Here is a 56,357-nt window from a genome sequence, read left to right as displayed (position 1 = left end):
GAACAACAGCACACCATCGGCACTAACGATAGACCACGCTAAAGGCTCACCGACGGGGACGTCGTTGAGGGAGAGACGGCTGGACGATGAGGGTGTTGATAAAACAGGTACGTCGTCGGTCATGGTTTGGAGGGGGAAGGGTCTGAGCAGCGACAATCGTCTAACGTGTCGGTCGTTGAGTCAAGGGTATGTGTCGGTTGCGTTTGACTTGCCGGGCTTCGGAATCATGCAGGAGGCGATGAGGCGGCTCTGATAACTTCCGCGATAGTGGCCGATAGCGTTGTCGACGGCCACGCTTTTCCGGTATCGTGATCGGCCTATTTCCCACATCGCCAACTGCGCGGACAAGGAGTGCCTGATGGATCAGCATGACACGCCGGCAACCACTGAACCCGGGCAAGACATTCCGTTCATCGCGCACGGATCCTATCCGAGGCGGGGAGGGAATCTTTTCAGGCCCTTGGTTGACAGCGGCCCTGCTTTCCGCCGGATTTGCGAAGCAGTGGAGCAGGCGCAGCACAGAGTCTGGATCACGTTCACCTTCATTGCCACGGTTTTCCAGATGTCGGACGGACGCGGCTCGATCTTCGATGTCCTGGACCGCGCGGTCGAACGAGGTCTGGATGTCCGTGTGATTTTCTGGCGGCCCAACCCCGAGAGCAGCAGTTACGGCCAGGCGTTTGCCGGCACGAGCGCGGATTTCGATCTGCTTGCCGCACGCGGCTCGCGTTTTCTCGCCCGTTGGGACCGTGCTCCTCTCGCCTATTGTCATCATCAGAAAAGCTGGCTGATCGATGCGGGCCGCTCATCGGAAACGGCTTTTGTCGGCGGGATCAATCCGACTTTCGCAGCCGTCGAACCGGGACACGTGGGTGATGCGCAGCGTCACGACATCTATGTCGAAATCACGGGCCCGTCCGCTAGCGACGTGCATCACAATTTTGTGCAGCGATGGAACGAGGCCAGCGAGCGAAACGTGCCATTGGGTGTCTGGGGCCACGACAGCGATGAGCGCTTGCCCTTCCCAACGGAGCTATCCGATGCACGAGGCAGCAGCGTCGTCCAGATTCAACGCAACGTGCATGCAGGTTGTTATCGCGACCCTCATGCGGCGCCCGGAAGTGCTACGTATTACATCGTCGGCGGCGAGCGGTCCATCACCAATCAATACTTGCTGGCAATCAATTCGGCACGCCGCTCCATCTATCTGGAAAACCAGGCGTTGCCTGTGCCGGAGATTGCGTATGCGCTCGAGGAGGCGCTCAGGCGAGGCGTGCATGTAGTGCTTCTTGTGCCGGGCGAACCAGAGGAATATCTGGGCCTGTGGCGGCAACGCCCCGAGCGCAAGCCGTTTTTCGACCGGCTGGAAGCGCTTGGCCGATACGAGCATTTCACGTTGACTGGCATCGCCGGGCAAACGCGATCCGGTGACCGGAAATACGTCTACGTTCACGCGAAGATCATGCTGATCGACGACGCGTGGGCGACGATTGGCTCATGCAACCTGCATGCGAACTCGCTGTTCGGGCACAGCGAAATGAATGCGGCAGTGTGGGATCGTGACGTCGTGCGAGCGCTGCGCTGTCAGCTTCTGCTTGAACATCTGGGGCAGGATACCGGGCATCTGGACGACCAGCTGGCGATGCAACTCTATCAACGTATCGCTCGGGGAAATGCTGCCCGATGGGAGACCGGTGATGTCGACTGGCAAGGTCTTGCATGCAGCCTGAATCCATCGACTTATGGTGAACCTCCGGCGCGTTAAAGGACATCGTTCTGCACGATCCAAAGCATCATGCAGGCAGCGCCTCGAACGCGTCGCTCACTGCATCAATGGCTGCATCGTCGATATGCCGGTGAACCACAAGACGCATCGCCTGGCGGCCGCTCGCCCGCACTGCGACTCCTTGAGTCGCGAGCCGTTGCACATAGTCCTCCGCCCGGCCGTTCCGCACGGCCAGCCGCAGGATATTGGTTTGTGGCGCTTGCCGGTCAGTCTCCACGCGCGAGTTGCTCTGCAGCCTTTCCCAAAGCAAGATCGTGCGCCGATGATCCTCGGCAAGCTTCGCGGGCATCGTCCGCAACGCAACCAAACCGGCGGCGGCCATGATGCCCGCTTGCCTCAGTCCGCCGCCAATCGTGCGGCGCAGCGTCCTCGCCCGTTCGATGAATTCGCGCGAACCCAGCAACACCGAGCCCATTGGAGCACTCAGCCCTTTCGACAGGCAGAACGTGACGCTATCGCCATGCAGGGCAATCTCACGGGCATCGACGCCTAGCGCGAGCGCCGCATTGAACAGACGTGCGCCATCCATATGAACGGCAGCGCCTCGCTCACGTGCAATGCCTGCTACCCGCGCCATATAGTCGAGCCCTTGAACGCAACCGCCCGCGGCATTGTGGCTTGTTTCGATGGCAACCATTGCCGTCGGTTCGCCGTAGCGCGAATAGCCGCCGCGAACGTTTTCGCTCAGGAGGTCCAGATCCATCTCCCCGCGATGCGAAGCAATCGTGCGACAGAACAGTCCCGCAAGCCGGGAGACGCCGCCGCCTTCCGAGTTGGCCATGTGCGCGTGCTGGTCGAGGACGGCTTCACCGCCGCGGCTCGCATGAACCAGCGTCGCCAGCACATTGCCCATCGTGCCGCTGCATACGAAGAGTGCGGCCTCTTTGCCCAACAACGCCGCCGCTTCCTGTTCCAGCGCCTGGACGGTCGCGTCGCCTTCCAGCGTGTCGTCGCCGAGCGACGCTTCGCGCATCGCGTCCCACATGGCGTCAGTGGGACGCGTAACGGTATCGCTGCGCAGATCGATCATGCCGGTCATGCAAGCCCCCTCGGCGCGCCGGTTGCGTGCTGCGGCGAACTTGACTCCGTTTCAGGCTCGCTCGCAGGCTGCTCATAAGCGACGTGCGCCAGCTTCATCACCAGCTTGACGGCCACCGTGTTGCTATAGACGTTGATCGCCGTGCGGCCCATGTCAAGAAACGCATCGACGCCCGCAATGATCGCCAGTGCCTCTACCGGAACGCCGATCGTGCTCAGCACCATCGCAACCGCCACGAGGCCGCCTGAGGGCACGTTTGCGCTGCCCTTGCTGGCAAGCGTGGTGACGATGACGATGGACAACAGCGTGTGCCAGTCGAGCGGAATGCGATATGCGTCCGCGAGGAAACCCACCGCGAGCGCAAAGTACATGATCGAGCCGTCGCGATTGAACGCATAGCCGAGCGGCAGCACCACGGATGCGACGGCTTTCGGCACGCCCATCTTGACGAGCTTCTCCATATGCAGCGGCAGGCTCGCTTCCGACGAGCGCGTGGCGAACGCCAGCAGTACGGGTTCGCTGATCTGCCGCGTGACCAGCAAAGGCTTTTCACCGATCGCCTTCAGGACGATCGCGAAGATCACGAGAAGCAGCGCAAGGCCGAGATACATCACCCCGACCAGTTTCACGAGCGACAGCAGCGTTCCAATTCCCTGGGTGGCGAAGAGCCACGAGATGATGGCGAAGATCGCGATGGGCGAGAACGAAATGATCCAGTCCGTCACTTTGAAAATCGCAGCCATCAACGCGTCCAGCACGTCGATCAGCGGCTTCGCGCGACTACCGACTGAAGAAAGCCCAAGCCCGAGAAGCACCGCGAAGAACAGCACCGGCAGAAGATTGCTGCCCGACATGGCCGTCACGATGTTGCTGGGAATCATGTCGAGAAAGAACTTGGTCCAGTCGACGCTTGCCGCAACAACTTGGCCGGGCTTGGCGGCATCGGCCAGGTTCGCACCCAGGCCCGGATGGAACAGCGCATTGAGCCCGAGGCCGATGAAGATGGAGATCACGGTCGCCACGAAGAAGTAGATGAAGCTGATCGCCGATACCCGCCCGAGCGAGCGGGTCTGATTGCCCATCTGGTAGATGCCGAGCGTGATCGCGGTGAACACGAGCGGCACGACGATCATTTTGATCGCCTGCACGAACGCAGTCCCGACCGGCGCAAGTTTCGCGGCGAAATGCGGAAACAAAAACCCGACTGCACATCCCAGGACAAGTCCGAGGAGCATTTGCAAAGGCAAGGCTATCTTTCTACGAGCGTGTTGCGACCGCATGATTGTTCTCCCGGGACAGGTGTCGATGATGTGAGCAACGGCAAGCGGCGGCGAGGACGGTCACGCCCTTTCTTCGCCCGTGTGCGCGAGAAACTTCAGGCGAATGTGCATCGCGCGTTCAATGTGGCCATAGACAAGTCCGCGTGCGCCTTCCGCGTCGCCGGCTTGAATGGCCGCGTAGATTTCGAGGTGCTCCAACACCGCCTGTTTCGTCCGCTCGGCGCTGTAGCGTTCAACGCGCCGCAACGCGAGGCCGCTCTGATCGCGCAGGTTTCGGTAGGTCTGCCGCAACCGCCCGTTGTCGGCGCATTCGAACATGGCGTCGTGGAATGCCCAGCCAATGCTTTGCGCTTCGTCGACGTCGAGCGCACGGCCCGCATCCACTCCTGCTACCAACGCTCGCAATCCTGCCGCTGCTTCGTCAAGCGAAGCGCCGGGGCCATGGCGGGCTGCAAGGAACGCCGCCATCCCCTCTAATGCGAGGCGCATTTCGTGGATTTCGCGCAAGTCGGCCACCGACATCTCGCGCACGAACGTGCCTCGCATGGGCACGATTTCGAGCAGGCCGTCGCGCGCCAGCCATTTGACCGCTTCACGAATCGGCGTTCGGCCGACCTGCAAGCGCTCGGCGAGGCTACGTTCGGAAAGTGCTTCGCCAGGACGAAGCGATCCGTCGACGATCAACGCGCGAAGGCTCGCGTAAGGTTCGGGGATTTCACTGGTTTCTATCTGGTTCATGACTGGTATACCAGCATGAAAAAAATAAGCTGGCAAGATTTTTTGCGGGCGCAGGCGTGGTGCGGCGCGGCAACGCGCGATGTATTTAACCCGAAAGTTTTAGATTTGCAGGCGGCGTTCAGCCGGCGTTATGCCACCCAGAACAACCCGGACGCACTGCACTCTGCGCGAATGAAATCTGCTAAGAGCTTGACGCGCGCTACGTCTTGCGAGTCCGCATGCGTGACCAGCCAGTAGGAGCGGCTGAGCGAAATTTCATCGGGGAGAATACGAATGAGGGTGGGATCGGTCCGCGCGATAAAACACGGCAACACGCCGATCCCCGCGCCACCGCCAACTGCCGCGGCCTGACTGATCACATTCGAAATACGCACGGACGGCGTGAGCGACGTGGAGATCTGCGAGAGGTAGTCGAGCTCCGCACTCCACATCAGATCTTCAACGTAGCCGATCCACGGATGATTGAAGATGTCCTGAAACGTGGTGATGGGCGCATGCGTATGAAGGTACTGAGGTGACGCGTAAACCCCAAGAGAATAGTCATTGAGCTTGTGTGCATGGACTCGCCCCTGACTTGGGCGCGTCATGCTGACTGCTATATCGGCCTCGCGTTTGGACAGGCTGAACATGCGCGGATTAGCGACCAGTTCTATCTCCAGGTCGGGATGCATGGCCGTGATCTTTGCAATCCTCGGCGCAAGAAAGTAGGTGCCGAAGCCCTCAGGGGTACCGACTCTGACCGTCCCCGTCAGTCCAGCTGATGGATCGCCCAGGCGCGCGTTAATGCGCAGCGCTAGGCTCTCCATTGCCTCGGCATCGGTCATCAGCCGTTCTCCCTCGGGCGTCAGCAAAAAGCCGACTGAACTCCGCTCGAACAGTTGCACACCGATGCTTGCCTCAAGCGAGGCAACGCGCCGGCTTAGCGTGGAATGGTCTACGCCCATTTGCTGCGCTGCGACAGTGAGACGCCCGGCGCGAGCCACAGCGAGAAAGGCTTGCAGTGAATCCCAGTCAAATCTTCGCATGGGAATTTTTGCACAGCGCGGTTGTGGAATTGCCCATTCTATTGCAAAAAGTTGGCTGCTATCTTTGGCTTCATGTCCTTCCCCGATGAAGGCGCGCGGCTCGTTTCCGGTACGAAGAACGAGTGACGAACCGCGATTCAACCGTATGAATAAAGGAGACAGCATGTCGCTTATCGCGAAGCTCGAAGCTCGTGCCCAAGCAGGGCGTCCCGTCAGGGTAGGGCTGATCGGCGCGGGTAAATTTGGTTCGATGTACCTGTCGCAGGCACCGCGTACGCCGGGCATTCATCTGGTCGGCATAGCAGATATCTCGCCGGCCCGCGCACGCAGCGCCATGCAGCGTGTCGGATGGGAAGCAGCGCGTTATTCGGCGAGTTCGTGGGCGGAGGCTTTGCGCAGCGGCTCGACTTTCATCACCGACGACGCCGATGCAATGATCGCAAGCGACCACGTCGATATCGTCATCGATGCAACAGGCAGCCCCGCGGCAGGCATCCATCATGCGCTGCTGTGCTGCAAGCACAAGAAACACATTGTGATGGTGAACGTTGAAGCCGATGTGCTTGCCGGTCCGCTGCTTGCACGGCGCGCGGCGGAAGCCGGCATCATCTATTCAATGGCTTCGGGCGACCAGCCGGCACTGATTGCGGAACTGGTGGACTGGGCTCGCACGATCGGCTTCAACGTCATCTGCGCGGGCAAGGGCACCAAGTATTTGCCGAACTTTCACCAGTCGACCCCGGACACCGTCTGGAGCCATTACGGCTTCACGGAAGAGCAGGTTGCTTCCGGCGACTTCAACGCGCAGATGTTCAACTCCTTCCTCGACGGCACGAAGTCGGCGCTGGAAATGGCGGCAGTATCGAACGCCTGCGATCTGCGCCCGCCACCCGACGGCCTGGCGTTTCCCCCCTGTGGCGTCGACGACCTGCCAGACTTGCTGCGTCCTGCCTCCGAGGGCGGAATTCTTCCGCATAGAGGCAGCGTGGAAGTGGTGTCGTCGCTCGAACGCGATGGCCGTCCGGTGTTCCGCGACTTGCGCTGGGGTGTCTATGCCGTTTTTGAAGCGCCCTCCGATTACGTCCGCGAATGCTTCGCGCAATACGGTCTCAAGACTGACAAGAGCGGACGTTTCGCTGCCATGTACAAGCCGTATCACCTGATTGGTCTCGAACTCGGGGTATCGATTGCGAGCATTGCGGTGCGTGGTGAAGCCACGGGCGCGACCACGGGATTCCACGGAGACGTTGCGGCCACTGCGAAGCGTGACCTGCGAGCAGGCGAACGGCTGGACGGCGAGGGCGGTCACACCGTATACGGCAAGCTGATGCCCGCGGTGGACTCGCTGGTCCAGGGCGCGCTGCCCATTGGGCTTGCGCACAACATGGTGCTGCAGCGCCCGGTGGCGGCAGGGCAACCGGTTCGCTGGAGCGACGTGGCCTTCGACGCCACCAAGGAAGCCGTGCGCGTGCGTCTCGAGATGGAGGCACTGTTCCGCAAGGAACTCGGTGTGGAGGTGGCTGCCGAAAAGCTCGCATCGTAGTGGGATCATCAGTATCACTGATCGAAGTTGGCCGGGCGACCGCCCGGCCGCACTCTATAACGTCCGGAAAAGGACGGCGGAGGAGACATGAGCCATATCAGCGAAACCCTTTTGGTGGCGCCGGGGGGGCGTACCGATGTGTACCGCAAGATCAGTTGGCGCATCATGCCGTTCATCGTGCTGTGTTATCTGTGCGGTTATCTCGACCGGGTGAACGTGGGCTTTGCCAAATTGCAGATGCTCAGTGCCCTGAACATGAGCGATGCCGTCTATGGCCTCGGCGCCGGAATTTTCTTCATCGGCTATTTTATTTTCGAAGTACCCAGCAACCTGATCCTGCATCGGGTCGGCGCTCGTCTCTGGATCGCGCGCATCATGATTACGTGGGCCATTATTTCCGCGCTCACGCTGCTGGTGAAAACGCCGATGCAGTTCTACGCCGCCCGCTTTTTTCTGGGCGTGGCCGAAGCCGGTTTCTCGCCAGGCATCATGTTGTATCTGACCTATTGGTTTCCTGCGAGAAAACGGGGGTTTGCGCTCGGCGTGTATTACATCGCGATTCCGCTGTCGGGCGTAGTCGGCGGCCCGTTGTCGGGCTGGGTACTCAGCAGCTTCAGCCATTCAACCGTCATGGCGGGATGGCAGTGGTTGTTCCTGATCGAAGCGTTTCCGGCCCTGCTTTGCGGCATTGCGGTGTTGGCCCTGATGGTCGATCGTCCCACGCAGGCGAAGTGGCTGACCGACGAGGAGAAAGCGTTAGTCACGGGCGAGATCGATCGGGAGGATGCCGAGAAGACAACGCATCACAACCTCGGCGCTATTCTTTCTGACCGGCACATCTGGAAGCTCTGCGCTGTCTACTTCTGCCAGATCATCGGCTTGTACGGCATCAGCTTCTGGTTGCCGTCGATCATCAAGGACTCGGGCTTAACTGACGTATCAACAATCGGGTGGTTATCGGCCATTCCGTACCTGGTCGCCATTCCCGCGATCATACTGACCGGAATGAGCTCGGACCGCTTTCGCTCGCGCCGGATGCATTTTTCCGTGCTGGCCGTGATCGGTGCGATTGGATTCGCTGCAAGCGGCTATGTGGGTCACCATCCGACGCTCGCGGTGATCTGGTTGAGCGTGGCGGCTGCGGGCATATTGTCGGCGCTATCGTTGTTCTGGAGCATTCCATCGTCGTTCCTTGCCGGCACTTCCGTGGCCGTCGGGATTGCTGGAATCAACTGCGTGGGTAACCTCGCCGGGTTTGTCTCGCCGTATGCGGTGGGATGGCTCAACGTGACTACGCACGACAATCGCATGGGCCTGTATTTTGTGGCCGTATGTCTTGTGCTGGGTGCGTTGCTGGTGCGAACCATCTCTGGAAAACTCGCGGATCGTTGAGGTAAAGGGTTGCGACGACGATTCCCGATCGTCGTCGCATCCGCCGTTACTTCGCCTTAAAGACGAGCGACGTCGATAACCGCATCGGCAAATGCTTTCGGCGCTTCCTGCGGCAAGTTATGTCCGATGCCGCCGTCGATGTTCCGGTGCTGATACTTACCGGTGAACTTCTTCGCGTAGGCTGCCGGCGGGGGATGTGGCGCGCCGTTGGCGTCGCCTTCCATGGTGATGGTCGGAACGGAGATGGTCGGCGACTTCGCCAGACGCGCTTCGATCTCGTCGTATTGCGGCTCGCCCTTGGCCAGCCCGAGACGCCAGCGATAGTTGTGAATCACCACCGCGACATGGTCCGGATTGTTGAAAGACTCTGCCGAGCGGTCGAACGTCGCATCGTCGAAATTCCATTTAGGCGACGCGAGTTGCCAGATCAGCTTGTTGAAGTCGTGACGGTTCGCGGCGTACCCCGCCTGACCACGATCGGTTGCGAAATAGAACTGGTACCACCACGCCAGCTCGGCCTTCGGCGGCAGCGGCGCCTGGTTCGCTTCCTGGCTGCCGATCAGGTAACCGCTCACCGACACCATCGCCTTGCAACGCTGCGGCCACAGTGCGGCAATGATATTGACCGTGCGCGCGCCCCAATCGAAGCCGCCGAGGATGGCCTTGTCGATCTTCAATGCATCCATGAATGCAATGATGTCGACGGCAACTACAGCCTGCTGACCGTTGCGAGGCGTATCCGCGGAGAGAAAACGCGTGGAACCATAACCACGTAGATACGGCACGATGACCCGATACCCGGCGGCGGTGAGCAACGGCGTGACGTCCGCAAAGGAGTAGATATCGTAGGGCCAGCCGTGCAGCAGGATCACGACCGGCCCGTTCTGCGGGCCCGCTTCCGCATAACCCATGCTGAGCGTTCCGGCATTGACCTGCCGGATGCTGTCGAACGAAGCACCATGCGTTGCAGCTTGCGTGCCGGCCGCAGGCGTATTCGACTGCGCCTTGGCAAGTCCGCTCAACCCCAACTCCATCAAACTGAACCCTGCGACGGTCGTCCCAAGCAGACGACGACGTCGAGTATTGATCTGGTCCGGCATTGCTGATTCTCCTTAAAGATTCCCCATACAAGCGCAGTGCATGTCTTGTTTTGCTTGCGAAGCCAGACAATCTGGCTGCAGCTATTGGAACCCACGGACGTATCTGGCTTGTGTATGTGAAGGGAGCCAGTGAAACGTTATGTATTCACTGACTGTGTAGATACATTGAGATACAAAGACGAGCACGCCCCGTAATCAATAAGTTATCCGAATCTATTTGGCGCCTTTCAACAAAAGCCTGGCTTCCAGGCCACCGTCGGGCCGGTTATGCAGCGACAACGCCGCGTTCATCGCCAGTGCGAGTTGCCGCGCGATGGCGAGTCCCAGTCCGGTACCGCCAGTGCCGCGGTTGCGCGATTCTTCCAGCCGGTAGAAGGGTTCAAACACCGCTTCCAGCGACTCAGCCGGAATACCCGGCCCACGATCGAACACCGAGACCGAAACCTGTCCGTCCTGCGACGCAGCAACCTTGATCTCCGCCGCTCCGCCAAACTTTAGCGCGTTATCCACGAGATTGCCCACAATGCGGCGCAGCGCCTGCGGGCGCGTCACCAGGGGCGCAGCAATCTGTCCTTGCAGCGAGACGTCCTTGCCGGCATCGATATAGTCGAGCACCAGGCTGTCGAACAACGCGTCCGGGTCGATACGGAGCGGCGCCTCGCTGGCGCCGTGCATGGTGCGCGCGTACGTCACGCCCTCTTTGACCATTGTTTCCATTTCGTGCAAATCCTGCTGCAGTTTTGCCCCTTCGGCGTTGTCGTCCATCACGTCCAGGCGCAAACGCATGCGGGTAATCGGCGTTTGCAGGTCGTGGGAAATTGCCGCGAGGATCTGCAAGCGCTCGGTCATGTACAGTTTGATGCGGTCCTGCATGGCGTTGAACGCCCGCGCCGCGCGCGCCACTTCGTCCGGTCCGTCTTCGGCCAGGCGCTCCGCCTTCAGGTCCGGGCCCAAGGTGTCGGCCGCTCGCGCCAACTGGCTCAGCGGGCGTGTTGCCAGCCGCACCGCCAGCCAGCAGCAGGCAGCCAGCACCACCAGTTGCAGGATAAGCACCCACGACAACCACGGGGACAGCGGCATGCCCGGCATGGGGTGGTAGTCGATCGTCAGCGGCGTGCCGTCACTCAGTTGCAGATGAACCTGCAGGCGGCCCGGGTCACCCGGTACGGCGTTGGCCGTCAGCGTATAGCGCTTGCCGATGCCGTCTGCAATCGATTGAGCTACCCGCGCGGACAGGTCTGCATCCGGCGGCGCGCCGGTGACCCCAGGCCCCAGATTGAACGTATAGGTGCGCCGCGCCAGCCTCGGCAGCCATTCGGCACGTTCGTTAGCGGGCAAATGATCGAGCAGCGCGACGGAACTGGTGACCTCGCGTTCGATGTAACCCATCATCACGTTATTCATGGTCTGGTCCCGCTCCGTCATGGTGAGCCAGACTGAAAGCGTTTGCACCAGCGCAAGGCTGACAAAGAGAATCAGGGCAAGCCTTGCGAACAGCGTACGCGGCCATCGCAGCACGGCATTCAGCTTCATGGGTTACCTTCGATCATGGTCACGGCTGCCGAAAATACATAGCCTTCACTGCGCAGCGTCTTGATGTAGCGGGGCTCGCGCGCTACATCCTGCAGGCGCTGCCGCAAGCGGCTGACCAGCAGATCAATCGACCGGTCGAACGGATCGGACTGGCGGCCCTGGGTCAGGTTGAGCAATTGATCCCGCGTGAGGACGCGCTGCGGATGATCGAGGAACACCCGCAGCAAGCGGTACTCCGCCCCGCTGAGAGCCACCATGGTGCCTTCGGCGTCTAGCAGGTGGCGTGCGGTGGTGTCCAGCCGCCAGTCGCCGAAGCCGATCATCGGCGAGGTTTCCGTCACCTGCATGCCGGGCGGCAGCATCCGGGCGCGGCGCAACACGGAGCGGATCCGTGCCAGCAGTTCACGCACGGCAAACGGCTTGGACAGGTAATCGTCAGCACCCATTTCCAGCCCGACGATGCGGTCCGCTTCCTCGCTGCGAGCGGTCAGCATCAATACCGGCACCGAGCGAAATTTGCCCGCGCGCAATTCCCGGCACAGCACGAGGCCGTCTTCGCCCGGCATCATCAGGTCAAGCACGATCAGGTCGGGCGCACCCTGCTCGAGGACTGCGCGCATCTGGCGGCCGTTGGCGGCCAGCGACACGCGCATGCCGTTCTTCTCGAGATAGGTGGCAAGCAGTTCGCGGATGCCGCGATCGTCGTCGACGATCAGCACGTGGTCGGTATTTTCCATCGATGGATCAATCCTTCCGACGATAAACGCGCACCCGGTTCGCGTTGACCAACAGACATTGCACGGGGTGCGCCAATTCCGTTGCAAGTCCGCCCGCCAGGAAGGCGAGAATCGCCATTAGCCGTTTCATGCATCCTCCACCACGGACAGGCTCGCGCCATTGGCCACGCTGGCCTCCAGCGTATACGGGTCAACGCCTTCCAGGCAACCGACGTTGGCGCGCCAGAGCTGCGGATTCGTCCGCGTCTGGTGGAACGGATAAATGCCGCAATGTTTGCAGAAATAGTGCTTCGACGTGCGCGTATTGAACTGATACAGAGTGAGCGATTCCTCGCCACTCAGGATCTTCAGTTCGCTCGCAGCGAACGCTGGTGTCATCAGCGCGCCCTTGCGCCGGCACAGGCTGCAATTGCAACGCGTAGCAGGGGCGACGGCGGTACGGACTTCAAATTTCACGGTCCCGCAATGACAGGACCCGTGCTGCAGTTCGGTGCTCATGTGGCTCTCCACAGTAGGGATGGTTGCTTTATAGCCCAATACGCGCGGCGCTTTGTATCGCAATGTATCTGGGCGTTCGCCCGACACAAAACATTGCACCCAAGCCACCTCGGCGACACAAGCCAGATACGAGCGGGCGTTTCAATACAGCCATGCTCACCACTGAAAGGAGTCTGACATGCTCTCCCGACTCAAAACCTCCGTTACCGTCGCCCTGTTCGCTGCAGCCGTTGCAAGCGGCGCGGTGGCAATCGCAAGTCTTGTTGCGACGCCAGCGGCTAATGCTGCCGCAAGCGCTGTTGCCAGCCCGGTTGGCTCCAGCAATACCGCTCCGGAATTCACCGGCATCGATAAATGGCTGAATAGCGATCCCCTGACCATGCAGCAGTTGCGCGGCAAGGTGGTGCTGGTCGACTTCTGGACCTACACCTGTATTAACTGTATCGACGTGCTGCCCTACGTGAAAACCTGGAATCAGAAATATAAGGACCAGGGCCTGGTAGTGGTCGGCGTGCACACACCCGAGTACCCGTTCGAACGCGATACGGGCAACGTCAAGACGGCCATCAAGCGTCTCGGCATCACCTACCCGGTAGCGCAAGACAACCGCTATGCAACGTGGAACGCGTACGACAATCAATATTGGCCTGCGTTTTATCTGGTCGACAAGAAAGGGCACGTGGTCTACACGCACTTTGGCGAAGGTGACTACCAACAGACCGAAGCGAAGATCAAGTCCTTGCTGGCGGAAAACCCGTGATTCGTAGCGCGATGTTGTGCATCGAGGTGATGCACAACATCGCGCTCTGCGCCAGACACCGCCTTCAATGGCTCGTGGGATTACGTTGCCTTTGATTGGAAACCCAGCTTCACCGCCAACAGGAGATTTCATGTTAGACAACATTCTTCCCGAATCGCCGTCTCGCCGTCGTTTTGTCAGTGTGGCAGCGGCGAGCGTTGCTGCGGGCTCTTTGAGTCAGCTCGCTTTTGCAGAGACTAATCAAACGATTACTGACGTTGCCGAGTCGACGAGCGGCGACAAGACCGCTATTCGTCCACTTCGTGTGCACGTGCCGGAGTCGCAACTTATCGATTTGCGCAGACGCATCAAAGCGACCAGGTGGCCTGACCGCGAGACGGTCAGCGATGACTCGCAAGGCGTGCCGCTCGCGATGATTCAGGAAGTCGCACGCCATTGGTCGACCGACTACGACTGGCGCAAGTGCGAGGCAAAACTGAATGCCCTGCCGCAGTTCGTGACCGAGATCGATGGGCTGGACATTCATTTCATCCATGTTCGTTCGAAACATGAAAACGCGATGCCGCTCATCGTCACGCATGGGTGGCCCGGCTCGGTCATCGAGCAGTTCAAGATTATCGGTCCGCTAACCAATCCCACTGCCTATGGTGCGAGTGCTTCGGACGCATTTCACCTGGTCATTCCGTCCTTGCCGGGCTATGGATTTTCGGGCAAACCAACCACGACCGGCTGGGGTCCAGAGCGCACCGCGCGTGCTTGGGTAGTACTAATGAAACGCCTCGGATACACGAAATTTGCGGCGCAAGGCGGCGATCTTGGCGGAGTTGTCGCGAACGTGATGGCTAAGCAGGCGCCACCGGAATTGCTGGGCATTCATGTTAACTTTCCCGCAACTATTCCACCCGAGATTGCGAAGGCGCTTCAAGCAGGGGACCCGCCGCCACCGGGCATCTCGGACGACGAGAAGCACGCTTACGAGCAACTGAGCAGCGCGGCCAAGAAGCGACGCGCCTATGCATTGGAGATGGGGACACGCCCGCAAACGCTCTACGGACTGGCTGACTCGCCCATTGCGTTGGCAAGCTGGCTTCTTGATCACGGTGACGGGTATGTGCAGCCAGCGGCGGCACTGACCTCGGCCATATTCGGGCGGCCCGTCAATGGAGAATCCGCCGGCGCGCTGACACGCGACGACGTCCTCGACGACATCACGCTCTACTGGCTGACGAACACGGGGATTTCGGCGGCGCGCTTCTATTGGGAGTCTCACTTCAATTTCGTGGCCGCCGCCGATGTATCCGTTCCTGCAGCCGTGAGCGTCTTTCCTCGCGAGAACTATCAGGCCCCGCGGAGTTGGACTGAGCGTGCGTATCACAACCTTATCTATTACAACAGGGTGGATAAAGGCGGGCACTTTGCCGCGTGGGAACAGCCGCAATTATTTGCCGAGGAGGTTCGCGCGGGGTTGAGACCGCTGCGCGCTTAATGGATCTGAGGAAGTTCGGTTGTCTTCCGCATGCAACCTGAACAAGACGAGAATCCGTCCACATGACGATCTCCGCGAGCAACTGGAGATTGTCATGTGGCGAGCGTGTTGAGAGCGTGTTTAGCCGGCTCGACAGCGATGCGCGTCTACTCGACCTTAATCCAGACCAACACAGCCGAGGTTTCGTTGCCGGTCATTGGGTCCTTCGCGGGCAGCGTTCTAATGTGCAAGGCGTTGCCGTCGATTCGAAACTGACGTACTTGGGTCGTCCCTGTCCACGCCTGATTCCACGATGCATCGATATGGTGGCTAACTTTATCGCCTTCGATACTGTAGGTCCCCGCGTAGGCGATAAACCCGCCGTAGAGATCGATGCGCTCCGCGTCGGTTGGAATGAGATTGTGAGGCGCCTTACGCCCCTCCTTGACCAGGATGGCGCACATCCGGCAGTCAGGCCCATAGCTGAGATAGCCGCTTGGGTGAGCGCCGAACATATCGGTCTTCTGACCGGTCGCCATGTCTTCAGTCGTGAAGGACTGCAGCCTCCAGGTTCCGAGTTGCGGGCCGGTGCAGCTCTGCGGATGTTGTCCGACAGGAGGGAGTTCCATCGAATTTCCCCTCTGATTAAATCCCGCGCGTTACAACCGGGACGCGGGGCGGCGTAAGCACAAGTAAGCTAAGGACGTCACGCACACAGAGCCCCAGGATCCGTCTCTGGCATGCTTTGATTCCGCCGACGCTGTTCGCACACATTCATCAGCCCAATTGACCGTGCATAAAAAGCGCGCTTACGGAAACGCCTGATTGTTGCTTCGCGTTTCAGACATTCTAGGCGGCAAGATCGCTCATCGCCAAAAAGTCGATCTAAATCGGCAAGGCTTCAATCAAGGGATTCGCGCTAATGTGTCGTCAATGAAACGGCAGCGAGGCGATTAAACGACGAGGCGGATCGGGTTACATTGACCCACTGAACTCAACGTGAAAAAAGGATCCCCCCAATGCGTTTCCAAAACATTAAACCGGTCGACCTCGATTTCGGCGGCTCGCATGCTCGTCTTCTGGTTTCCGGTGTGCAGTCTGAAGGTTCCTACTGCATGCTCGAGATTTCCTCTCCGGCCGGTCGTGCCACGCCAAACCACAAACATCAAAATGAAGATGAAACCATTCACATTCTCGATGGTGAACTCAGTGTCGATATCGAAGGAACACTTCACACATTGCGCACTGGCGAGACGCTGCTCCTGCAACGTGGCACGGCTCATCAACTCATCAATCGTTCGGATCGAACCGTTCGGTACCTTGTAATCTGCGCGCCGGCTGGATTCGATCAGTTCGTCGAGACTTGTGCCGAGCCGTTGTATGCACCATTTGAGCCTGCGCCGCCGAGCGTTGAATTGAAAGAAAAGATGCGCGCCGCAGCGCCGCGATTCGGGATCACACTGCTTCCGCCCGGCACAGCAAATTCTTCGCAACCGTGACATCGAGAATGGGTGAACGCGACGTGGCGGCTGTACTGCGAGCAACGGCTTTCGGACGTGGGGTCCCCCTCCATATTGTATTTTTGCGCATGGCTGAAGTTGCTTGTCCCGCGTGTCGAGGTCCTGGCACCTGCCGGCATCTTGTCAATGACCGTGCTTCCTGACGCAGCCAGAATCAACTTTCTTACAGCGATGCCACCGACGCGAATCGGCCTCGTCTTCCAAAAACTGAGACGATCGAGCAGATGAGTGAGACGCCCTGGCATTCACGCCTTAGGTCACCGCCCATATTATTCTTCGATGGCTGTCGAACACGGACAGCTCCCTCATTTTTCCCGCCAGGACGATAGAAGCGAAGAATGGGTTTTTTTAGCACGGGTTGATTGTCGGCGGCGTTGTTGGCACGGCAGTCGGGTTCCCCTGTCACGCGACCTATTGTCTGGCCTTTCGTTGATCTCCGCCAGGGCATTTCGACGTGCAGGCGAAGTCCATGCAGTCACTCTGTGCGTTCAGCTTTTCTGACTTGTGCGCAAGCGTGGGAAACAACCACCAATCTGCTTCTCAACATCAAGATGTAAAGCAATCCGAATTAAATCAATGGAGTCGTCATGGTAACAAACGAAGAATTCGCCGTGCACGTCCGGCGCAATCAGCGCGAGCTCGCTGCTCGCATCAGCGCGCCTTATGATTTCATCGTGTGCGGAGCGGGCACCTCGGGATGCGTGGTAGCGGCAAGGCTCGCGGAGGACCCAAACCTGCGGGTTCTGCTTATCGAGGCGGGCTGTCATGACGAGAGTGAACTCGTGCAGGATCCGAATTGCTGGCCGTTGACACTAGGCGGCGAGATGGATTGGGGCTTTGTTGCAGAGGGCAATCCCCAGCTAAACGGACGTGCTCTAGCGTATTCGATGGGAAAGGGGCTCGGCGGCGGCTCTAGCATCAACGTGTCAACGTGGTCACGAGGACATCAGGCAGATTGGGACTTCTATGCCACCTTGACTGGCGAAGAAACGTGGAGCTACCGCGCCGTCCTTGAGCTTTATCGCAATCGCATCGAAAAGTGGGCAGGTGAGCCAGACCCAGACTATCGCGGCAAAAGCGGAACGGTGCACGTTCAACCGGCCCAAGAGCCCCTTCCTTTTTCAGAGCGCCTGATGGGGGCCGCCGAATCAATGGGTCTCGCGCGCTTTCCCAACGCGAACGGCCGCATGATGGAAGCGGCAGGTGGATGCGCGTTGGTCGATGAAACGGTTCGCGATAAAAAGCGGCAGTCGATCTTTCGCTCCTACGTGTATCCGCTGATGGCGCAACCCAATCTGACCGTACTGACTGGAGCGAATGTCGTCCGCGTTCTGTTTGACGGCCTTCGTGCGACCAAGGTCGAGTTCGACTATCAAGGCGAGCTGGTGACGGCCGAAGCGCATCGGGAGATCGTTCTGTCCTTGGGCGCCATTCACACGCCCAAGCTCTTGATGCAATCGGGACTCGGCCCTGCACAGGAGTTGCAGCGTGCCGGCATTGCGCCGTTGCAGACACTTGAAGGTGTTGGACGCAATCTGCACGACCACGTTTCGATTGCCTCGGTCTGGGCCAGCGAGGGCGACGTGTTGGGACCTTTCCCACGCAGCCAGACCGCGATTTTCTGGAAGAGCCGGCCCGAACTGGACAGCCCCAACTTCTATAGCTACGCCATATCGGGTGCCTTGCTCACGCCGGAAAACGCCTCAGGCGCCAGGCTCCCGAGTGACTGCTGGACCCAGGTGATCGGGATGCGGCCGCTAAGCCGTGGCAGTATCCATCTCACAGGTGCTGCCGCGACCGACCCGGTGCGCATTGACGCCAACTATCTTGCTGCGCCGCAGGATCTGACCGACCTGGTCAGAGGGCTGGATTTCGCGCGCGCGATGGGCCGCGCGTCGGCACTGGCAGGGTTCAGTAAGCATCAGGTCGCGCCGTGGTCTTACGGACCTGCCGAACTCGCTGCGTACATCCGTAATGGACTTACGACATTCTGGCATCAAAGCGGCACCGCCAGGATGGGGCTCGACGGAATGTCGGTGGTGGATGGCAAGCTGAGAGTTCATGGCGTGGAAGGCTTGCGAGTGGCGGACGCATCCGCCCTTCCTCGCGTAACGAGCGGCAACACGATGGCGCCGTGCGTGGTTATCGGCGAGCGGGCTGCAGAGTTCTTGCGTGAACCTGATGCACCCTACGGCCGTTCATCGAGCGAAGCATCTGAACAGTCGAACTGAATCCCTTACGGCAATTTGCTCGCTCGGTTGACCGGGTTGCGGCTGCTCAGCGTGCCGAAGAAGCGCGGTTAAAAGCAGCCGCTGAGGGTCGCAAGCAGGTCATCCGGAAAAGCTGATTTGGATTTCCACCCAACAACATTTTGTAAATTCCTATCGAAAAGCGGTGATCGGTAAGTTAAAACAAATAGGTTTCAACCAATCGAGTTTATTCCGCCTTCACATCCGCTGATCCTGATAAAAATATGCGGGTGTTAAATACTACAAATAGCCGTATTCAGTCCGCATAGTCAAATCAAATCAATTTCATCGATCGTAATATTATTTTTTATTGAATTTCGTTTCTCTCCGCTGCATCGTGCCTTACGCCTTTGCGCCGTCCATCCGCAAGGCGTCAACGATGATCGACATGTGTCCCGGCTTTCCAGAGCACGGGCGGAAGAGTCAATGTTGATTAAGCAAATACAACGAGGAGAATTGAATTGCGAATCCATCGATATATGCGGGTGGGGTGTTCGGCATTTACAATCGCCGTCGCTGCACTTCCAGCAAGGCTTTTCGCTGACACGCACGGCGCTCTTTCCGCAGCTCATCCAATTACACTGCTCCAGTCATTTCGGCCAATCGGCGGCACGGGTAATAACCTCGACAATCCCAACTTCAACGCCACGCCGGGCAGTCCGGAATTGAATTTGGCCCCGTTGAATTTCGCGCCTGGCACGGCCAACGGCCTGATAAACGGCCCGAATCCCCGGACCATTTCCAACATTATTTCGGGTGGCACTGGCGCGCAGGGACAAAATGGCCAGACCACCGATCCGGTTGCCTCTGCGTGGCTTTATGTGTGGGGGCAATTCGTCGATCACGATCTGGGTCTCGAAGCGGCGCCGCTCACGACCGACGCGATCAACATCACAATTCCCGCGAATGATCCCGACGTGAGCGCCGGCACCGTCATCTCAATGACCCGAGCGGTCCGCAGTCCGGCGACCAATACGATCGTCAACACGGTTGCAGGTTATCTCGACCTGTCGCAACTCTACGGCTCGACTCAGGAAATGGCCGATAGCTTGCGCAACGCGGACGGCACTTTGAAAGCGTCGCCCGACGGACAGTCGCTTCCGATTGTCGCCGGTGTCTTTGAAAGTGGCGACCCGCGGGTAATGGAGAATCCCGAGCTCACAGCGACCACGACGCTTTTCATGCGCGAGCACAATAATTGGGTAGGTCAGCTGAAAGCCCAGCAACCGACCTGGTCAGGTGACCAGTTGTACAACATGGCGCGAGCGATCACCACCGCCGAGTACGAGAACATTGTGTATTCCGAGTATTTACCTGTGCTGATCGGCCCGGTGCTCGGACCCTACAGGGGATACGACTCCTCGCAGAACGCGCAGATCTCGCAGGAATTTTCTGCTGCCGCGTTCCGCGTCGGTCATTCGCAGATCTCGGATACCCAGGAGGGCGTGGACAACGCTGGCGTTACCACCTTCAGTGAGGGACTCAGCGAAGCGTTCTTCAATACACCTCAAGTCGACATTGCGAACGGCACCGATCCCCTCCTGCGCTCGCTGAGCCTGGATTTCGCGCAGGCAACGGACGTGTATGTGGTCGCGACGTTGCGCAATCTGCTGGCCGCCAGCCTCGTGGGCGGCGGAGTCGATCTGATCGATCTGATAGCGATCGACATCCAGCGCGAACGCGATGTGGGAGTTGGCAGCCTGAACCAGATCCGCATAGCGTTAGGCCTTGCGCCTTATCAGTCGTTCGATGCATTGACCAGCGATCCCGCGTTGCAGGCCCAGTTGAAAACCGTCTATGGCACGATTGATCAAGTGGACCTTTTCATTGGCGGACTCGCGGAAGCGCACGCGCCCAACGCGGTTGTCGGGCCAACGTTTCAGAGAATCATCGGCAACCAGTTTTCCGCGTTGCGCGCGGGAGATCGTTTCTTCTGGCTCAACCAGGGGTTCGATCCTCCAACCACCCATATGATTGCGAACACGACGCTAGCCGACATCATCCTGCGTAACACGGACACAACCGCGTTGCAGCAGCATGTCTTCATTCAAGGGCCGCCGGTAACACCGCCCTCGCATCACAAGAGTCAGACTCCCGTTCCTCGTGGGATGAGGCCCGATGCTGCGTCCGCTGTCAATCCGGCGCGTTGAGTCGAGACGGTCAGCCTGAAGAGAATGTCGCCATGCCGGGACATTCTCGGGCGTGTCTTTCGTGACTATCAAGCCATTCGCATCTATAAAGGAATCCGGATCAAATGCCCCTGACCGGTGATGACCATTTCGACGGGCGTTGTTCGACAGATCCGATGATGGGCGATCGAGAACCCCGGATTCGAACGGTAACGTGGCGGCCGCGATCGATCATCCCCCAGGCTTCTTCAGCCAATGAGATCGGCACCTGTCGTCAGGACAATCTTTCCAAAGTGTGCGCCGGAATCGATCAGCTCGTGAGCGCCGCGAGCGTCGGCAAGCGCAAAGGTCTTGTAGATAACCGGCTTGATCTTGCCGCTCTCGATGTGCGGCCAGACCTGCCGCTCCAGTTCATTGACGATGGTCGCCTTGTCCGCGGAGGTGCGCGAGCGCAATGTCGAGCCCATATGCGTCAGACGTTTCGTCAACATCGGCACAAGGTTGAGATCCTTCGCCGGCCCCGCGATCACGCCCACCTGGAGGATCCGACCGTCCATGGCTGCAGCGTCATAGTTTCTGGCCACGTAATCGCCGGCAATGATGTCGAGGATTACGTCGACGCCTCGTCCCTCTGTGAACCGCTTTGTTTCGGCGACAAAGTCTTCCTCGCGATAATTGATCGCGAGGTCTGCGCCTAGCGCCAGGCTCGCCTCCCGATGCGCCTGCGACCCCACTGTCGTGATGATTTTCGCAGCGCCGAATGCCTTCGCCAGCATGGTCGCCGTAGTACCGATACCTGACGCTCCGCCATGGATCAACACCGATTCGCCGGCAACCAGCTTGCCGCGCTGGAACAGGTTCAGCCATACCGTCATAAACGTTTCGGGCACGGCCCCCGCTTCCACCAACGTCAGGCCTTTGGGGACATGCATCGTGTTGCAGGCGTGCGCGACGGCATATTCTGCGTAGCCACCGCCGGGAATCAATGCACACACCAGTTCGCCGATCTGGAATTGAGACACGTCGGAGCCAACGGCAACCACTTGACCCGCCACTTCCAGCCCTGGAATGTCCGAAGCGCCGGGGGGCGGATCATACAGCCCTTTACGCTGGAAAACGTCTGGGCCGTTCACGGCAGCCGCGTGGATGCGGATAAGAACCTGATCGGCGGCCGGCATCGGCACGGGGCGCGTAGTCGGCACCAGGACTTCCGGACCGCCGGGCTGTTTAATCTCAATGGCCGTCATGGACGACGGCACACGATAGGTTGAGGCAGACATGGATACCACTCCTTCAATAGATGAGGCTCGGATGATCCGGGCGGATCATTCAACGAGGAACTCTTGCGTTCGTTAAGTTCAGTATAGGCATCGACATTGATGAATATGTGCAGCATTATTCGCGTGGTGAGATGCAAATTTGCATCAGGAGGGCGGCACCATGAACTGGGATGACGCGCGCGTGTTTCTCGCGGTGGAGCGCGAAAAAACGCTCCGTGGAGCGGCCAGGACGCTCAATCTCGATCAGGCGACGGTCGGCAGACGCATTGCAGCACTGGAGCACGCCCTACGTGCAACGCTCTTCCTGCGCACCTCTGAGGGTTACGCGTTGACCGCCGCAGGCGAGGCCGCGCTGAGATCAGCGGAGAAAATGGAACAGTCCGCGCACGAACTCGTCAGACGAACTCAGGGCACGGATACACGGCTTGCGGGGGACGTAAGAGTCACCAGCACCGACTCGATCGCGCTCGAATTCCTGCTTCCCGCCATCGAACGTCTGCATGCTGCGCATCCGGAAGTGCGGGTCCTGCTGGACACGTCGACGATCATGCTCAATCTGGCAAAGCGTGAAGCGGATATCGCGGTCCGCTCAGTCAGGCCGGACAATCCCGATCTTGTCGCGCGACGCCTGGCTCGCTGGCCCATGGCGCTCTTTGCATCGAAGGCATATCTTGAGCAGCACGGCAAGCCCGCTGCTGGCTCCGCATTCGCGGGCCATGATCTTGTCGTCTATCAGGGAAACTGGACAGGTAGTCGATCATCCACATCGCCAACTCTTGCTGGCGAACCGATACACGCGGGGCGCATCGTATCGACTTTCAATTCCAGCCTCATGCTACGCACCGCGGTAAAGGCCGGCATCGGTATTGGTGAGCTGCCGATACATCTGGCTGAACACGACGGCCTCGTGCAGATATGGCCGGAACCCGCGCGCGGGGCGGTCTATGAAATCTGGCTCGTCACGCATCAAGACCTTCGGCATACCGCGCGCATTGCAGCAATGATTGACGGCATCGTGTCCGCGTTCGAAGATCACACAATCCGAACGAAATAGTTACGCATAACTTATAAACTGCTGCTTAAGGCTTCAGGCAGCGTCAGGGAATCCGAAAATGCGTCTATCCAAAATCGATCTGAATTTATTTGTGGTTTTCGACGCGGTGTATAGAACGCGAAACCTGACACGTGCAGCGGAGACGCTCTTCATCACGCAGCCCGCTGTCAGCAATGCATTGGCGCGTATGCGCAAGGCGCTGGACGATCAACTTTTTGTGAGCACGCCGGCCGGCATGGTGCCGACGCCGATGTCCGAGAACATCATTGGGCGCGTTCGTGATGCGCTACAACTGCTCGACTCGAGTACCCATGCCGGAGAACAATTCGATCCGGCGTCGTCGGAACGGACCTTCAGGCTGAGCATGAACGACCAGACCGAGGCGTTGCTGCTCCCCGCGTTGGAGGAGGTTCTGCAGCGGCTCGCCCCTGGCATACGCATCGAGAGCTATTTCACGACGCGCAGAGACGTTCCCAAAGAATTGGCGAGTGGCGCCGTCAATCTTGCGATCGATGCGCCGCTGATTGACGACCCGTACCTCGAACAGGAGCCGTTGGGCCGCGACCGGTATGCGTGCATGCTGCGTCAGGACCACCCGTTCTCCAAGAAGAAGCTGACGATCGATGACTATCTCGGCTTCGGTCACATCCACGTGTCCAGCCGGCGCCAGGGCCCCGGTCTGGTGGATGCGGAACTCAACAAGCTCGGTCTCAGGCGTTCGATCCAGACCCGGGTTCAGCACTATCTGGTGGCTCCGTTGATCGCGATGCGCACAGACCTCGTTCTTACCGCACCGCTCAAGCTCCTTAAGCGTTACGACGCGCGCATCCTGGCACTGCCGTTCGACCTTCCCAATCTCGAGGCGCATAGCTACTGGCACCGAAGTGTCACGGGGGACCCGGCTCATCGTTGGCTACGCGAGCAGGTTGGCCGTCTCATGCGAGAGGCGGACTAGGTGTCACGAAAAGTTATCGTCAGGTATCACGACAATAAATTTCCTGAATGAGGCGAGACTCGGTATCGTTCAAGCTATGTTGAGACGAGGATGACATGGCGGAACTCTACCTGGTGCGGCACGGGCAGGCGTCTTTCGGCGCCGAAAACTATGACGAGCTATCGCCTTGCGGTGGTCAGCAATCGCATTGGCTCGGCGAATACTTCGCAAAGACAAAACTGGAGTTTGATCGGGTTGTCATCGGCACGATGCGGCGGCACGAGCAAACCGCCGACGCTATTCTTGCCGGGATGGGCGGTCTTCAAGTGGACGTCGTGCAAGACGCGGGCTTGAACGAATACGATTTCAGGGCTTTATTTGCCGCTCTTGACGAAGACAAATGCGGGCCGGGTTCTTCCGTCGAGAGTTCGAAGACGAGCTTCTACAAGGACCTCAAGAAGGCGCTACACCTCTGGTCCGAAGATCGCTTGCCGGGGCCTGTTCCTGAAACGTGGCAACAGTTCCAGACGCGTGTTGAGCGTGCGCGTCTCGCCGTTCAGCGAGCAGGCGGCAAGCGGGTTCTGGTCGTGAGTTCCGGAGGTCCGATAGCCGTGTTTACCCAGCAGATTCTGCAGGCGCCGGCGGCGGCCGCCATTGCGCTGAACATGCAAATCCGGAACAGCAGCGTTTGCCAATATGTCTTTAACGACACCGCGATGTCGCTAGTCAGCTTCAACTCGCTGCCTCATCTCGACGCTGTCGAGCGGCGCGAATTCATCACCTACGGTTAATTCGAATCGGATCCGCAATACCATGAACGCTAACTTTCAAATCGATGCCGAAGCGCTCACGCGTTATCTGACGGCGCACGTGCCCGGGTTTCAGGGGCCGTTGTCTATCGATAAATTTGCTGGTGGGCAATCCAATCCTACGTTTCTCCTGAAAGCGCAAAGCGGCAGTTATGTACTGCGGCGTCAACCGCCCGGCACGCTGCTCAAATCCGCACATGCGGTAGATCGTGAATACCGCGTGCTCACAGCACTCAGTCGAACGCCGGTACCGGTCGCGCGTGCGTATCACCTTTGCGAGGATCGTGACGTCATCGGCAGCATGTTTTACGTCATGAGCTTCGAGGACGGCGAGATCTTCTGGAATCCAGCCTTGCCGGAACTGCCCGTCGGGGAACGTGGCGCCATTTACGACGCTTTGCTCGGGACCATGGCGGCACTCCATGATGTGGATGTGGAGGCTGTTGGTCTAGCCGACTATGGTCGCCCCGGAAACTATTTCGCGCGTCAGATCGACATCTGGACCAGGCAGTATCGTGCGGCGCAAACCGACGTGCTGGCTGCCGTGGAGACCCTGATCGAGTGGCTGCCCTTGAACTGTCCCGTCGAAGCCGGTAAGCCTTCGCTCGTGCACGGCGATTTCCGTATCGATAACCTCATTTTCATGCGCGGCTCGCCGCAGGTTCGCGCGGTGCTCGACTGGGAACTCTCCACGCTCGGCAATCCACTAGCCGATCTCGCGTACTTTTGCATGTGCTTGCGGCTTCCTCCGCACGGTCATATCGCCGGTCTCGAAGGGTTGAACAGAGCCGAGCTGGGGGTGCCGGACGAGGCGACGATCATCGAGCGATACTGCCGGCTTCGGGGCATCGCGTCGATTGAGAACTGGAACTTCTACCTTGCGTTCAGCTTCTTCCGGCTCGCGGCCATTGCGCAGGGCGTCAAGAAGCGGGCCTTGGGCGGTAACGCGTCGAATGACAAGGCGCGGCAGGTCGGAGAGATGGCAGGGGTGCTTGCAAAGATGGGCGTCGACCTGATCTGAAATCAGGCGGAAAACTGGAACCTGAGACACACTGAGGCTAATTGTGACTACTAATTTGTTTGATCTGAACGGGAAGATTGCACTGGTTACCGGTGCCAGCCGAGGTATTGGCGAAGAGATTGCCAAATTGCTCGCGGAGCAGGGCGCCCACGTGATTGTGTCGAGCCGCAAGCTTGAAGATTGCGAGGTCGTGGCACGCGAAATCAGACATGCGGGCGGCAGCGCGGAAGCCAAGCCTTGCCACGTTGGGCGTCTGGAGGACATTCAGGCGATCTTCCAGCAGATTCGCGCGCAACATGGCCGGCTGGATATTCTCGTCAACAACGCGGCGACGAATCCGTATTTCGGCCACATTCTCGATACCGATCTGACGTCTTTCGAAAAGACGGTGGATGTCAATTTGCGCGGTTACTTCTTTATGTCTGTGGAGGCGGGCAAGTTAATGCGGGAGAACGGCGGCGGTGCGATCGTCAACACGGCTTCCGTTAACGCACTGCAACCGGGCGACAAGCAGGGCATCTACTCGATCACGAAAGCCGCCGTTGCGCACATGACGCGGGCATTCGCGAAGGAGTGCGGGCCGCTGGGGATTCGGGTAAACGCGTTGCTCCCGGGGTTGACCAAAACGCGCTTCGCCGGAGCGTTGTTTGCAGATCAGGCGATGGTCGAAAACATGGTGTCCAGGATTCCGCTGAGGCGTCACGCGGAGCCTCGCGAGATGGCGGGTACGGTGCTTTATCTGGTATCCGATGCCGCGAGCTATACCAATGGAGAGTGCATCGTCGTTGATGGCGGACTGACGATCTAATGGCCCAGCCGAACCACGGTACGGGTCGATGCACTGACAATATTCTTTAATGATTGAGGAACAGAAAATGGATTTTGCATATAGCGAGAAGGTTGAAGCGCTGCGCACACAAGTGCGTGCTTTCATGGATACGCACATTGTTCCGCGTATTCATCAATGGCATGAGGAGGTGAACGCCGGGCAATATCCGGTTTCCTTTATGGAAACGTTGAAGGAACAGGCGCGTGAAGAAGGGCTCTGGAATCTTTTCCTTCCGCATCTGCGGGATGACGAACCCGGTACTCGCCTGACCAATCTCGAGTACGCGCCGCTGGCGGAAATCATGGGGCGGGTGTCGTGGGCGTCGGAAGTATTTAACTGCAATGCTCCGGACACCGGCAATATGGAACTGCTCCATATGTTCGCGACGCCTGCCCAACGCGAACAGTGGCTCAAGCCTCTCCTCGACGGCAAGATTCGCTCGGCGTTCGCCATGACGGAACCGGCTGTGGCCTCGTCGGACGCGACCAATATCACCACGTCCATTCGTCGTGACGGGGACGACTACGTAATTGATGGCCGGAAGTGGTTCATCACGAACGCGGCGCACCCGAATTGCGAACTCTTCATCGTGATGGGAAAGACAGACCTGGACGCGCCGAGCCACCGCCAGCAAAGCATGGTCCTCGTGCCGCGTAATACGCCGGGCGTCAGGGTGATCCGCAATGTCGCGGTGGTCAATCACGTGGCGCCGGAAGGACACTGTGAGATCGAATTCAAAGACGTACGCGTACCCCGTTCGAATCTGCTCGGCGAGGAGGGCGGCGGATTTGCGCTCGCGCAGGCGCGCCTCGGGCCGGGACGGATTCATCACTGCATGCGCTCGATCGGTGCAGCGGAATTGGCGCTCGAGTTGATGGTGGAACGGTCCCAGGCGCGCACGGCATTTGGAAAGAAGCTGCATGAGCTCGGATCGGTGGCTGAATCGATTGCGAAGTCGCGGATCGAAATCGATCAGGCGAGGCTGTTTGTTCTGAAAGCCGCGTGGATGATTGACAACGTGGGCGCGAAGGAGGCACGCAAGGAGATCGCCATGATCAAGGCGCTCGTACCGAGTGTGCATGTCGCGGTGTGCGAACGGGCGATACAGGTGTTCGGTGCGATGGGGCTGAGTCCCGACACGCCTTTGGCGGATAGCTGGACATGGGGGCGTGCATTGCGCTTCGCCGACGGCCCGGATGAGGTTCACCTGCAAAGTATCGCTCGCATGGAAATCAAGGCACGGCAGTACGAGCCCGGCAAGAAAAATCCCTACCTGATGGCATCGATGTAAAAGCAAGGCCGCCAGCAACGGCGGCGTGTGTCGTGCTGGCATTCGGCGCAGCCGGGGCGATTGCGGCGGCTGCCCGAGATGCATTTGTATCGATCGACGGAAAGCGGTATCTGCGCACCTCGGCTATATGAATGTCGACAAGTACTTTCCTTGGTTGACCGTTTCAAACGCATGATCAACGCATCCAGGAAATGCCGCTAATCGCCGTCGATATCCAACTGCACAGACAACTCCCAGGCTGCGTTGCGCAAAATTTCCTGAGCGCGTTGCGCGATCGGGGATAGATAGCCGGCCCTTCGTATCAGTCCGACCTGACGCAGCAGGCCGTCAAGCTGGATCGGACGCACGGCGATGTCGAACGGCAGGGGGCCAGTATCGAAGCTGCGCGCGTTGATCAAGCTAACCAGCTGCGTGGTCGATACGATCAGAAACAATGCGGCCAAACTATTGGCCTCGGCCACAATGCGCATACGTGGGTACCCGTGTTTTGCGAAGGCTTGCTCGATCTGCACACGCGCAAATTCCTGTCGACTGGAGGCGGCCCATGCGCAGTCCACCAGATCCTCCAGCGTGACCGATTCCCGCTCAGCCAGAGGGTGCCCGGTCGCAACCATCAAGCTGTAGTGATCGTCATAAAGCACCTCCTTGGCCATGGATGAGTCCAATGTGTCGGGCAAGGGGCATACAGCCAGTTCCACTTCACGCCGATCAATTGCCTCCAATAGCACATCGCTAAACGCTGTAGTCACATTGACGCGTGCGGCGGGCCGCTCTACCAGCAACGTTGGGAAGAGCGAGCGCAGCGCAAATCTCGTGGTGGCCGGCGTCGCACCGATACGCAGCAGGCCCGCGTGTCCACCACCAATATCGCGCGCTTCCTGCAGCGCACTATTGAGCTGCAAGGACACGCCCGATACCCGTGCATGGAATACCTTGCCTGCCTCGGTCAATACCGAACCGCGTGCGGTGCGCTCGACCAGCGCAACCCCCACCTTGCGTTCAAGCCGCTGTATGGCCTTGGTCACGGCCGGCTGGGAAATGCCTAGCTGGCCGGCGGCGCGTGCCAACGTACCGGTACTCGCAATGGTCAGGAAATATGCAAGGTCGTTGTCAATCATGCCATTCCTGCAAGTTATGGATTTTGACCTTCCAGTTATTGGATTTTATATCGCCGTCCCCCGAATATTGAAGCTCCAATTACAGAGAAGGAGTAGTGCCATGAAAGACAATGAACAGTGCGCCGCCTTTCGCCATATGCGAGAGGGAACGGAGCAGGATTGGGCGATCATCGGTAGTGAGGTTGGACCGTTTGCCAAAGGACTGCCAGGACGCCTGCTGGGCCACCTGCAATTGCTGAATGGCGACTTTGGCGGCTTTCCTGTCGATCGTCTGACGCATAGCCTTCAAACTGCCACGCTCGCGCATAGCGACGGCCAGGACGAGGAATACGTGGTTTGCGCGCTGCTGCACGACATTGGCGATACCCTGGGAAGTTACAACCATGCCGACGTCGCAGCCGTGCTGCTGGAGCCGTTCGTCAGCGCGGAAAATCACTGGATGGTCAAGCACCATGGGATCTTCCAGGGGTATTACTTCTTTCACCACATGGGCATGGACCGCAATCTGCGCGATAGCTACCGCGGCGTGCCGGAGCTGTTCAAACGTACCGCGCATTTCTGCGAGAAATATGACGCGGCGGCCTTTGATCCGGATGCACAAACGCTGCCGCTAGAGTTCTTCGAACCCATGGTGCGGCGAGTGTTTGCCGAGCCGAAGCAAACCCTGTACAAAGCCGCGTTCGAGAAAATAGGCTGAGTGTTGTCCCGGACGACCCTCCGAGGAGACGGTCGCGAAAGCTCCGCCTCGGCCGAGAAGCTTGGGGTTTGCTTCGGCTCACACTCCGGACAGCCCAGGGATGATCGTCAAACTGCACTGAAAGGCGCGTACCGCGCCTGCCATTCACGAGCGGATACGAGCGTGTCGTCGACTTCGATGCCGGGATATCGAACTGTACTTTCGCGTTTCGTATAAACGTGAAGCAACTGTACGGCCCTGAAGTTTTTCGTACGCCGGTCAATCAGCGGTGCTCTGGACCAGCGCATCGCGTGCGGCATCACACTGACCAACGCAAGGTTTTATTCATACCTATCGAAAAGCGTATGCGATTAAATCTTTTGCGATTGACATTCGTTGGCTCTTTTTTTATTATGCGACGCATGCGACTACATCGCATGCGATTTAAACCAACTTGACACCCTTACGCACGAAGGAATCCATCATGACCAAGATCGAACAAGTCCTCTTCTCAGGCAACAGTCACGCAACGATCAATCACGACCCCAATGTCGAGCGCGGTGAGTACGGCGTCCTCGACCTCAAGCTGTCAGCGTCCGGCGATGAAAGCCGCGAGTTCATCGCCACCGGGTTGCACCCGAGAGCCGAGCAATTATTTTCGGGCGCGTGGTCGGCCTGTTACATCAGCGCATTCGAGATTGCGGCCTCCATGAAAAAGGTCACGCTGCCGTCCGACTATTCGGTGGACATCCAGGTAAGCATTGGGTCGGTCGGTGCCGGACACTGCCTCGGCGCCCAGTTCACCATCCGCGCGCCGGGTCTGGCCACGGAAGTCGTCGAACCAATAGCACGCCTCGCCCATCAGATCTGCCCGTACTCGAAGGCTGTGCACGGCAACATCGAAGTCGGCCTGAACGTCGTTACGGTGTGATCGGAGGAGGCATGCGGCTCTCGCTAAAACCTCTGAGCAGTTTCATCGACGCAAGCCTGTTATTTGTTTTTATTTAAGATCGCATACGATGAAATCGTGTGCAATGTAAAGTCTCTCAAAACCCTTATTCACGAAGGAAGCCATCATGGAAAAGATCGAAAAAGTCCTCGCCTCAGGCAACAGCCACGCCACGGTCAATCGCGACCCTAATCTCCAGAGTGGTGAGTTTGGCGTGTTCGACCTCAAGCTGACAGCGCCGGGCGTTGAAAGCCTTGAGTTCATCGCCACCGAGCCGCACCCGACAGCTGAGCAGTTGTTTGCGGGCGCTTGGTCGGCCTGTTACACGACCGTGTTCGGGATTGCGGCCCAGTTGAAGAAGGTCACGCTGCCGCCCGACTATTCCGTGGACATCAAGGTCAACATTGGGCAGACCGGTAGCGCGTGGTTCCTGGGCGCCGAGTTCACCGTCCGCGTGCCAGGTCTGGCAACGGAAGTTGTCGAGGCAATCGCGAAGCTGGCCCATCAGATCTGCCCGTACTCGAAGTCGGTGCGCGGCAACATCGAGATCGCCACGAACATCGTCACGGTGTGATCCACCGAGGCACGTGTCTTTCGCTGAGGCACGTGCCGCACATTTAACCTCTTTTTAGGGAATTCCCATCATGAAGACCAAGCTTATCGTTGCGCTGCTCGTCGCGGTTTCTGCATTCGCCGCCGCACCCGTGTTTGCAAGCGGCTATGGCCCGGCCCCTTTTTACCGGCCCGCGGTTGGCGCACCTGCGTCGCAAAGCGGTCAGAGCGTGCGAACCGTCACCGCCGAACGCGCCGGCGCAACTGGCTTGGACGAGGCGTATGGCGGTGTAGCCTCCGGACTGTCTCAAGCGGGGAGCCATGTCGCCGTGACGCCGCGCGACAACCTTTTCGCGCGCCACTAGACCGAGCATCGCTGCGTCGCTGGGCCGTCGCGCATCCTTGTTCCTCATGCGTGACGGTCACAGCGTCGGATGGAAAACGACGCGTAAGGCTGGCCGAACGTTTCCCGGCGTTGCGGAATTGACGATGGCGCACCCGGAACCGCTGAGTCCTCATCAGAACAAGCAGGGTTGCTCCCTACGCAGTGCTGGTCGAGATTTCAGTCTGTTGCGAGAAAATCGCATGCGATGTATTATTTGTGTTTGCTAGATGTCGCGCCCCGCCAGAGAGGATACAAATGAAAAGTGCGAACCAAGCGCCCGCTGCGGCCGTGCCGCTATCAGACTACCTGTGCTTTGCGGTCTATTCCGCGAACCTGGCGTTCGGCAAGGCGTACAAGCCGATCCTCGAAGAGCTTGGGCTCACCTATACGCAATACGTCACGATCATTGCGCTGTGGGAGCAAGACAACCAGACCGTCAGCGGTCTGGGCGAGAAGCTGTTTCTCGAATCCAACACGCTCACGCCGATGCTTAAGAAGCTCGAGGCGTTGGGTTATCTGGAAAGGCAGCGCGATCCCGAAGACGAGCGGCAGGTGCGGGTCAGTCTCACGAAAACCGGCCGGCGGCTGCGTGAGAAAGCGCTGAAGATGGACCTCACCGACGCAACCGGCCTCGGGCCGGACGAGTTCGCGAAAGTGCAGAAGGCGATCGTGGCGCTACGTAACAATCTCATCGATGCGGTTCAGGCCGGTGAATAAGCGCTGAGAAGAATCACCGCGGGGCCGGGATGGTGCCTTCGCCTTTGACAACCGGATGGCCGGCTCCGCAACGCAGCGGACACCTGAGCGTTCGACCGGACACGGGGCCGCTCCGTGCCCGCCGACGGTTGCGATATCCGACCCGCAACGATCATTCGCCCTTCGGACCGCGCGCGTTCGATTACAAACACTCATCGGACAGTAAGCTGTTCAGGCTCGCCATGCGGTTTATGAAGGCCTCACATATCGGAAGCAGATAGTGATTCTGCATCCACGAGATACGCGATTTCCTCCACCTCGATCGTCGAACCGAACCGGTTCTTCACGCCTGGCCCCCACGCCTTCACATAAGCGCCGGGTGTCAGGTAGGCCTTAAGCTCTGCAGCGGCATGCGGCGGCATGCGCAGCGAGGTGCCGCCCTCCAGCAGCGCGCCGCGAAGTTCTCCTTTTGGTCCATAGAGCGAGAGCACGACTTTCCCCTCGGCATCCATTTGCCGGCCATCGTGTTCTGCCCGGTGCTCATGGTTCGCATGCTGCGGGCCTTCATCCACGATCTCTTTGCCCTGCGCGGAAGTCAGTGTCACTGCCGCGACAATATCTGCGTCGCGTGGCTTCACGCCGCGAATACGAACCCTGTCCCCGATGACGATGTGCTTCGCCACTTGCTTTGCCAGATGCGGTGGGAAGTGGACTTGCCGGGCGTGGTCGAGAATGAAACCATCGAGTTCGCCGTGGGGATTCAACAGGAACTGCGTGAGCTTGCCGCGCGTTTCCGGCAGACAGGCGGGATCGATCCAATGCATTTTGAAACTCCTTTATTGAGGTGAGGTGTTGTAGATGGAAGTGAGATTGCCCGGCGTTCCGAAAGCGGTAGCCTGCAACGATTCGCCATAGCGGTTGCGGGTTCCATAGCCTTCGGCGGCTACCGTCGTGCCCGGTTGAAGGAGATTCGCGAATTGCACCGCGACCGGTGGCGTCAGCTTGACGACGGTGCCATCGGCGAGCAGTACGCCATCCGGTTCCCCGCGCGGCGCTGTAGTCACGCGCAAAACGCGTCCGCTTGCACCGAGCTTGACGAGCCCGGCACCGCGCAAGGAACGCGGCGACGGTGCGGCACCAGGGCCCTCAGGCGGCTGGTCCACGAAGCGTCGACCGGTTCGCGTTTGCTCGATCTGCTGCGCCCTGATCGACTCTCCCGGCACTGCGTAACCGGTGATGCGAACGTCGTCTCCCGGCGCTATCGATGCCGCCAGTTGCAGCCCCACGTGCGGAGGAAATGCGACCAGGGTATTGTCCGCGAGCAGCAGGCCATCGACGTCACCTTCCGGGTTGATCAGGAAGCGGCCAACAGAGCCACTGATCGTCATCATGGCGCCGGGTTGCTGTCCAACCGGTGGCGGCGGCATCAGGGGCGCCACGGGAGGCACCGCGGGCTGCGCGGCGCACGCGGCAGCCGAAGCGATCAGCATCGACGCTAAAGCGAAGCGGGTTACTGAGTGAAATGTGTTCATCGTTGAAACTCCCGGCATTCAGTGTTGAGCAAGTCATCTTGCAAGCACCATGCCGGGCGGGAGAACTCCATTCCACGGGCCTCTTGAGGATTGCAACGAGCCGATGTGTCCACGCGACTGACAGCACGCGTCAAGCAACTGGACACTTAGCCGAGCTTGTACGCGGCCAGTTTCGTGTAGAGCGACTGGCGGCTGATCCCGAGCCTGCGAGCGGTTTCGGCGCGGTTGCCCGAGCTCGCTCGCAATGCCCGTTCGATAGACGCACGCTCCAGCCGTTCGATCGCTTCCGGCAATGGCAGGTCGAGCAGGGCATCGGCGATTCCGACCTGCGCCGCAGGAGCGGCCATCAGGAAAACAAGATCGTCATCGGTGACGAGCGGGCCGCGCGCAAGCGCCGTTACTCGTTCCATCGCGTTCTTCAGTTCGCGCACATTGCCAGGCCATGGGTAGGCGAGCAGGCACGCTTCGGCGGCCGGACTTAGCGAACGCGCCGGTGCTCCACGCGCCGCCGCGAGTGCAAGGAAATGCGTGGCGAGCTGCGGGATATCGGCAGGACGTTCGCGCAGCGGTGGAAGGTGGATCGGAATCACATTGAGCCGATAGAACAGGTCCTCGCGAAACGTGCGCGCCGTCACCTCGGCACTCAACTCGCGATGCGTCGCCGCGATGATCCGCACATCGATCGACACGTTTCGTTCGCCGCCGAGCGGCGTCACCACGCGCTCCTGGATCGCGCGCAACAGCTTCGCCTGCATGTTAAGTGGCAGGTCGCCGATTTCATCGAGGAAGAGCGTGCCGCCATTCGCCTGCGCAAAACGTCCCGGCCGATCCGCAACCGCGCCCGTGAACGCGCCCTTCACGTGACCGAACAGCTCGCTCTCGATCAGTTCGGCAGGAATGGCTGCGCAGTTGATCGCGACGAAAGGCCCGCGTTTGCGCAGCGATACATCGTGCAGCACGCGGGCGGCCACTTCCTTGCCGGTGCCGGTTTCGCCCGTGAGGAGGACCGTTGAATCGCTCGCGGCCGCGCGGCCTATCTGCTTCTGTACTTCACGTAGCGACTCGCTCTTGCCGATCAACCTGGGAATGCTGTCCACAGGCTCCACGGGCTTCACGCCCGCTTCGGGCCGCGCGTCCTGCGGCCGGCCCGAAGCGCCGATCCTGTCCATCAGTGCGACGATCGTTTCACGTCCGACCGGCTTCGTCAGGTGCTCGAACGCGCCGAGGCGCATGGCGTGGATGGTGTTGTCGCTGGTCGCGAATGCAGTCAGGATAACTACGGATAATGCCTTATGCGCCGGTATCGTGCGCAGCCGTTCGAGCACTTCGATGCCGTTCATATCGGGCAAACGGAAGTCGAGGAACACGCAATCGAAACGTTGCAGGCCTTCGAGCAACGCGAGCGCCTCGCGGCCCGTGCCGGATTCAGTGATCCGATGGCCGAGGTCCGTGAGAGTCTCGGCGAGACTCTCACGAAAGGCATCGTCGTCGTCGACAATCAGGATGTGCGCCATGGGATCTCGATGACAAAACATGCGCCATGATTACGAGCGTCGAGGAAGGCCCGGCCGCCATGGGCGGCCGCGATCTCCCGCACTACGGCCAGACCGAGCCCGGAACCTGCCGGATGGCCGGTGACGAAGGGTTCGAAGATGCGCTCGCGATCGCCTGCCGGCACGCCCGGGCCGTCGTCAGCGACTTCAATGCGAAGCATGTCCCGGGAGCGCCGCGCCAGCAACGTCACATGTCCGCCCGCGGGCGTGTGACGCACGGCGTTCAGCACGAGGTTGTCGATAGCACGCGCGATCTGCTCCGCGTCCAGGCAAGCCGGGTCGTTCGTATCGGAGTCATCCGCAAGCGAGAGCGAGACCTCGGCGCGCACCGCCGCATCACGATGGAGTTCCACACGTTCTGCCAGCAATGCGTCCAGCTTCACCGGATGCGCCTCGATGCGCACCGGCTGCGTCAACGCGAGCAGGCCTGTCAACTGGCCCTCGACACGCTGGATCTGCGCGAGTATGGCCACGAGCGCGTGGTGCCTGCGCTCCGCGTCGCCGGCCAATGCATTTTCCGCCTTCAGCCGCATCGCGCCTATCGGGTTGCGGATCTCGTGCGCGACCTGGGCGGCGAGCCGTCCGAGCGCGGCGAAACGTTCGGCCCCTGCGAGCCGCGCGTTCAGGTCGACGGCCTGCCGTTGCAGCGCGGCAGTGTGTTCGCCGTAGGCGTTGAACGCGCCGACAATCTTGTCGAGATCCGGTTCGCCAGTGGACGCCAACGGTACGAAGGCATCGCCGTGCGGCTCGCGCATGGTCAGGCTCGTCTCGATGCGGGCAAGGTTCGCGCGCCAGCGTCGCAGCAGGATGCCGAGCGCAATCGCGATCAGGACGATCGTTGCCAGCAGCACTGCGAGCACGGACACGAGCGTCTTGCCGTAAGGTCCAAGCGGTGGATGCGCGCGTGTGAGGGTCCACGCGAACAGCATGTCGCGATGAGGGACCGGGCAGGCGGCGACCACCACGGCGTCGTCCTGGCCTTCCACGAACTCCGACGCGCTCGCATGAAGTGCGGCAGCTTCACGCAGCGTCCGCAAGATCAGCGGCGTCTCGGCTTCGGGGATATCGCGCTTGATGCCACTGCCCTGATAGGTCGGATACGCGTAGGCGTCGAGCGTCCCCCGAGCGAGGTTCGTATTGCTCCAGAAACCGCCTTCGACGCCCTGCATCTGCGCGAGCACGACATCGAGGATGGCGTGCATCAGATCGGTATTCGGCTGCGGGCTTCCCACTGTGCGATCAGTGGAGAGATCGTAGCGTGACGCTACGGTTTCGCACGCGCTCAGGGCAGTTTGCCGCGTGAGGCCGACCTGCCTTCCCACGTTCGCTCCCCCCATGAACCAGACAAGACCGATGAGCACCGCGCACATGACGGCGACCAGCACCCAGAACAGGGCGAGGGTGCTGGCGAATGAGAGGCGGCGTGAGGCTGAGTGCATAGGATGCGGTCAGGCCAATGGCACATGAGCGAAGGGATAGAAGGTGAAGCAAGTTCCTCGCCCGGGGATGCCAAGCGTCAATTCAGCCTGATTGATCACGTGCGCTGCCGGCTGTCCAGTTAATGGACGCATGGTGTCCAGCAAAGCGACGGCGGTGGTCGCGGACGCCGCCCCGGTGCTCCTCCCACAAGCTCTGCGCCGATGGCATGCGGCTTGCAAAAGGTAGCGCTCAGCCGACTTTGCCGGCAACTTCGCGAGCCATCGACATCATGCTGACATGGATTCATTTCGCTAACCTGCATGTTACCGGCCCGCTCGGCTCGCAGCCCGGGCCGAACCAGAACGGTCGGAGGTGACGGACGTGAAAGCCACTCGACCGCTGGAGGCGCTCAACTTCTTTATCGCCGACGTGCAGGCTGGCATCGGCCCGTTTCTCGGCGTGTTTCTCCAGTCACGCGGCTGGGGCGCGGACGCGATCGGCGCCGTGATGAGCATCGGGGGACTCGCGGGCATGCTCGCGACGACGCCCGCCGGCGCACTCGTCGATGCCACCCGCAGCAAGCGGGCGGTAGTCGTCGTGGCCGGCTCCATGACCGTACTCGCGGCCTTGCTCCCATGGATCGCGCACGGTTACTGGACCGTAGCGGCATCGCAAGTGGCAACCGCTATCACCGGCGCCGCAATCGGTCCCGCACTCGCCGGCATCACGCTCGGCATCGTGCGCCAGCGCGGATTCGACCGGCAGTTCGGCCGCAATCAGGTCGCCAATCATGCGGGCAATGTTGTTGCGGCAGCGCTGTCGGGATGGCTTGGATGGCGCTTTGGCTTCGGCGCGGTGTTCGCGTTGAGCGCGGTGTTCGGCGCGTTATCGGTGCTCGCGGCGCTGCTGATTCCGGCCGGCGCTATCGACCATGATCATGCGCGTGGACTTGAACGCACGGGGTCATCGGAACCGCAGAGCGGCCTACGCATTCTGCTCGGCTGCCGGCCGCTCCTGCTGCTCGCGCTTGCGCTGGGACTCTTCCACCTCGGCAATGCGGCGATGCTGCCGCTCTATGGGCTGGCTGTCGTCGCCGCGCATCAGGGCGACCCGAGCGCATTCACGGCCGCGACCATTGTCGTCGCGCAACTCGTGATGGTGATCGCCTCATTCTTCGCTAACCGTCTGATCCAGTGGCGCGGCTACTGGTGGGTGATCCTGATCACGTTCGTGGCGCTGCCCGTGCGTGGGCTTGTTGCGGCAAGCGTGATCCACGCGTGGGGCGTATGGCCAGTCCAGACTCTCGATGGCATCGGCGCCGGGCTGCAAAGCGTCGCAGTGCCAGCACTCGTGGTACGTCTGCTCAACGGCACGGGCCGCGTGAACGCAGGCCAGGGGGCGGTCATGACGGTCCAGGCGGCAGGCGCCGCGCTTAGTCCCGCGTTAGGCGGCATGCTCGCGCATCACTTCGGCTTTTCGACGGCCTTCATCGCGTTGGGTGCTCTTTCCACGGGCTCCCTCGCGCTGTGGCTGGGCTTCGGCTCGAGCCTCCGGCACGCCTGCCGCGTGTCTTCGGATTCAGGCTTGCACCCGGGTATTGGAGGATCCGCTTCGTGAGGCTAAACCAGGATGTCCTGGGATCGCTATCGAAAGTAGTGCGAGAAATCGTCGGTCTTTCGGGCGCCTTGCTGGACTTCGAGGCCAGGAAGCGGTCAAGTCAGGGCAACTTCTTTTCGAACCAGTGGTGGGCGTATGGCTCAGTGTTGAACGCATCGACTTCAACGTATCCGGATTGCCGATAGAGCGCGATCGCTTCGTGTAATGTTCGATTTGTCTCCAGGTGAATTACACGCGCCCCGTTCTGCCGGGCATGTTTCTCCGCCTCGTCAATCAACCGCCGGCCCAGACCCAGGCCGCGAGCGGACGCGCTCACCCACATCCTCTTGAGCTCGGCCGGTGACTTCTTGTGAAACTTGAGTGCGACGCATCCTATCGGGTTGCCGCGGAGTCTCGCCACGATCAACGCTCCCTCCGGAGCCGTCAGTTCGCGGCTATCCGCTGACAGACTGAACGCCGGGTCGAATCCTGATTCGAAGCGCTCGTTGAGTTCGGCGAAATACTGCTTAAAGCACCATCGCGCGTCATCGCTATTCGGATCCTCAATGGCGAAGCGCATCAGCGATGGCTGTAGCAAGCGCTCCACTTCACCCATTGCCGTGATAAGCCTGCGACGCTGCTCATCGCTTAGCGACTCGAGCACGTGAGTAGCGATCACGTCGGATAGCCGTTCAAGTTCAGTTCTTTCATCGAGGCCAGCCTTTGTCAGGCAAGCCCGGCGCACTCTGCGATCGTCCGATTGCGTCTGGACGACGACAAGTCCCTGCCGTTCAAGAGAAACGAGCGTACGGCTGAGATACCCCGAATCGAGGCTAAGACGAGCGCGAAGAGTACGAAGATCAGCGCCGTCAACGCCGATCTCCCAGAGGAGGCGCGACTCGCTCATTGGGCGGCCGCGCCCGAGGAAGCGGTCATCGATAGCGCCGATGCCCTCGGCGACTATGCGGTTAAAGCTACGAACCTGGCGAATGTCGGATGCGTTCATATCTCTGACTTTAGTCAGAGATTGTGATTGCGTCAACGTCACATCGAACTGTTCGGCGGCCGAGTGAAAGAGGTGACCGATTTAACGCTTTCCCGCTGCGCACTGGTCAGATCAGGTCCTTTAAGCGAGCGTCAGATGCGTTATGAGTCGTGGCTTTTGAAAGCTGCCGCATTCAGCCGAGCGGCGATACTCCGACCACGCGCGCATGAGCCCACAGCAACACGAACGCGTACAGCCCCAACCCCGCGACGACCACGATCACATCGTTGATTGCCGAAGCTGGCGCGCTCGGCACAGGGCGGACGTTGGGGCGCCGGCTGACCGAGATCAGGTCCGCCACCGCCCAGACGAGGAAAGCGCCGAACAGCAGCAGATCGTTCAGCGTACCGTTGGCGAGCAAATGCGACGCAGCCCATAAAATCACGGCGAGCAGCATCGGATTCCTGGCCAGGCGTTTTATGCGGCCAGGCAGATAAGCCGCAATCAGCAGAGGAAACACCGGCAACATAAGCAGGAACGCTAGGTGGCGCAGAGCCATCGACGGCGCGTAGACCATGACCGGTAGCTGTCGCGCGATGCCGTAACCGTAGATCATCGCGACAAGACTTACGATCGACGCCAGCGCATACGGTCCTTTCCACCCGTACTCGCCCATGCGCGCGGCCTGTGCATCTCGCCAGCGTGGCGCGACGATGGAGATGGAGTGAATGCCGAGGAAGACCAGGAGACCTGCAACGAAGAGTGTCATCGGTTTAATTCAATGTTGACGGTAGCAACATTTAAAGTAGATGCTGTGCTTAACTTCGTCAAGTTAAAATTGACGGCGTCAACATTGGCGGAAACAGATGACCATCAAGAAGACGAGCAAACAAGCATTGACCGATGCCGCCAAGCGTCCGTATCACCATGGCGCGTTGCGTGAGGCAATGCTCGAAGCAGCCGAGCGCATCCTTGCTCGCGAGGGCATCGGCGGGCTCTCGCTGCGAGCCGCTGCACGTGAGGCCGGCGCTTCTCACGCCGCGCCCAAGAACCACTTCGACAATGTGACCGGGCTGTTGAGCGAGCTGGCAGCCGTAGGTTTCCGACGCTTCGAGAATCGCCTGCTCAATGCGGCGGCCACCGCCGCTGCTCCCGAGGCGAAGCTTGCCGCCCAAGGGCACGCTTACGTTGAGTTCGCGACCGAGTTTCCAGGTCTCTTCATGCTGATGTTTCGCAGCGAACGGCTCGACCTCGATAGACCAGGCTTGCGTGAAGCGATGGGCCGCGCGTCGTCGGTGCTACGTGCGGCAGTCGGGGCGTCGCAAGAGCCCGACGCTGCACTGCCCACGGATAGCGCAGCGCGCATAGTGACCGCCTGGGCACTTGTCCATGGATTTGCCTTATTGCAGATCGACGGGCGTCTCGACCCCATAGTCCGTAGTCTGCCAGGAGGCATGGACGCAATGGCGCTGCTCGATGTCATTCTGAATGCCGGAGGTGGCCAATTGAGCAGTCACAACCCTCTGGCGTTCCAGGAAAAATGAAAAGAACATACTGGGACTTCCTCCAGTCCAACTGGAATTCACGTACCGAAATGATCCTGACACGTATAGAGGATAGCGAACCAATCGACGCCATGGACCATAAACGGTCGATCCACGATCAAAGCTAATTTCATTCCAATCAACTCGCGCGCCGGGGACCACGTGGAGACTCGATGCGCCGAAGAAAGCTCACGCCGTGCCGTGCATCGTTTTTACAAAACCTTTACGGTGGTAAGCGCTTTTTCGACACGGCTATTACCGAGGAAGATCAACAATACCAAGCGATCCGAAGACGGTACGGTTTTCGCAAGATCGACACTATAAAAAGCGGGAGTATTATGACCGACGACGTTCGGGCTTTGATCGAAGAAATTCAACGATACGCAAGAAACCGCGCGCAGGACGTGACACGTGGCGCGGAAACGCCGGCGCTCGCTGCGCTGATGGTCGAGAAATTCGGCGAAGGTCTGGTAAAAGCGGGGTATCTGCTAGGCGTTGAGCGGGCCGATGAACTCAGGCATGAAATCGACCGTCTGGTACGCGAGATCGACGTGCACTACCCCAAGCATCTTCAATGCCGTTTTGAAGCGCGCCCGGCGGGACTGGCCATCAACGGCACGGCTCACTGAGCGTTGCTTATGCTGATGTTAAAAGCGGACCTGGCCGATTCCCGGTCTCGTGATGGATAAAGAGCATTACCAAGTATTGGTCGATTTAATTTTAATGCGAACTCCTTCAAGCGGACCGCACCAATTTATTGAGGATGTTATGGCTTTCAAACAAACCAAGGGCAACATGACTGTTGAGGCTTGTGTCCTTCCGTCTCCCGGCCAAATGTTCAAAGGCGCTATCCGTGTGACAACGGTTCGTGACGCCAAGACAATCGAACGAGTGACGGGGCGTGGCTGTGGCCGCCCGATGCGCGATGCTGACGCCGCATTGGCGATGGCTGAAACCGCCGCCAGACAGATGATCGGCGCCTAAGTTTTTACAGGCCCAAGCGCTGCAAGGGAGCGTTCCGATCGCTCACGGGGGCAGTGCGCTCCACTTCCTTGCAAGATCGAGTTGCCCGACACGGTCGATCAGCGCCTGGGTGAAGACTCGAATTTTGGCGGGCTGGTGGCGCCTGCTCTGGTAAGCAATATTGATGGTGAGGCGGGGTAGTTGCCAGTCTTTGAGAACGGGCACCAGACGGCCGGAAACAATGTCGTCGTGAACAATGTACAGCGGCTGAATGACGATGCCCATGCCCGCATATCCCGCTGCACAAATTACCTGTCCTTCGTTCGAATCAAGCGCGCTTGTAATGGCGATGTCGCGGCTTTCTTCTCCCCGCGTCAGATGCAGCACGTAAGGATCCAGTGCAAGGTTGTAGACAAGCATGCGGTGGTCCGCAAGGTCCTCGGGTGTCTTGGGACGCCCATGCCTCGCCAGATAGCCGGGCGATGCTGCCAGTACCCGTCGCGTCTCGGCCAGACGCCTCACCGTGATGCCGGAATCGCCTTCGTACTCACGCGTGCGAATGGCCACGTCGATACCCGCTTCGATGAAATCCGGATACCGGTTGGCCGCCACGATCTGCACGGATAGTTCCGGATACTGCAGGCTGAACTCGGGCAGCCACGGCGCAATATGCATCATGGCGAACGAGACGGAACTCGTGACACGCAACGTGCCGCGCGGGTTCAGCGCGGCGTCGCCCGCAGCAGAATCGGCCTCGGCCATCTCGGCCAGAATGGTGCTGCAGCGCCGGTGATAATCGCGCCCGGCATCAGTCAGCCAGAGCCGGCGCGTGGTTCGCTCAACCAGCCTTGCGCCCAGCCGCTCTTCCAGCGCATTCAACGTTCGGCTGGCTGCAGCGTTCGACATGTTCAGCTTCTCCGCCGCTTTGGAAAGGCTGCCGGTCTCCGCCGTCAGGACAAAAAATTCGATCTGGGTGAACCGGTCCATAAGGGATTTTTCCGCCTGGTGGAAATATCATTTCACTATAGCTCGTTTTATTCCAGCGAACCAAGGGCTAATATCGACGCAATCAGACTCGCTGATCACCACCGGCAGCGGCCATAAAAGGAGACACCCACAATGCGCAATATCGACGAAGACACCATCACGCAGGCTGTCCTTGCGTCAATGGATGGATGTGGCAACCCACGCCTTCATACCGTCATGACGAGCCTCGTGCAGCATCTGCACGCATTCGCCCGCGAAGTGAAGCTCACCGAGGATGAGTGGTTCACGGCCATCAAGTTCCTGACCGGCGTGGGCCATATCACCGACGATAAACGCCAGGAGTTCGTCCTGCTGTCCGACACGCTGGGACTCTCCATGCTGGTCACCACGCAGAACAACAGGAAACCTGCAGCGTGTACCGAGGCAACCGTATTGGGCCCTTTCTTTGTAGACGGCGCGCCGGAATATCAGAACGGCGACGATGTATCGAATGGCGCGTTGGGGGCGCCATGTTTTGTGCAGGGTCAGATTCGCGGCGTGAACGGCGAGCCCGTTGCCGATGCGTCAATCGACGTCTGGCAGTCCGACGAAGACGGTTTTTACGACGTGCAGAAAACGACTGAAAACGTCGGCGACATGGTTCATAGCGCGCGAGGCAAGTTACGCACGCAAGCCGACGGACGCTTTCATTTCCGGTCGATTCTCGCCGAGGCCTATCCGATCCCTCACGATGGCCCGGTTGGAAGAATGCTCGATGCGCTGGGGCGACATCCGTGGCGGCCCGCCCATCTGCATTTCTGGATCAAGGCGCCCGGCTACGACACGCTGATTACCCACGTGTTTCGCGACGGTGATCAGTATCTGGATTCGGATGCGGTGTTTGGCGTGCGGTCGAATCTGGTCGTGGAATGGGTGAAGCATGAACCCGGCATCGCGCCAGACGGCACCTCCATGAGCACGCCGTTTTATACGCTCGAATACGACTTTGTTCTCAACCGCCAAGGGGTTGCGGCATGATCCGGCATATTGTCATGTGGCGCGTGAGTGGGGAAACGCCGGAAGAAAACCTCGCCTCGCGTCAGCTCGTCAAGCACAGCTTCGAAGGGCTGCGGGGACGTATCCCCGGCATGATCCATCTGGAAGTCGGTATGGATTCGAGTGCTGCAGACTATGCCTGCGATGTTGTTCTGGTTAGCGATTTCGAATCGCAGCACGCGCTTGATGCCTATGCCAGTCATCCCGAGCATCTGCGCGTGAGGCAGCATCTTACCGATATCCGGACCGCACGGTTTCAAGTCGACTACGCGGTCGAACCGTTGACGCCGGTTTCACAGTCAACCGTGGAGTTGATCAATGCAGGCATTTGACTTCGTCTATTCTGCGCGGGCGGCGCGAGTGGTGTTCGGCGCAGGCAGCCTGCAGCACCTTGAACGTGAAGTGCTGAACCTGAACGCCGAGCGCGCACTAATCTTGTGTTCGCCTCAACAACGCGACGTTGCCGAAATGCTTGCCGAACGGCTCGGGTCGCGCGCCGCCGGCATCTTCGATCGCGCCGTCATGCACGTGCCTGTCGAACTCGCGGTTGAAGTCCGGGAACTGGCTAAAAAATTAAATGCGGATTGCGCGATAGCGGTGGGTGGCGGCTCGACCATTGGACTCGGCAAGGCAATCGCGCTCGAATCGGACTTGCCGATACTCGCTATTCCGACGACCTACGCCGGCAGCGAAATGACGCCTATTTTTGGTTTGACGGAAGCGGGCCTGAAGCGAACCGGAACCGACTTGCGGGTGCTTCCCAAGACAGTCATCTATGATCCCGAATTGACGCTGACGCTGCCAGCGCAACTGGCGCTGACGAGTGGGATCAATGCCATTGCGCATGCTGCTGAAGGACTTTATTCGCGCGATGCCAATCCGATTATCAGCTTGATGGCGGAAGAGGGTATTGCGTCACTGGCGCGTGCATTGCCGGTGGTTGTCGCTCATCCGGAGGATAGTCACGCGAGGTCGCAGGCGCTGTACGGTGCATGGTTGTGCGGTACGGTGCTGGGCAGTGTCGGAATGGCCTTGCATCACAAGCTTTGTCACACGCTTGGCGGGAGTTTCAACCTGCCGCATGCGCCTACGCATACGATTATCCTGCCTCATGCACTGGCCTACAACGCGAGCGCTACGCCTGACGCAATGAAGCGGATAGCACGCGCACTTGGGCACGACAACGCGGCGATGGGTGTGTATGAACTCGCAAAGGCGAATGGTGCTCAGGTCGCGCTTAAAGACATCGGGATGAGCGAGGCACAGCTTGATCGAGCGGCGGAGATTGCCAGCGCCAATCCGTATTGGAATCCGCGTGCTGTTGAATACAAGGCGATCCGTGCCCTGCTTCAGGATGCCTTCGATGGTGTGCCGCCGCGCGAGCATTAATGCGCTTCGCCGCGATGCCACTTGATAGTGGCGTCACCCAAGTCTTGCGCGAAAGGTCTTGCGCGAAAGCAAAAAACGTCGCTCATAGGCGACGTTTTTTTCATCTCGAAGGTGATCGTTGCCGTTCACACGAGTTCAGGATTGGTTACGGCAGACGTTGAAGCAAAGAGCTTGTCACGCGAGAGCACGGCAATCATCACGCAGGACAGCACCGCAGGTATCGCTGCCGCCATAAACAGGTGACCCGACGACCAGTGCAACTCCATCAGATTGCCCGCAACAATAGGGCCGACGATCGATCCGGCGCGACCGACACCCAGGCTCCAGCCCACTCCCGTCGCGCGCAACGCAGTAGGATAGACCGTTGCCGCGAGCGTATTGTTCGCCGGCTGCGCACCCACAATGCCGAAGCCGCTGACTGCAACGAAAGCCATCATCAGCGCGAAGGAAACGTGCGACGTCTGGCCGATCCCGGCGATTGCCAGCGCCGCGATCAGATAGCCCGGTGCCAGGATACGGAAGAATCCCCAACGGTCGATAAGCGGACCCATCGCGATCGTTCCTATCACCCCGCCTACTTGAAGCGTGGTGCCGACAAGCGCCGCACGAGACACGCTGTATCCTGCATCGGCCGCAATGGTCGGCAACCAGTTCGCCAGGAAGAACAGGTTCAGCAGGTTCATGAAGTTCACGGCCCACAGGAGCAGGGTCACGCGCGCGCGTCCGGACGCGAATAGCGCACTGACCGGCATGCCTGCCGGCGCCTGCTCGCGCACGAGATAACGATGCGGCGCACCGCTTTCGACGAGCGGAGCGATCTTGCCAAGCCAGTGACTCACGCGAGCGAGACCGCGCTGGCGCAGTACGAGGAACTGCATCGATTCCGGCAGGTAGGCGAGCATCGCTATCGCAATGGCAAGGGGAACGGCGCCCCCAAACAGGAACACGGACCGCCACCCCGCCGCCGGAATCAGCGCCGCCGACGCTATACCACCGAGTACTGCGCCGCCCGTGAAGCCGCACGAGACCCACATCATCAGTGTTGCGCGTTTACGGGTCGGGCTGTATTCACTGACTAGCGCAATCGCGTTGCCCATGATGCCGCCAAGCCCCAGGCCGGTGATAAAACGTAACACCAGGAGTTGCGGCAGCGTTGAGGCGAACGAAGTCCCGAACATGCAGATGGAAAGAAAAAGTGTTGCACCGATCAACACCGGCCGCCGTCCAATCCGGTCTGCGACAGGACCCAGGATCAGCGATCCAAGCATCATGCCGATCAGGCTCGTGGCGAAAACCGGCCCCATCGCTGCGCGGGAAACGCCCCATTCGCGAATGATCGACGGTGCGACGAAACCCATCGCCTGAACGTCAAAGCCATCCATCACGACCGAGAAGCCCACGAGCACCATCACCCATTTCTGGAAGCGGCTGAGGGGATGACTGTCGATGAGGGCGGCAATATCGATTATCTCGCTTGTCTTAACCGTGGGCGTGCTACTGCTGTGATCGGATAGTGCAGCCGATTGTGTGTTCATCGTGGCTCCGGACCTCTGCTGCATTGCTTTCTACTTCAGGCCGAAGAGACGTTGCGCATTGTCGCGTCCGATCTTGCGACGATCGTTCTCGCTGATCTCGCAGTTGTCGAACCAGCGTGCGGCGTGTTCATGCTTTTCGAACGGGTAATCGACCGAATACATGATGCGGTCGCTACCCACTTCGAGCAGGGTCGACAGGAGCGTCGGCGTGCGGAAATTCCCACTGGTGGTGATGTAGACGTTCTCGCGGAGGTAGTCGCCGATCTCACGGGAGCATGGCATGCCGCGGCGGCCCTTGCGCAGAATGTGATCGATGCGCCAGACGTTGAAGGGAATGCCCTCTCCGAAGTGGCCTAGGATCATCTGCAATGCGGGGTGCCGGTCGAACAGGCCGCTCGACATCAGGCGCAGCGCATGTACGCTCGTTTCCGCAGCGAATGCCCAGGTCGGTCCTGTGAGCCAGGGACTGCCGTCGTAGATAGGTTCGCGGCTCGGCAGCGGATCGCGCGGATGCATATAAAAAGGCTTGCCCAGAGCTGCCGCGTGATTCCAGAAATCGGCGAACTGCGGGGCATCGTAGTAAGCAACGGTCTGCTCATCACCGACCTGGGAAAAACCATTTACCAGGAAACCGTGGAAACCAAGTTGCGTCACGCAGCGCTCCAGTTCGCGCGCGGCGGCTTCGGGGTCCTGCATCGGCAACGCGGCGAAACCGCCAAAGCGTGTGGGATGACGTTGGATCTGCTCAGCGAGAATGTCGTTGGCGCGCTTGGCGACCTGGATTGCCGTTTGCGGATCGGGGATAGACTGGACGGCGGGCGAGTTGAGCGAGAGGATCGACAACGCCGTGCCCCATTCGTCCATCTGCTCGAGCCGCTGATGTTCGAAATCCAGAAGGTTTTGCTTCAGGTGCATCCACACCTCGGGGCGCGCATAGACCTGGGAGTCACCGATAGTCAGATCGATGGCGAAATGCTCTTCTAACGCAATTTTATCTTTCATAGCTGGAGGGCGGCGAGCGGGTAAAGGGGGCGTTTGTAAAGGGTCAATGACATCAGCATGGCTGCAATGCGGTCACATTGCAGAGCACATTAGATGAAAAATCAAATAATATGTGTGCAGTATATATTTGATGTATCAAATAATAATTCGGGAATACCCTAGACACGTTTTTCGGGTTTGAAGAAGATTTTCGTGAGATTCGCGGCAGGAGGAGAGCCGGGATATACTTGACAAATCAATCGATATTTATTGCAGTGAAAGAGGATTGCAGCACGCGGGAGGTCCTACCCTTGGCCAAGCATGACGAGGCCGTCGCGGTGAAATGTTTTACCAAGGCCGAGGTGAAGATGTTGCGCAACCTGCACGACCGGCTGTGCGACAACGCCGAGCCGCTGGCCTGATAAACGGATGAATGATGGACAAGCTTGGGAAAATGCGCGTGTACGTAGCGGTGGCGGATACCGGCAGTTTTACCGCTGCCGCGCAGCTCCTGGGCAGCACGACCGCGCAGGCATCGCGAGCAGTCTCTGACCTGGAGCTGCATCTGCGCAGCCGCTTGCTCAACCGGTCCACGCGACGGGTTGCGTTGACCGAAGTGGGCGCGCGCTACCTTGAGCAATGCCGCGAGATCCTGGATCGGGTCGATATAGCCGAGGCGCAGGCGGCCAATGCGAAGGCGTTGCCCAGAGGTGTGTTGCGCCTTCACGCGCCGTCCTCTTTCGGCCAGTACTACGTGATTCCGGCGCTCGCGAAGTATTGCGAGAAGTATCCGGATGTGCGTGTCGACCTCACGCTTTCCCAGCATGCACCGGACATAGTGGACGGCGGGTTCGACGTATCCATGTACGTCACACACTCGCCCTTACCCGACTCGGCGATGGTCGCGGCCAAGCTATGCAGCGTACCTACCGTGCTGTGTGCGGCGCCCTCTTATCTGGCTAGCGCCGGCTCACCGGAAACGCTTGCTGATCTGCAAAAGCATAGTTGCCTGCAACTGCTGACCTCCTTCTTTGCGTCGGACAAGTGGATTTTCAGCGCGGCGCAAGGGACCGAGGTGTTCGACGTGCCGCTGGCGAAGTTGCGTGTCAGTTCGGCGGAAGCGCTGGCAATCGCACTGCGCGAAGGGATGGGCATTGCGCCACTGCCGTTATTGACAGCGCTTTCGTTTCTCAGGAGCGGTGAACTGGTGCGGGTGATGCCCACCTACTCGATGCAGAGTTCAACCGTTTATGCACTCTATGCGTCGCGCGAGTATCTGGACGCGAAAATTGCGACGTGGATCACATGCTTGCGTGAGCATATTGCGGCATCGTTGCTGGCGGGAGAGTCCGCGACGAAGATCGCTGCAAGTGAACTCGGGGTATCGGGGCAATAAGCAAATTCAAGCTGATTGATCATCAGGCAATGAGCAATGGCGGGACGAAGGTCCCTGGAGAGAAGACCGGCCTGCGCAGACATGCACGGTTCCGGAGTAGGATAGATCGCGCTTGCCTGCATGACCTGAAGCGCTTGATCCCTGCTTGATCCCATTCTCCACTGAGTCAAACATGAGCCAGACAATCTACGATATTCCCGTGACATCCATCGACGGCGCAGCGCTTACGCTGGAGCCGTTCAAGGGCAAGGTCTTGTTGATCGTGAACGTTGCCTCCAAGTGCGGGCTCACGCCGCAATACGAGGCCCTGGAGGCGCTCTACGAGGACAAACGCGCCGAAGGCCTGGAGGTGCTGGGCTTTCCGGCGAACAACTTCAAGGGTCAGGAGCCAGGCAGTGACGCCGAGATCAAGGAATTCTGCAGCCTGACTTACGACGTGAAATTCCCGATGTTTTCGAAGGTATCCGTGGTCGGCGCCGACCAGCATCCGCTGTACCAGACCTTGACCAGCACGCAGCCGGACGCAACTGGCGACGGCCCGTTTCGCGAGCGGCTCAAGGGCTACGGCATTGAACCTAACCCCGCTCCCGATGTGTTGTGGAACTTCGAAAAATTTGTGGTTGGCAAGGACGGCCGCGTAGTGGGCCGTTTCTCGCCGGACGTCACGGCGGATGATCCGCGCCTGCTTGAGGCTATTCAAACCGCGCTGTCGAATTAAGCTAAGCAGCGGTTCAACAACACCGCCGCGGCTGCGGGGTGAGACCACCGGCAGGACCGGCGATCGCACCGCGCAGCGACCGACATTGGGACGAAGTGGGACCATACGCAAACGATACGCAACAAGCGCGATCCATCGCTCGTCTTCTCTCTACGCGCAACTAGCGCCTAGCCTTGCTTCATCATGCCAAGCTCGCAGTCCACGAGTTGATTGCCATACAACGCGCGTTCCTGCAGCGCTTGTGTCGACTTGTCGGTGACGGAGAAAAAGAAGATACCGGCGAATGCGACGATCATCGAGAAAAGCGCCGGGTACTCATACGGGTAGATGGCATGCGCATGTCCGAGCACCTGCACCCAGACAGTCGGGCTAAGGATGGTCAGCACCACTGCGGTGAGGAGGCCGAGCGAGCCGCCGATCACGGCGCCACGCGTTGTCAGTCCGCGCCAGTAGATGGAAAGCAGGATGACAGGGAAGTTGGAGCTGGCTGCAATCGAGAAAGTCAGGCTCACGATGAACGCTATATTCTGCTTCTCGAACGCAATGCCGAGCAGGATGGCGAGGACGCCGAGAACAAGCGTTGTAGCGCGTGAAACGCGCATTTCCTCCTGGTCTGAAGCAGTGCCGCGGCGCATCACGTTGGCGAACAGGTCGTGAGAGATCGCCGATGAACCCGCGAGCGTCAGACCCGCGACCACCGCGAGAATGGTCGAGAACGCCACGGCGCAGATAAAGCCGAGAAAGATGTTGCCACCCACCGCATGCGCCAGATGAATGGCGACCATGTTTGCGCCGCCAATCACCGCACCCGACGAGGAGTGATATCGCGCGTCGGTCGCGACCAGCGCGATCGTGCCGAAGCCGATGATGATGATCAGCGCATAGCCGACCCCCACGATCCCGGTTGCGTAAAGAATGCTCTTGCGGGCTGCCTTGACGTTGCCTACCGTGAAGAACCGCATGAGGATGTGCGGGAGCCCGGCCGTGCCGAAGATCAATGCGAGTCCGAGCGAGACAGCGGATACCGGATCGGAGACGAGGCCGCCCGGACTCATGATGGCGAGATGCTTCGGATGCGCGAGAATTGCCTGGGAGAAGAGGGCGTTCAGGCTGAATCCGAAACGCTCGAGCACCATGAACGCCATGAACGCGGCACCCGCCAATAGCAAGGCCGCCTTGATAATCTGGATCCACGTGGTTGCCAGCATTCCACCGAAGAACACGTACACGACCATCAAGACGCCGACGATCACTACCGCGACCGTGTAGTTGAACCCAAACAGCAACTCAACGAGCTTACCCGCTCCAACCATCTGAGATACCAGATAAAGCAGGACGATCACAATGGAACTCGATGCCGCAAACGCGCGTATGGGACGCTGTTGCAGACGGTGCGAAACGAGATCCGCCAGGGTGTAGCGGCCGAGGTTACGCAGGGGCTCGGCAATCAGGAAGAGGATGATGGGCCAGCTGGCGAGGAATCCGATCGAGTAGATCAGGCCGTCGTAACCACTGGTAAAGACCAGCGCCGAGATGCCGAGCAACGACGCAGCCGACATATAGTCTCCCGCAATCGCCCAGCCGTTCTGGAAGGCCGTGATCTTCCCGCCTGCTGCGTAGTGGTCAGCCACGCTGTTGTTCTTGCGCGCCGCCCATCGGGTGATAAACAGCGTGGACGCGACGAAGAGCAGGAACATGCCGATTGCTATGGGATTGTGTCCCCGCGAGAGCGTGGGCGGACTCGCGGCCCATGCGGGAAGCGCAGTGAGCAGCAGGCTGAATGATATGAACGATGCGGGTAGGCGTCTCATTGCAAATCTCCATTCCTGATCTCACTGACGGCGCGATCGTAAGTCGTGTTTGCACGCACGACATACAGCGCTACCAGCGCGAATGTGAATACGAACATACCGAAGCCAATCGGGATGCCCCATGTTGTCGGGTAACCCTGGGTCACAGGACGGCCGAGTAGCGCCGGCTCAAACGCAAGCGTGAGAATGAAGGCGAAATAAACGGCCAGCATGATGACCGTGAGTGTCCACGAGAACGTCCTGCGTGAACGCACCAACGCTTGAAAGCGTGGATCGTCGAGCAACGGATTAGCCGTGATGGGCCGGTCGGTTGCGCCATGCCGTAAGGCGGATTGATAGGCTGGTATGGTGTGCTCCATGATGTCTCCTTTGAATTGACTTGCTCTCGCATCCGTCGATTGATTAACGCGGGAGCGAGTCCATCCGGCGTGTGAGTTCAGAAGCGCGCAGCTACCGCTGTCTCTCGCATCACCGCCTCGGGTGTGCGATAACGCTCGGCCATCACGCGGTCCGTTTCATTCTTGAGTTGTGCCTGCATGTACGCGCCAAGGTGACGGGCGTGCTGGACGATGGCCGCGCCCACTTGCGTGCGCACCTGGCTGTACTCCGCCAGTGCGCGCCGGACATCTGCTTCACGGGTTAGCGCAGCGGTCAGCGCCATGGCATCGCCGGCCGCTTTGGTGACACCCATGCCGCAATGCGGACGCGCAACGAATGCCGCATCGCCCAGCAGCGCGACACGTCCGAATGCCATTTGGGGAACCTCGAGATCGAAGATGGGCTGGAAGAGCGGTTGCTTAGCCTTGGTCACCACCTCGGCAAATTGCGGTGCAAGCAGCGTGGTTGCCGCTTCTTCCATGTCAGCCAGAACGTCTGGCCGGATCAGCGTAGGCGGAATGCCGCCGCTCCAGCGCTTTCCGCTCGCGTCGGTCAGCAGGTCCGGCAGGTCGCCATCCTCGCTGGTGGCGCGATACCACACGAAGTTGTAGCGGCGTTCGCCGGGTGTCGTGCTGTTGCCTTGACCAGCCACCGGATAACCAAGAATCTGTTCGCGCGCCGGCAAGCAGAACGCGAACTTCTCGAACAACGCATCACGGGTTGGCTTCGACAACGACATCTCATCGACCAGACCGCGCCATGCTATGTAGCCGGCGTACTCAAGCTTCACATCGGGCAGAAGCCGTCCGCGAATCTCGGACTTGAATCCATCGGCGGCAATGATCATGTCGGCCCGGTGGATGCTGCCGTCGCTAAGAAAGACGGTTGCGTGGTCCGGGCCATCTTCAACGGATGTCACCGTGCCGCCGGAATGGTAGTGACTGTCCGGAAGAGCAGAGCGAAGGACGTGATACATCTTTGCCCACGCAGTGAGTGTCTGCGGCAAAGAACGTTCGGACAGCACGCTGCCGTCCTGCGCGAGCGTTACGCGCGACAACACTTTCACGCCGATCGAATCATCGATCCCGACCCCGGCTGCCTTCAGGGCGTCGAACAGTTCCGGGTGCGTGACGATCCCTGCTCCGCGACCCGCAAGCTCGTCCGGCACACGCTCGAACACATCGACATCCCAGCCGTTGCGGGTCAGCAGGTTCGCGGCGAACAGTCCGCCCAGGGAACCGCCGACGATGATTGCTTTCGGCCGTGCTTTGGATAAAACGGAAGCGTTCGTCATGTTCAATCTCCTGCCTTCGCGGATTCGTGGGCGGGCACGGCGGCGTGCGGAACGGCCAGATGAGCGACTTCCGCCGCGGGAAAATTCAGCTCGATGGTGACGCCCGACGGATCTTCAATGAAGACCTGATGTAGTCCGAGGCTCGGTACAGTACGGTCACGCCACGTTATGTTTTCCGACTCCAGTGTTTTCCACATCTGCTCGACACCCGTTGCAAGGAAGGCGATGTGGTCGACGGTTCCCGACCCTGCCGACGGTAGCGCTTTATCGCCGAGATACGCGGTGAGACCGTCCGGATTGTCCGGGTCCACGCCAATGATATGAACTGTGCCGAAGTCTTGTTCGTCGCCGCCTTTGTAGAGCCAGACGCCGGGAAAGTCGAAGGGCGGCCGGTACCCCTGTTTAAAGCCGAGTACGCGCTCATAGAAGCGGCAGGATTTCTCGAGATCGTCGGTGCGGATCGAGTAGTGGGCAAGTTTGGTCACTGGCATGGGAGTCTTCCTTAATTTATCGAACGATCATTGATCGATTGATAAATTGTAGGTCAACGAGTGTCCCGGATAAAGCGGTGAATCGCAGGTGTTTACCCTGCTCTCGAAGCAGGGCGATACCGTGTCGGCGGACGTTCTTTATGGCGATCCGCGGGGAGCGGGAAGACTACGGGGCGGATGCTGCGCGGTTGCCCTTCGTGACCGGCGCCATTTTCTTCAATACAGCCGGTGTGCCGTTCAGGAATGCATCGACCTGGCGTTCGACGTGCGCGTCCAGATCCTTTGGGACGGGAAGCCCGTACACCCACTGGCGCATGCCGATATAAAAAATGCTCGCATGCAGGCTCCAGATCAATTCGAGTTCTGCTTCCTGCGCAGCGCGCGTGGTTGGCGCCGGAATGTCATAGGCCGCACGGATTTCGCGCATGACCGGGCGGAATATCCGTTCGCGTAACTTGTCCAGATAGCGGGTATTGATTCCTTCACGCGTGAGGCCGGCGAAAATGAAAGTACGAATCCATTCGCGCTGCAGGATGACCCGCGAGTAGGCTTTGTAGAGCGTGCACAAGCGTTCCTGCAGAGGAATGCGATGATCGGCGATCAGGCCTTCCCACGCAGGATCCCATCGATACACTTCGCTGTACACACGTTCAATCAACGCATCTTTGCTGGGGAAATAACGGTAGAGCAACGGTTGCGTGACGCCGATTTGCTTGGCGAGTTCGCGGGTGCTGCCGGAGAAACCGTGAGTCGCGAAATGCTCGATGGCCTTCTCGACAATCTGCTGTTCCCGATCTTCGGGCGCCATGCGTTTGCCGGACGTCGCTGCTTCCGGCGACTCAGTGGCGGCGCTATCCGTCTGCCCCGACAGGCTGGATGCTGGGCGCTTTTGCCGTGGCATTGTCTTCCCCTTATCGAATGATTATTAACAGAGGAAATATAGCAGGTCCGAAGGGATGGGCCGCTCCCGCGCATGCGTTTCTGTGCTCAGAGGGTCGTGGTGCCGAGTCCGAAAGTGGCCTCGACACCGTTCAAGCCGCCGCCACCGCAACCGACCTGCCGATCGCCAGGTAATGCACCAAGGCGATGACAGGAAATACGCTCGCAACCGTGGCGGTCAACGTCCATCCACCATGGTCATACAAGCTGCTGGCCAGCGCTGACCCCATCGCGCCGCCGATGAAGATGCTGGTCATATAAAGTGCATTCAGACGGTTCCGGCTGGCTGCATGTAACGCGTAGATCTCGCGCTGACCGAGCACCATGTTCATCTGCACAGCGAAGTCCAGTACCACGCCGGTCACGACGAGTGCGCCCACGCCCCACGCCGGATGAATCAGTGCCGGTGTGAACGCGAGCGCCCCGACCACGAGGGCAATCAACGTAGCGCGGACTGAGTGCCCGGCGTCAGCAAGCCGCCCTGCAACGGGCGCAGACGTAGCGCCTATCGCGCCGACCAGCGCGAACACGGCGATCGCGTTTTGCGACAAGCCGTAATGACGTGTCAGCTCGATCGGCACCGCGGTCCAGAAGAGGCTGAACGAAGCAAACATCAGCCCTTGATACAGCGCGCGATGACGCAGTACCGGCAAGGTCACGACCAGCTCGCCAAGCGAGTGGATCAACTGAAAGTAGGTCGCCTGATGCGAGGGCTGGCGGCGCGGGATTGTCAACGCCAGGACCGTCGTCACGATGGCCATCAACACCGCCGCTGAGCCGAATACGGCGCGCCAGCCGAAATGACCGGCCACCACGCTTGAGATCGGACGTGACAACAAGATGCCAAGCAGGAGCCCGCTCATGATGTTGCCGACCACGCGGCCGCGCGATTCGTCGGGCGCAAGGTGCGCGGCCAGCGGGATCAGGATCTGCACGGCGACCGAGCTGAAACCGACCAGCAGCGAGACCGCCAGGAACGCGTTCGGCTGACGCGTGATGGCTGCCAACGCCAGACTGAAGATCGAGACAATGGCTGTCGTGATCATCAGCTTGCGGTTCTCCAGCAGATCGCCGAGCGGAACCAGGAAGAACAGTCCGAATGCGTAGCCGATCTGCGTAAGCGAGACGATCAGGCTCGCCATACCGCCGGACATGTGAATGTCTGGTGCGATGAGCTCGGTGATCGGTTGCGCGTAGTAGAGGTTGGCGACGATCGCGCCGCAGCAGAACGCGAACAGCGCGATCATGCCCTGGGTTAGCTTGACGGTGCCGCCGCTTTGGCCGGCAGCAGATGCGTTAGACGTCATGTGATGGATCCTTCAGTGGTCGAAACTGGTTTTAATGTTCGATGTTCATCAAGCGGTTGCCGAGCGACACGCCGAGGTCGGTCATGCGTATACCGAGCTGCAGCTGTGCACGTTCC

At 59.6% G+C, this 56,357-nt stretch carries 56 protein-coding genes and 1 pseudogene (2 of these 57 running past the window's edge); 28 read left to right on the top strand and 29 right to left on the bottom strand.

Going from position 1 to position 56,357, the window contains the following annotated elements; all coding sequences use genetic code 11:
* Positions 1–123, bottom strand: the beginning of a protein-coding gene (locus FH08_RS0107585; protein ID WP_031357751.1) for a flagellar brake protein. Its footprint begins 810 nt before the window's first position; the window shows 123 of its 933 coding nt (coding positions 1–123); the start codon lies at positions 121–123; the stop codon falls past the left edge of the window.
* Positions 124–358: 235 nt separating this feature from the next.
* Here FH08_RS0107585 and FH08_RS0107580 point away from each other — a divergent pair, with 235 nt between their 5' ends.
* Positions 359–1,765: a phospholipase D-like domain-containing protein gene (locus tag FH08_RS0107580; RefSeq protein WP_031357750.1), complete on the top strand. Its 1,407-nt coding sequence runs from the start codon at positions 359–361 to the stop codon at positions 1,763–1,765.
* Between the two features lie 28 nt (positions 1,766–1,793).
* Here FH08_RS0107580 and FH08_RS0107575 read toward each other — a convergent pair whose 3' ends face one another.
* From FH08_RS0107575 to FH08_RS0107560, 4 genes are all read right to left on the bottom strand, one after another.
* Entirely contained in the window at positions 1,794–2,825 is a 1,032-nt protein-coding gene (locus tag FH08_RS0107575; RefSeq protein ID WP_031357749.1) for a threonine aldolase family protein, read from the bottom strand.
* Positions 2,822–4,105, bottom strand: coding sequence for a dicarboxylate/amino acid:cation symporter (locus FH08_RS0107570; RefSeq protein ID WP_063771171.1), 1,284 nt, complete (start codon positions 4,103–4,105; stop codon positions 2,822–2,824). Before FH08_RS0107570 ends, FH08_RS0107575 begins: the two co-directional genes overlap by 4 nt.
* 60 nt (positions 4,106–4,165) lie before the next feature.
* Complete coding sequence (locus tag FH08_RS0107565; protein ID WP_031357747.1) at positions 4,166–4,843, bottom strand: GntR family transcriptional regulator; 678 nt, start codon at positions 4,841–4,843, stop codon at positions 4,166–4,168.
* A gap of 128 nt (positions 4,844–4,971) precedes the next feature.
* Positions 4,972–5,868 (bottom strand): LysR family transcriptional regulator, encoded by an 897-nt coding sequence (locus tag FH08_RS0107560; RefSeq protein WP_031357746.1) that lies wholly within the window; start codon positions 5,866–5,868, stop codon positions 4,972–4,974.
* A gap of 163 nt (positions 5,869–6,031) precedes the next feature.
* Here FH08_RS0107560 and FH08_RS0107555 point away from each other — a divergent pair, with 163 nt between their 5' ends.
* Together FH08_RS0107555 and FH08_RS0107550 are read left to right on the top strand one after the other, a co-directional pair.
* Positions 6,032–7,411 carry an NAD(P)H-dependent oxidoreductase gene (locus FH08_RS0107555; RefSeq protein WP_031357745.1) on the top strand — a complete coding sequence of 460 codons (1,380 nt, stop codon included), beginning with the start codon at positions 6,032–6,034 and terminating at the stop codon, positions 7,409–7,411.
* Between the two features lie 87 nt (positions 7,412–7,498).
* A complete protein-coding gene (locus FH08_RS0107550; protein ID WP_035565551.1) occupies positions 7,499–8,803 on the top strand; it encodes an MFS transporter in 1,305 nt (434 codons plus the stop codon).
* Positions 8,804–8,859: 56 nt separating this feature from the next.
* On the opposite strand, the gene FH08_RS0107545 is transcribed toward FH08_RS0107550, so the two are convergent.
* The 4 genes from FH08_RS0107545 to FH08_RS0107525 all read right to left on the bottom strand — a co-directional run bounded on the left by FH08_RS0107545 (position 8,860) and on the right by FH08_RS0107525 (position 12,671).
* A complete protein-coding gene (locus FH08_RS0107545) occupies positions 8,860–9,903 on the bottom strand; it encodes an alpha/beta fold hydrolase (RefSeq protein WP_031357743.1) in 1,044 nt (347 codons plus the stop codon).
* A 213-nt stretch (positions 9,904–10,116) separates the two neighbouring features.
* Positions 10,117–11,436, bottom strand: a complete 1,320-nt coding sequence (locus FH08_RS0107540) for an ATP-binding protein (RefSeq protein ID WP_031357742.1) — start codon at positions 11,434–11,436, stop codon at positions 10,117–10,119.
* Positions 11,433–12,173 (bottom strand): response regulator, encoded by a 741-nt coding sequence (locus tag FH08_RS0107535; RefSeq protein ID WP_031357741.1) that lies wholly within the window; start codon positions 12,171–12,173, stop codon positions 11,433–11,435. Before FH08_RS0107535 ends, FH08_RS0107540 begins: the two co-directional genes overlap by 4 nt.
* Positions 12,174–12,299: 126 nt before the next feature.
* Complete coding sequence (locus tag FH08_RS0107525; RefSeq protein WP_031357740.1) at positions 12,300–12,671, bottom strand: GFA family protein; 372 nt, start codon at positions 12,669–12,671, stop codon at positions 12,300–12,302.
* A gap of 178 nt (positions 12,672–12,849) precedes the next feature.
* Between FH08_RS0107525 and FH08_RS0107520 the strand changes: the two genes are divergently transcribed.
* Together FH08_RS0107520 and FH08_RS0107515 are read left to right on the top strand one after the other, a co-directional pair.
* Positions 12,850–13,431, top strand: coding sequence for a thioredoxin family protein (locus tag FH08_RS0107520; RefSeq protein ID WP_031357739.1), 582 nt, complete (start codon positions 12,850–12,852; stop codon positions 13,429–13,431).
* Between the two features lie 130 nt (positions 13,432–13,561).
* Positions 13,562–14,917, top strand: coding sequence for an epoxide hydrolase family protein (locus FH08_RS0107515; protein WP_031357738.1), 1,356 nt, complete (start codon positions 13,562–13,564; stop codon positions 14,915–14,917).
* Positions 14,918–15,063: 146 nt separating this feature from the next.
* On the opposite strand, the gene FH08_RS0107510 is transcribed toward FH08_RS0107515, so the two are convergent.
* Complete coding sequence (locus tag FH08_RS0107510; protein WP_051887878.1) at positions 15,064–15,525, bottom strand: lipocalin-like domain-containing protein; 462 nt, start codon at positions 15,523–15,525, stop codon at positions 15,064–15,066.
* Between the two features lie 390 nt (positions 15,526–15,915).
* Between FH08_RS0107510 and FH08_RS0107505 the strand changes: the two genes are divergently transcribed.
* The 3 genes from FH08_RS0107505 (at position 15,916) to FH08_RS0107495 (ending at position 20,815) form a co-directional block, all read left to right on the top strand.
* Positions 15,916–16,395, top strand: a complete 480-nt coding sequence (locus FH08_RS0107505) for a cupin domain-containing protein (protein ID WP_051887877.1) — start codon at positions 15,916–15,918, stop codon at positions 16,393–16,395.
* Between the two features lie 608 nt (positions 16,396–17,003).
* On the top strand, positions 17,004–18,647 hold the full coding sequence (locus FH08_RS0107500; RefSeq protein WP_035565549.1) for a GMC family oxidoreductase: 1,644 nt from the start codon (positions 17,004–17,006) through the stop codon (positions 18,645–18,647).
* A gap of 497 nt (positions 18,648–19,144) precedes the next feature.
* The gene (locus FH08_RS0107495; protein ID WP_051887875.1) at positions 19,145–20,815 is read left to right on the top strand and encodes a peroxidase family protein; all 1,671 of its coding nucleotides are present in this window, start codon (positions 19,145–19,147) and stop codon (positions 20,813–20,815) included.
* Positions 20,816–21,042: 227 nt separating this feature from the next.
* Here the strand turns inward: FH08_RS0107495 and FH08_RS0107490 are convergent, their stop codons facing one another.
* A complete protein-coding gene (locus FH08_RS0107490; RefSeq protein ID WP_031357733.1) occupies positions 21,043–22,074 on the bottom strand; it encodes an NAD(P)H-quinone oxidoreductase in 1,032 nt (343 codons plus the stop codon).
* Positions 22,075–22,234: 160 nt separating this feature from the next.
* Between FH08_RS0107490 and FH08_RS0107485 the strand changes: the two genes are divergently transcribed.
* The 6 genes from FH08_RS0107485 to FH08_RS0107460 all read left to right on the top strand — a co-directional run bounded on the left by FH08_RS0107485 (position 22,235) and on the right by FH08_RS0107460 (position 28,012).
* A complete protein-coding gene (locus tag FH08_RS0107485; RefSeq protein ID WP_031357732.1) occupies positions 22,235–23,128 on the top strand; it encodes a LysR family transcriptional regulator in 894 nt (297 codons plus the stop codon).
* A gap of 58 nt (positions 23,129–23,186) precedes the next feature.
* A complete protein-coding gene (locus tag FH08_RS0107480) occupies positions 23,187–24,083 on the top strand; it encodes a LysR family transcriptional regulator (protein ID WP_031357731.1) in 897 nt (298 codons plus the stop codon).
* A gap of 95 nt (positions 24,084–24,178) precedes the next feature.
* Positions 24,179–24,853, top strand: coding sequence for a histidine phosphatase family protein (locus FH08_RS0107475; protein WP_031357730.1), 675 nt, complete (start codon positions 24,179–24,181; stop codon positions 24,851–24,853).
* Between the two features lie 22 nt (positions 24,854–24,875).
* Positions 24,876–25,892 carry a phosphotransferase family protein gene (locus FH08_RS0107470; protein ID WP_031357729.1) on the top strand — a complete coding sequence of 339 codons (1,017 nt, stop codon included), beginning with the start codon at positions 24,876–24,878 and terminating at the stop codon, positions 25,890–25,892.
* A 43-nt stretch (positions 25,893–25,935) separates the two neighbouring features.
* A complete protein-coding gene (locus FH08_RS0107465) occupies positions 25,936–26,700 on the top strand; it encodes an SDR family oxidoreductase (protein ID WP_031357728.1) in 765 nt (254 codons plus the stop codon).
* 67 nt (positions 26,701–26,767) lie between these two features.
* Complete coding sequence (locus tag FH08_RS0107460; protein WP_031357727.1) at positions 26,768–28,012, top strand: acyl-CoA dehydrogenase family protein; 1,245 nt, start codon at positions 26,768–26,770, stop codon at positions 28,010–28,012.
* Between the two features lie 197 nt (positions 28,013–28,209).
* On the opposite strand, the gene FH08_RS0107455 is transcribed toward FH08_RS0107460, so the two are convergent.
* Positions 28,210–29,130, bottom strand: coding sequence for a LysR family transcriptional regulator (locus tag FH08_RS0107455; RefSeq protein WP_031357726.1), 921 nt, complete (start codon positions 29,128–29,130; stop codon positions 28,210–28,212).
* Between the two features lie 100 nt (positions 29,131–29,230).
* Here FH08_RS0107455 and FH08_RS0107450 point away from each other — a divergent pair, with 100 nt between their 5' ends.
* Positions 29,231–29,827: an HD domain-containing protein gene (locus FH08_RS0107450; protein WP_031357725.1), complete on the top strand. Its 597-nt coding sequence runs from the start codon at positions 29,231–29,233 to the stop codon at positions 29,825–29,827.
* A gap of 107 nt (positions 29,828–29,934) precedes the next feature.
* Here the strand turns inward: FH08_RS0107450 and FH08_RS53250 are convergent.
* Positions 29,935–30,120: pseudogene (locus FH08_RS53250) on the bottom strand (hypothetical protein); the annotation flags it as partial.
* Positions 30,121–30,290: 170 nt separating this feature from the next.
* On the opposite strand from FH08_RS53250, the gene FH08_RS0107440 reads away from it, so the two are divergent.
* The 4 genes from FH08_RS0107440 (at position 30,291) to FH08_RS0107425 (ending at position 32,409) form a co-directional block, all read left to right on the top strand.
* Positions 30,291–30,737: an OsmC family protein gene (locus FH08_RS0107440; RefSeq protein ID WP_031357723.1), complete on the top strand. Its 447-nt coding sequence runs from the start codon at positions 30,291–30,293 to the stop codon at positions 30,735–30,737.
* 145 nt (positions 30,738–30,882) lie between these two features.
* Positions 30,883–31,329: an OsmC family protein gene (locus FH08_RS0107435; protein WP_031357722.1), complete on the top strand. Its 447-nt coding sequence runs from the start codon at positions 30,883–30,885 to the stop codon at positions 31,327–31,329.
* Between the two features lie 70 nt (positions 31,330–31,399).
* Positions 31,400–31,672 (top strand): hypothetical protein, encoded by a 273-nt coding sequence (locus tag FH08_RS0107430; protein WP_031357721.1) that lies wholly within the window; start codon positions 31,400–31,402, stop codon positions 31,670–31,672.
* A 275-nt stretch (positions 31,673–31,947) separates the two neighbouring features.
* Positions 31,948–32,409 (top strand): MarR family winged helix-turn-helix transcriptional regulator, encoded by a 462-nt coding sequence (locus FH08_RS0107425; protein WP_031357720.1) that lies wholly within the window; start codon positions 31,948–31,950, stop codon positions 32,407–32,409.
* A gap of 239 nt (positions 32,410–32,648) precedes the next feature.
* On the opposite strand, the gene FH08_RS0107420 is transcribed toward FH08_RS0107425, so the two are convergent.
* The 4 genes from FH08_RS0107420 to FH08_RS0107405 form a co-directional block, all read right to left on the bottom strand.
* Complete coding sequence (locus FH08_RS0107420) at positions 32,649–33,212, bottom strand: hypothetical protein (protein WP_031357719.1); 564 nt, start codon at positions 33,210–33,212, stop codon at positions 32,649–32,651.
* A 12-nt stretch (positions 33,213–33,224) separates the two neighbouring features.
* Entirely contained in the window at positions 33,225–33,920 is a 696-nt protein-coding gene (locus FH08_RS0107415) for a hypothetical protein (protein WP_031357718.1), read from the bottom strand.
* Positions 33,921–34,066: 146 nt separating this feature from the next.
* Positions 34,067–35,434: a sigma-54-dependent transcriptional regulator gene (locus FH08_RS0107410; RefSeq protein ID WP_031357717.1), complete on the bottom strand. Its 1,368-nt coding sequence runs from the start codon at positions 35,432–35,434 to the stop codon at positions 34,067–34,069.
* On the bottom strand, positions 35,419–36,912 hold the full coding sequence (locus FH08_RS0107405) for a sensor histidine kinase (protein WP_031357716.1): 1,494 nt from the start codon (positions 36,910–36,912) through the stop codon (positions 35,419–35,421). Before FH08_RS0107405 ends, FH08_RS0107410 begins: the two co-directional genes overlap by 16 nt.
* A 361-nt stretch (positions 36,913–37,273) precedes the next feature.
* Here FH08_RS0107405 and FH08_RS0107400 point away from each other — a divergent pair, with 361 nt between their 5' ends.
* Positions 37,274–38,509: an MFS transporter gene (locus tag FH08_RS0107400; RefSeq protein ID WP_031357715.1), complete on the top strand. Its 1,236-nt coding sequence runs from the start codon at positions 37,274–37,276 to the stop codon at positions 38,507–38,509.
* 100 nt (positions 38,510–38,609) lie between these two features.
* Here FH08_RS0107400 and FH08_RS0107395 read toward each other — a convergent pair whose 3' ends face one another.
* Positions 38,610–39,494 (bottom strand): bifunctional helix-turn-helix transcriptional regulator/GNAT family N-acetyltransferase, encoded by an 885-nt coding sequence (locus FH08_RS0107395; protein WP_031357714.1) that lies wholly within the window; start codon positions 39,492–39,494, stop codon positions 38,610–38,612.
* A 172-nt stretch (positions 39,495–39,666) separates the two neighbouring features.
* The gene (locus FH08_RS0107390; protein ID WP_031357713.1) at positions 39,667–40,242 is read right to left on the bottom strand and encodes an NnrU family protein; all 576 of its coding nucleotides are present in this window, start codon (positions 40,240–40,242) and stop codon (positions 39,667–39,669) included.
* Between the two features lie 97 nt (positions 40,243–40,339).
* On the opposite strand from FH08_RS0107390, the gene FH08_RS0107385 reads away from it, so the two are divergent.
* From FH08_RS0107385 to FH08_RS0107370, 3 genes are all read left to right on the top strand, one after another.
* Positions 40,340–41,017, top strand: coding sequence for a TetR/AcrR family transcriptional regulator (locus tag FH08_RS0107385; RefSeq protein ID WP_051887873.1), 678 nt, complete (start codon positions 40,340–40,342; stop codon positions 41,015–41,017).
* A 338-nt stretch (positions 41,018–41,355) separates the two neighbouring features.
* A complete protein-coding gene (locus FH08_RS51690; RefSeq protein ID WP_031357711.1) occupies positions 41,356–41,646 on the top strand; it encodes a hypothetical protein in 291 nt (96 codons plus the stop codon).
* A 52-nt stretch (positions 41,647–41,698) separates the two neighbouring features.
* A complete protein-coding gene (locus tag FH08_RS0107370; protein WP_152602746.1) occupies positions 41,699–42,001 on the top strand; it encodes a hypothetical protein in 303 nt (100 codons plus the stop codon).
* Positions 42,002–42,043: 42 nt separating this feature from the next.
* Here the strand turns inward: FH08_RS0107370 and FH08_RS0107365 are convergent, their stop codons facing one another.
* Positions 42,044–42,967, bottom strand: a complete 924-nt coding sequence (locus tag FH08_RS0107365) for a LysR family transcriptional regulator (protein WP_031357709.1) — start codon at positions 42,965–42,967, stop codon at positions 42,044–42,046.
* A gap of 132 nt (positions 42,968–43,099) precedes the next feature.
* Between FH08_RS0107365 and FH08_RS0107360 the strand changes: the two genes are divergently transcribed.
* From FH08_RS0107360 to FH08_RS0107350, 3 genes are read left to right on the top strand one after another with little or no spacing between them, the layout of a single operon-like run.
* On the top strand, positions 43,100–43,984 hold the full coding sequence (locus tag FH08_RS0107360) for an intradiol ring-cleavage dioxygenase (protein ID WP_031357708.1): 885 nt from the start codon (positions 43,100–43,102) through the stop codon (positions 43,982–43,984).
* A complete protein-coding gene (locus FH08_RS0107355) occupies positions 43,981–44,334 on the top strand; it encodes a Dabb family protein (RefSeq protein ID WP_035565546.1) in 354 nt (117 codons plus the stop codon). The genes FH08_RS0107360 and FH08_RS0107355 overlap by 4 nt, the downstream gene beginning before the upstream one ends.
* Positions 44,321–45,391, top strand: a complete 1,071-nt coding sequence (locus tag FH08_RS0107350; RefSeq protein WP_031357706.1) for a maleylacetate reductase — start codon at positions 44,321–44,323, stop codon at positions 45,389–45,391. Before FH08_RS0107355 ends, FH08_RS0107350 begins: the two co-directional genes overlap by 14 nt.
* A gap of 125 nt (positions 45,392–45,516) precedes the next feature.
* Here FH08_RS0107350 and FH08_RS0107345 read toward each other — a convergent pair whose 3' ends face one another.
* The gene (locus FH08_RS0107345; RefSeq protein WP_051887872.1) at positions 45,517–46,926 is read right to left on the bottom strand and encodes an MFS transporter; all 1,410 of its coding nucleotides are present in this window, start codon (positions 46,924–46,926) and stop codon (positions 45,517–45,519) included.
* A gap of 30 nt (positions 46,927–46,956) precedes the next feature.
* A complete protein-coding gene (locus FH08_RS0107340; RefSeq protein ID WP_031357704.1) occupies positions 46,957–47,928 on the bottom strand; it encodes an amidohydrolase family protein in 972 nt (323 codons plus the stop codon).
* 415 nt (positions 47,929–48,343) lie between these two features.
* On the opposite strand from FH08_RS0107340, the gene FH08_RS0107330 reads away from it, so the two are divergent.
* Entirely contained in the window at positions 48,344–49,303 is a 960-nt protein-coding gene (locus tag FH08_RS0107330) for a LysR family transcriptional regulator (protein ID WP_031357703.1), read from the top strand.
* Between the two features lie 172 nt (positions 49,304–49,475).
* Entirely contained in the window at positions 49,476–50,021 is a 546-nt protein-coding gene (locus tag FH08_RS0107325; protein ID WP_031357702.1) for a glutathione peroxidase, read from the top strand.
* A gap of 167 nt (positions 50,022–50,188) precedes the next feature.
* On the opposite strand, the gene actP is transcribed toward FH08_RS0107325, so the two are convergent.
* From actP to FH08_RS0107290, 7 genes are all read right to left on the bottom strand, one after another.
* A complete protein-coding gene (gene actP, locus FH08_RS0107320; RefSeq protein ID WP_031357701.1) occupies positions 50,189–51,832 on the bottom strand; it encodes a cation/acetate symporter ActP in 1,644 nt (547 codons plus the stop codon).
* Positions 51,829–52,191: a DUF485 domain-containing protein gene (locus FH08_RS0107315; protein ID WP_031357700.1), complete on the bottom strand. Its 363-nt coding sequence runs from the start codon at positions 52,189–52,191 to the stop codon at positions 51,829–51,831. The genes actP and FH08_RS0107315 overlap by 4 nt, the downstream gene beginning before the upstream one ends.
* A 77-nt stretch (positions 52,192–52,268) precedes the next feature.
* Positions 52,269–53,504, bottom strand: coding sequence for an FAD binding domain-containing protein (locus FH08_RS0107310; protein WP_031357699.1), 1,236 nt, complete (start codon positions 53,502–53,504; stop codon positions 52,269–52,271).
* A 2-nt stretch (positions 53,505–53,506) separates the two neighbouring features.
* Positions 53,507–53,995 carry a VOC family protein gene (locus FH08_RS0107305; protein WP_031357698.1) on the bottom strand — a complete coding sequence of 163 codons (489 nt, stop codon included), beginning with the start codon at positions 53,993–53,995 and terminating at the stop codon, positions 53,507–53,509.
* A 166-nt stretch (positions 53,996–54,161) separates the two neighbouring features.
* On the bottom strand, positions 54,162–54,896 hold the full coding sequence (locus FH08_RS0107300) for a TetR/AcrR family transcriptional regulator (protein ID WP_031357697.1): 735 nt from the start codon (positions 54,894–54,896) through the stop codon (positions 54,162–54,164).
* A 130-nt stretch (positions 54,897–55,026) separates the two neighbouring features.
* Positions 55,027–56,241, bottom strand: a complete 1,215-nt coding sequence (locus FH08_RS0107295; protein ID WP_031357696.1) for an MFS transporter — start codon at positions 56,239–56,241, stop codon at positions 55,027–55,029.
* A gap of 31 nt (positions 56,242–56,272) precedes the next feature.
* On the bottom strand, positions 56,273–56,357 hold the end of the coding sequence (locus tag FH08_RS0107290; protein WP_031357695.1) for an FAD binding domain-containing protein. Its footprint extends 1,064 nt past the window's final position; the window shows 85 of its 1,149 coding nt (coding positions 1,065–1,149); the start codon falls outside the window, past its right edge; its stop codon occupies positions 56,273–56,275.

The organism is Caballeronia sordidicola (genome assembly GCF_000729995.1).
GTDB classification, from domain to species: Bacteria; Pseudomonadota; Gammaproteobacteria; order Burkholderiales; family Burkholderiaceae; genus Caballeronia; species Caballeronia sordidicola_A.
The sequence above is the reverse complement of the archived record's forward strand: the minus strand, read 5'-3'. Positions and strand labels throughout refer to the sequence as shown.

Bases quoted from the DNA above. Each gene is read 5' to 3' on its own strand.
- FH08_RS0107580 (WP_031357750.1), top strand. From the start codon at position 359: ATGGATCAGCATGACACGCCGGCAACCACTGAACCCGGGCAAGACATT.
- FH08_RS0107575 (WP_031357749.1), bottom strand. From the start codon at position 2,825: ATGACCGGCATGATCGATCTGCGCAGCGATACCGTTACGCGTCCCACT.
- FH08_RS0107570 (WP_063771171.1), bottom strand. From the start codon at position 4,105: ATGCGGTCGCAACACGCTCGTAGAAAGATAGCCTTGCCTTTGCAAATG.
- FH08_RS0107565 (WP_031357747.1), bottom strand. From the start codon at position 4,843: ATGAACCAGATAGAAACCAGTGAAATCCCCGAACCTTACGCGAGCCTT.
- FH08_RS0107560 (WP_031357746.1), bottom strand. From the start codon at position 5,868: ATGCGAAGATTTGACTGGGATTCACTGCAAGCCTTTCTCGCTGTGGCT.
- FH08_RS0107555 (WP_031357745.1), top strand. From the start codon at position 6,032: ATGTCGCTTATCGCGAAGCTCGAAGCTCGTGCCCAAGCAGGGCGTCCC.
- FH08_RS0107550 (WP_035565551.1), top strand. From the start codon at position 7,499: ATGAGCCATATCAGCGAAACCCTTTTGGTGGCGCCGGGGGGGCGTACC.
- FH08_RS0107545 (WP_031357743.1), bottom strand. From the start codon at position 9,903: ATGCCGGACCAGATCAATACTCGACGTCGTCGTCTGCTTGGGACGACC.
- FH08_RS0107540 (WP_031357742.1), bottom strand. From the start codon at position 11,436: ATGAAGCTGAATGCCGTGCTGCGATGGCCGCGTACGCTGTTCGCAAGG.
- FH08_RS0107535 (WP_031357741.1), bottom strand. From the start codon at position 12,173: ATGGAAAATACCGACCACGTGCTGATCGTCGACGACGATCGCGGCATC.
- FH08_RS0107525 (WP_031357740.1), bottom strand. From the start codon at position 12,671: ATGAGCACCGAACTGCAGCACGGGTCCTGTCATTGCGGGACCGTGAAA.
- FH08_RS0107520 (WP_031357739.1), top strand. From the start codon at position 12,850: ATGCTCTCCCGACTCAAAACCTCCGTTACCGTCGCCCTGTTCGCTGCA.
- FH08_RS0107515 (WP_031357738.1), top strand. From the start codon at position 13,562: ATGTTAGACAACATTCTTCCCGAATCGCCGTCTCGCCGTCGTTTTGTC.
- FH08_RS0107510 (WP_051887878.1), bottom strand. From the start codon at position 15,525: ATGGAACTCCCTCCTGTCGGACAACATCCGCAGAGCTGCACCGGCCCG.
- FH08_RS0107505 (WP_051887877.1), top strand. From the start codon at position 15,916: ATGCGTTTCCAAAACATTAAACCGGTCGACCTCGATTTCGGCGGCTCG.
- FH08_RS0107500 (WP_035565549.1), top strand. From the start codon at position 17,004: ATGGTAACAAACGAAGAATTCGCCGTGCACGTCCGGCGCAATCAGCGC.
- FH08_RS0107495 (WP_051887875.1), top strand. From the start codon at position 19,145: ATGCGGGTGGGGTGTTCGGCATTTACAATCGCCGTCGCTGCACTTCCA.
- FH08_RS0107490 (WP_031357733.1), bottom strand. From the start codon at position 22,074: ATGTCTGCCTCAACCTATCGTGTGCCGTCGTCCATGACGGCCATTGAG.
- FH08_RS0107485 (WP_031357732.1), top strand. From the start codon at position 22,235: ATGAACTGGGATGACGCGCGCGTGTTTCTCGCGGTGGAGCGCGAAAAA.
- FH08_RS0107480 (WP_031357731.1), top strand. From the start codon at position 23,187: ATGCGTCTATCCAAAATCGATCTGAATTTATTTGTGGTTTTCGACGCG.
- FH08_RS0107475 (WP_031357730.1), top strand. From the start codon at position 24,179: ATGGCGGAACTCTACCTGGTGCGGCACGGGCAGGCGTCTTTCGGCGCC.
- FH08_RS0107470 (WP_031357729.1), top strand. From the start codon at position 24,876: ATGAACGCTAACTTTCAAATCGATGCCGAAGCGCTCACGCGTTATCTG.
- FH08_RS0107460 (WP_031357727.1), top strand. From the start codon at position 26,768: ATGGATTTTGCATATAGCGAGAAGGTTGAAGCGCTGCGCACACAAGTG.
- FH08_RS0107455 (WP_031357726.1), bottom strand. From the start codon at position 29,130: ATGATTGACAACGACCTTGCATATTTCCTGACCATTGCGAGTACCGGT.
- FH08_RS0107450 (WP_031357725.1), top strand. From the start codon at position 29,231: ATGAAAGACAATGAACAGTGCGCCGCCTTTCGCCATATGCGAGAGGGA.
- FH08_RS0107440 (WP_031357723.1), top strand. From the start codon at position 30,291: ATGACCAAGATCGAACAAGTCCTCTTCTCAGGCAACAGTCACGCAACG.
- FH08_RS0107435 (WP_031357722.1), top strand. From the start codon at position 30,883: ATGGAAAAGATCGAAAAAGTCCTCGCCTCAGGCAACAGCCACGCCACG.
- FH08_RS0107430 (WP_031357721.1), top strand. From the start codon at position 31,400: ATGAAGACCAAGCTTATCGTTGCGCTGCTCGTCGCGGTTTCTGCATTC.
- FH08_RS0107425 (WP_031357720.1), top strand. From the start codon at position 31,948: ATGAAAAGTGCGAACCAAGCGCCCGCTGCGGCCGTGCCGCTATCAGAC.
- FH08_RS0107420 (WP_031357719.1), bottom strand. From the start codon at position 33,212: ATGCATTGGATCGATCCCGCCTGTCTGCCGGAAACGCGCGGCAAGCTC.
- FH08_RS0107415 (WP_031357718.1), bottom strand. From the start codon at position 33,920: ATGAACACATTTCACTCAGTAACCCGCTTCGCTTTAGCGTCGATGCTG.
- FH08_RS0107410 (WP_031357717.1), bottom strand. From the start codon at position 35,434: ATGGCGCACATCCTGATTGTCGACGACGACGATGCCTTTCGTGAGAGT.
- FH08_RS0107405 (WP_031357716.1), bottom strand. From the start codon at position 36,912: ATGCACTCAGCCTCACGCCGCCTCTCATTCGCCAGCACCCTCGCCCTG.
- FH08_RS0107395 (WP_031357714.1), bottom strand. From the start codon at position 39,494: ATGAACGCATCCGACATTCGCCAGGTTCGTAGCTTTAACCGCATAGTC.
- FH08_RS0107390 (WP_031357713.1), bottom strand. From the start codon at position 40,242: ATGACACTCTTCGTTGCAGGTCTCCTGGTCTTCCTCGGCATTCACTCC.
- FH08_RS0107385 (WP_051887873.1), top strand. From the start codon at position 40,340: ATGACCATCAAGAAGACGAGCAAACAAGCATTGACCGATGCCGCCAAG.
- FH08_RS51690 (WP_031357711.1), top strand. From the start codon at position 41,356: ATGACCGACGACGTTCGGGCTTTGATCGAAGAAATTCAACGATACGCA.
- FH08_RS0107370 (WP_152602746.1), top strand. From the start codon at position 41,699: ATGGATAAAGAGCATTACCAAGTATTGGTCGATTTAATTTTAATGCGA.
- FH08_RS0107365 (WP_031357709.1), bottom strand. From the start codon at position 42,967: ATGGACCGGTTCACCCAGATCGAATTTTTTGTCCTGACGGCGGAGACC.
- FH08_RS0107360 (WP_031357708.1), top strand. From the start codon at position 43,100: ATGCGCAATATCGACGAAGACACCATCACGCAGGCTGTCCTTGCGTCA.
- FH08_RS0107355 (WP_035565546.1), top strand. From the start codon at position 43,981: ATGATCCGGCATATTGTCATGTGGCGCGTGAGTGGGGAAACGCCGGAA.
- FH08_RS0107350 (WP_031357706.1), top strand. From the start codon at position 44,321: ATGCAGGCATTTGACTTCGTCTATTCTGCGCGGGCGGCGCGAGTGGTG.
- FH08_RS0107345 (WP_051887872.1), bottom strand. From the start codon at position 46,926: ATGAACACACAATCGGCTGCACTATCCGATCACAGCAGTAGCACGCCC.
- FH08_RS0107340 (WP_031357704.1), bottom strand. From the start codon at position 47,928: ATGAAAGATAAAATTGCGTTAGAAGAGCATTTCGCCATCGATCTGACT.
- FH08_RS0107330 (WP_031357703.1), top strand. From the start codon at position 48,344: ATGGACAAGCTTGGGAAAATGCGCGTGTACGTAGCGGTGGCGGATACC.
- FH08_RS0107325 (WP_031357702.1), top strand. From the start codon at position 49,476: ATGAGCCAGACAATCTACGATATTCCCGTGACATCCATCGACGGCGCA.
- actP (WP_031357701.1), bottom strand. From the start codon at position 51,832: ATGAGACGCCTACCCGCATCGTTCATATCATTCAGCCTGCTGCTCACT.
- FH08_RS0107315 (WP_031357700.1), bottom strand. From the start codon at position 52,191: ATGGAGCACACCATACCAGCCTATCAATCCGCCTTACGGCATGGCGCA.
- FH08_RS0107310 (WP_031357699.1), bottom strand. From the start codon at position 53,504: ATGACGAACGCTTCCGTTTTATCCAAAGCACGGCCGAAAGCAATCATC.
- FH08_RS0107305 (WP_031357698.1), bottom strand. From the start codon at position 53,995: ATGCCAGTGACCAAACTTGCCCACTACTCGATCCGCACCGACGATCTC.
- FH08_RS0107300 (WP_031357697.1), bottom strand. From the start codon at position 54,896: ATGCCACGGCAAAAGCGCCCAGCATCCAGCCTGTCGGGGCAGACGGAT.
- FH08_RS0107295 (WP_031357696.1), bottom strand. From the start codon at position 56,241: ATGACGTCTAACGCATCTGCTGCCGGCCAAAGCGGCGGCACCGTCAAG.